Annotated in this window: 51 protein-coding genes and 1 tRNA gene; 28 read left to right on the top strand and 24 right to left on the bottom strand. The window is 37.0% G+C overall.

All coding sequences use genetic code 11. The features are described from left to right. Window positions 1-100 precede the first annotated feature (100 nt). The 6 genes from ACSHWW_RS11615 (at window position 101) to ACSHWW_RS11590 (ending at window position 7,492) form a co-directional block, all read left to right on the top strand. Window positions 101-3,121 carry a tetratricopeptide repeat protein gene (locus ACSHWW_RS11615; protein ID WP_435682630.1) on the top strand — a complete coding sequence of 1,007 codons (3,021 nt, stop codon included), beginning with the start codon at window positions 101-103 and terminating at the stop codon, window positions 3,119-3,121. A gap of 11 nt (window positions 3,122-3,132) precedes the next feature. Then, the gene (locus ACSHWW_RS11610; RefSeq protein ID WP_435682629.1) at window positions 3,133-4,869 is read left to right on the top strand and encodes a hypothetical protein; all 1,737 of its coding nucleotides are present in this window, start codon (window positions 3,133-3,135) and stop codon (window positions 4,867-4,869) included. 119 nt (window positions 4,870-4,988) lie between these two features. Continuing rightward, on the top strand, window positions 4,989-5,240 hold the full coding sequence (locus ACSHWW_RS11605) for a hypothetical protein (RefSeq protein ID WP_435682628.1): 252 nt from the start codon (window positions 4,989-4,991) through the stop codon (window positions 5,238-5,240). Window positions 5,241-5,316: 76 nt separating this feature from the next. Next, entirely contained in the window at window positions 5,317-5,550 is a 234-nt protein-coding gene (locus ACSHWW_RS11600; RefSeq protein WP_435682627.1) for a hypothetical protein, read from the top strand. After that, window positions 5,534-5,830 carry a type II toxin-antitoxin system RelE/ParE family toxin gene (locus tag ACSHWW_RS11595; protein WP_435682626.1) on the top strand — a complete coding sequence of 99 codons (297 nt, stop codon included), beginning with the start codon at window positions 5,534-5,536 and terminating at the stop codon, window positions 5,828-5,830. The genes ACSHWW_RS11600 and ACSHWW_RS11595 overlap by 17 nt, the downstream gene beginning before the upstream one ends. 30 nt (window positions 5,831-5,860) lie before the next feature. Then, window positions 5,861-7,492, top strand: a complete 1,632-nt coding sequence (locus tag ACSHWW_RS11590; RefSeq protein ID WP_435682625.1) for an amidohydrolase — start codon at window positions 5,861-5,863, stop codon at window positions 7,490-7,492. Here the strand turns inward: ACSHWW_RS11590 and ACSHWW_RS11585 are convergent. The 7 genes from ACSHWW_RS11585 to ACSHWW_RS11555 all read right to left on the bottom strand — a co-directional run bounded on the left by ACSHWW_RS11585 (window position 7,485) and on the right by ACSHWW_RS11555 (window position 12,932). Then, window positions 7,485-7,901, bottom strand: coding sequence for a VOC family protein (locus tag ACSHWW_RS11585; RefSeq protein ID WP_435682624.1), 417 nt, complete (start codon window positions 7,899-7,901; stop codon window positions 7,485-7,487). The two genes, ACSHWW_RS11590 and ACSHWW_RS11585, sit on opposite strands and share 8 nt — an antisense overlap. Further along, window positions 7,898-8,122, bottom strand: coding sequence for a hypothetical protein (locus ACSHWW_RS11580; RefSeq protein WP_435682623.1), 225 nt, complete (start codon window positions 8,120-8,122; stop codon window positions 7,898-7,900). Before ACSHWW_RS11580 ends, ACSHWW_RS11585 begins: the two co-directional genes overlap by 4 nt. Window positions 8,123-8,285: 163 nt before the next feature. Continuing rightward, window positions 8,286-8,828, bottom strand: a complete 543-nt coding sequence (locus tag ACSHWW_RS11575; RefSeq protein ID WP_435682622.1) for a ClpP family protease — start codon at window positions 8,826-8,828, stop codon at window positions 8,286-8,288. A gap of 62 nt (window positions 8,829-8,890) precedes the next feature. Next, window positions 8,891-9,913, bottom strand: coding sequence for an AI-2E family transporter (locus ACSHWW_RS11570; RefSeq protein ID WP_435682621.1), 1,023 nt, complete (start codon window positions 9,911-9,913; stop codon window positions 8,891-8,893). A gap of 28 nt (window positions 9,914-9,941) precedes the next feature. Beyond that, on the bottom strand, window positions 9,942-10,790 hold the full coding sequence (locus ACSHWW_RS11565) for an alpha/beta fold hydrolase (protein ID WP_435682620.1): 849 nt from the start codon (window positions 10,788-10,790) through the stop codon (window positions 9,942-9,944). A 9-nt stretch (window positions 10,791-10,799) separates the two neighbouring features. Continuing rightward, window positions 10,800-11,345: a hypothetical protein gene (locus ACSHWW_RS11560; protein ID WP_435682619.1), complete on the bottom strand. Its 546-nt coding sequence runs from the start codon at window positions 11,343-11,345 to the stop codon at window positions 10,800-10,802. A 69-nt stretch (window positions 11,346-11,414) separates the two neighbouring features. Next, window positions 11,415-12,932, bottom strand: coding sequence for a helicase HerA-like domain-containing protein (locus ACSHWW_RS11555; protein WP_435682618.1), 1,518 nt, complete (start codon window positions 12,930-12,932; stop codon window positions 11,415-11,417). Window positions 12,933-13,025: 93 nt separating this feature from the next. Here ACSHWW_RS11555 and ACSHWW_RS11550 point away from each other — a divergent pair, with 93 nt between their 5' ends. Then, window positions 13,026-13,658, top strand: a complete 633-nt coding sequence (locus tag ACSHWW_RS11550; protein WP_435682617.1) for a 7-carboxy-7-deazaguanine synthase QueE — start codon at window positions 13,026-13,028, stop codon at window positions 13,656-13,658. Here ACSHWW_RS11550 and ACSHWW_RS11545 read toward each other — a convergent pair. Beyond that, on the bottom strand, window positions 13,655-14,194 hold the full coding sequence (locus ACSHWW_RS11545; protein WP_435682616.1) for a DUF2911 domain-containing protein: 540 nt from the start codon (window positions 14,192-14,194) through the stop codon (window positions 13,655-13,657). The two genes, ACSHWW_RS11550 and ACSHWW_RS11545, sit on opposite strands and share 4 nt — an antisense overlap. 172 nt (window positions 14,195-14,366) lie before the next feature. On the opposite strand from ACSHWW_RS11545, the gene gyrB reads away from it, so the two are divergent. The 7 genes from gyrB to ACSHWW_RS11510 all read left to right on the top strand — a co-directional run bounded on the left by gyrB (window position 14,367) and on the right by ACSHWW_RS11510 (window position 26,013). After that, on the top strand, window positions 14,367-16,304 hold the full coding sequence (gyrB, locus tag ACSHWW_RS11540; RefSeq protein ID WP_435682615.1) for a DNA topoisomerase (ATP-hydrolyzing) subunit B: 1,938 nt from the start codon (window positions 14,367-14,369) through the stop codon (window positions 16,302-16,304). A gap of 106 nt (window positions 16,305-16,410) precedes the next feature. Continuing rightward, the gene (locus ACSHWW_RS11535; RefSeq protein WP_435682614.1) at window positions 16,411-17,496 is read left to right on the top strand and encodes a DUF6588 family protein; all 1,086 of its coding nucleotides are present in this window, start codon (window positions 16,411-16,413) and stop codon (window positions 17,494-17,496) included. 127 nt (window positions 17,497-17,623) lie between these two features. Continuing rightward, complete coding sequence (gene mdh, locus ACSHWW_RS11530; protein ID WP_435682613.1) at window positions 17,624-18,544, top strand: malate dehydrogenase; 921 nt, start codon at window positions 17,624-17,626, stop codon at window positions 18,542-18,544. Window positions 18,545-18,718: 174 nt separating this feature from the next. Next, a complete protein-coding gene (locus tag ACSHWW_RS11525; protein WP_435682612.1) occupies window positions 18,719-19,324 on the top strand; it encodes a hypothetical protein in 606 nt (201 codons plus the stop codon). Between the two features lie 164 nt (window positions 19,325-19,488). Further along, window positions 19,489-22,587: a protein translocase subunit SecDF gene (secDF, locus tag ACSHWW_RS11520; protein ID WP_435682611.1), complete on the top strand. Its 3,099-nt coding sequence runs from the start codon at window positions 19,489-19,491 to the stop codon at window positions 22,585-22,587. A gap of 227 nt (window positions 22,588-22,814) precedes the next feature. Further along, window positions 22,815-25,490 carry a gliding motility-associated C-terminal domain-containing protein gene (locus ACSHWW_RS11515; protein WP_435682610.1) on the top strand — a complete coding sequence of 892 codons (2,676 nt, stop codon included), beginning with the start codon at window positions 22,815-22,817 and terminating at the stop codon, window positions 25,488-25,490. 121 nt (window positions 25,491-25,611) lie between these two features. Continuing rightward, entirely contained in the window at window positions 25,612-26,013 is a 402-nt protein-coding gene (locus ACSHWW_RS11510) for a hypothetical protein (protein WP_435682609.1), read from the top strand. A 213-nt stretch (window positions 26,014-26,226) separates the two neighbouring features. On the opposite strand, the gene ACSHWW_RS11505 is transcribed toward ACSHWW_RS11510, so the two are convergent. From ACSHWW_RS11505 to folE, 5 genes are all read right to left on the bottom strand, one after another. Further along, window positions 26,227-26,703, bottom strand: coding sequence for a DUF192 domain-containing protein (locus ACSHWW_RS11505; RefSeq protein WP_435682608.1), 477 nt, complete (start codon window positions 26,701-26,703; stop codon window positions 26,227-26,229). After that, window positions 26,696-27,649 (bottom strand): prolipoprotein diacylglyceryl transferase, encoded by a 954-nt coding sequence (gene lgt / locus ACSHWW_RS11500; RefSeq protein WP_435682607.1) that lies wholly within the window; start codon window positions 27,647-27,649, stop codon window positions 26,696-26,698. Before lgt ends, ACSHWW_RS11505 begins: the two co-directional genes overlap by 8 nt. A gap of 468 nt (window positions 27,650-28,117) precedes the next feature. Further along, complete coding sequence (yidD, locus tag ACSHWW_RS11495; protein WP_435682606.1) at window positions 28,118-28,342, bottom strand: membrane protein insertion efficiency factor YidD; 225 nt, start codon at window positions 28,340-28,342, stop codon at window positions 28,118-28,120. 2 nt (window positions 28,343-28,344) lie between these two features. Continuing rightward, the gene (gene cysS / locus ACSHWW_RS11490) at window positions 28,345-29,829 is read right to left on the bottom strand and encodes a cysteine--tRNA ligase (RefSeq protein WP_435682605.1); all 1,485 of its coding nucleotides are present in this window, start codon (window positions 29,827-29,829) and stop codon (window positions 28,345-28,347) included. A gap of 140 nt (window positions 29,830-29,969) precedes the next feature. Further along, window positions 29,970-30,641: a GTP cyclohydrolase I FolE gene (folE, locus tag ACSHWW_RS11485; protein WP_435682604.1), complete on the bottom strand. Its 672-nt coding sequence runs from the start codon at window positions 30,639-30,641 to the stop codon at window positions 29,970-29,972. Window positions 30,642-30,763: 122 nt separating this feature from the next. On the opposite strand from folE, the gene ACSHWW_RS11480 reads away from it, so the two are divergent. Next, complete coding sequence (locus tag ACSHWW_RS11480) at window positions 30,764-35,404, top strand: T9SS type B sorting domain-containing protein (RefSeq protein ID WP_435682603.1); 4,641 nt, start codon at window positions 30,764-30,766, stop codon at window positions 35,402-35,404. Between the two features lie 171 nt (window positions 35,405-35,575). Here ACSHWW_RS11480 and ACSHWW_RS11475 read toward each other — a convergent pair whose 3' ends face one another. Together ACSHWW_RS11475 and ACSHWW_RS11470 are read right to left on the bottom strand one after the other, a co-directional pair. Then, complete coding sequence (locus tag ACSHWW_RS11475; protein WP_435682602.1) at window positions 35,576-37,096, bottom strand: OmpP1/FadL family transporter; 1,521 nt, start codon at window positions 37,094-37,096, stop codon at window positions 35,576-35,578. A 19-nt stretch (window positions 37,097-37,115) separates the two neighbouring features. Then, window positions 37,116-38,183, bottom strand: a complete 1,068-nt coding sequence (locus ACSHWW_RS11470) for a hypothetical protein (protein ID WP_435682601.1) — start codon at window positions 38,181-38,183, stop codon at window positions 37,116-37,118. A gap of 109 nt (window positions 38,184-38,292) precedes the next feature. On the opposite strand from ACSHWW_RS11470, the gene proS reads away from it, so the two are divergent. From proS to rpsT, 3 genes are all read left to right on the top strand, one after another. Beyond that, on the top strand, window positions 38,293-39,771 hold the full coding sequence (gene proS, locus ACSHWW_RS11465; protein WP_435682600.1) for a proline--tRNA ligase: 1,479 nt from the start codon (window positions 38,293-38,295) through the stop codon (window positions 39,769-39,771). A gap of 86 nt (window positions 39,772-39,857) precedes the next feature. After that, window positions 39,858-39,929: transfer RNA gene (locus ACSHWW_RS11460), tRNA-Glu, on the top strand. A gap of 38 nt (window positions 39,930-39,967) precedes the next feature. After that, window positions 39,968-40,219: a 30S ribosomal protein S20 gene (gene rpsT / locus ACSHWW_RS11455; RefSeq protein ID WP_435682599.1), complete on the top strand. Its 252-nt coding sequence runs from the start codon at window positions 39,968-39,970 to the stop codon at window positions 40,217-40,219. Between the two features lie 135 nt (window positions 40,220-40,354). On the opposite strand, the gene ACSHWW_RS11450 is transcribed toward rpsT, so the two are convergent. Both ACSHWW_RS11450 and rho read right to left on the bottom strand, forming a co-directional pair. Continuing rightward, window positions 40,355-40,945 (bottom strand): hypothetical protein, encoded by a 591-nt coding sequence (locus ACSHWW_RS11450; RefSeq protein WP_435682598.1) that lies wholly within the window; start codon window positions 40,943-40,945, stop codon window positions 40,355-40,357. 168 nt (window positions 40,946-41,113) lie between these two features. Then, on the bottom strand, window positions 41,114-42,808 hold the full coding sequence (gene rho, locus ACSHWW_RS11445) for a transcription termination factor Rho (protein WP_435682597.1): 1,695 nt from the start codon (window positions 42,806-42,808) through the stop codon (window positions 41,114-41,116). Between the two features lie 203 nt (window positions 42,809-43,011). On the opposite strand from rho, the gene ACSHWW_RS11440 reads away from it, so the two are divergent. Further along, window positions 43,012-43,422 (top strand): DUF4293 domain-containing protein, encoded by a 411-nt coding sequence (locus tag ACSHWW_RS11440; RefSeq protein ID WP_435682654.1) that lies wholly within the window; start codon window positions 43,012-43,014, stop codon window positions 43,420-43,422. A 110-nt stretch (window positions 43,423-43,532) separates the two neighbouring features. On the opposite strand, the gene ACSHWW_RS11435 is transcribed toward ACSHWW_RS11440, so the two are convergent. Continuing rightward, on the bottom strand, window positions 43,533-44,021 hold the full coding sequence (locus ACSHWW_RS11435; RefSeq protein ID WP_435682596.1) for a metallophosphoesterase family protein: 489 nt from the start codon (window positions 44,019-44,021) through the stop codon (window positions 43,533-43,535). A 184-nt stretch (window positions 44,022-44,205) separates the two neighbouring features. Between ACSHWW_RS11435 and truA the strand changes: the two genes are divergently transcribed. From truA to ACSHWW_RS11420, 3 genes are read left to right on the top strand one after another with little or no spacing between them, the layout of a single operon-like run. Next, window positions 44,206-44,967 carry a tRNA pseudouridine(38-40) synthase TruA gene (gene truA / locus ACSHWW_RS11430; RefSeq protein WP_435682595.1) on the top strand — a complete coding sequence of 254 codons (762 nt, stop codon included), beginning with the start codon at window positions 44,206-44,208 and terminating at the stop codon, window positions 44,965-44,967. Then, window positions 44,957-45,415, top strand: a complete 459-nt coding sequence (locus ACSHWW_RS11425) for a hypothetical protein (RefSeq protein WP_435682594.1) — start codon at window positions 44,957-44,959, stop codon at window positions 45,413-45,415. Before truA ends, ACSHWW_RS11425 begins: the two co-directional genes overlap by 11 nt. A gap of 2 nt (window positions 45,416-45,417) precedes the next feature. Beyond that, window positions 45,418-47,199, top strand: a complete 1,782-nt coding sequence (locus tag ACSHWW_RS11420; protein ID WP_435682593.1) for an ABC transporter ATP-binding protein — start codon at window positions 45,418-45,420, stop codon at window positions 47,197-47,199. A gap of 60 nt (window positions 47,200-47,259) precedes the next feature. Here ACSHWW_RS11420 and ACSHWW_RS11415 read toward each other — a convergent pair whose 3' ends face one another. From ACSHWW_RS11415 to folP, 4 genes are read right to left on the bottom strand one after another with little or no spacing between them, the layout of a single operon-like run. Further along, on the bottom strand, window positions 47,260-48,066 hold the full coding sequence (locus ACSHWW_RS11415; RefSeq protein WP_435682592.1) for a DUF3667 domain-containing protein: 807 nt from the start codon (window positions 48,064-48,066) through the stop codon (window positions 47,260-47,262). Beyond that, window positions 48,050-48,850, bottom strand: a complete 801-nt coding sequence (locus ACSHWW_RS11410) for a DUF3667 domain-containing protein (protein WP_435682591.1) — start codon at window positions 48,848-48,850, stop codon at window positions 48,050-48,052. The genes ACSHWW_RS11415 and ACSHWW_RS11410 overlap by 17 nt, the downstream gene beginning before the upstream one ends. Further along, a complete protein-coding gene (gene cdaA / locus ACSHWW_RS11405) occupies window positions 48,847-49,623 on the bottom strand; it encodes a diadenylate cyclase CdaA (RefSeq protein WP_435682590.1) in 777 nt (258 codons plus the stop codon). The genes ACSHWW_RS11410 and cdaA overlap by 4 nt, the downstream gene beginning before the upstream one ends. Before the next feature lie 27 nt (window positions 49,624-49,650). Further along, window positions 49,651-50,481 carry a dihydropteroate synthase gene (folP, locus tag ACSHWW_RS11400; RefSeq protein ID WP_435682589.1) on the bottom strand — a complete coding sequence of 277 codons (831 nt, stop codon included), beginning with the start codon at window positions 50,479-50,481 and terminating at the stop codon, window positions 49,651-49,653. A gap of 56 nt (window positions 50,482-50,537) precedes the next feature. On the opposite strand from folP, the gene ACSHWW_RS11395 reads away from it, so the two are divergent. Next, on the top strand, window positions 50,538-51,077 hold the full coding sequence (locus ACSHWW_RS11395) for a DUF1599 domain-containing protein (protein ID WP_435682588.1): 540 nt from the start codon (window positions 50,538-50,540) through the stop codon (window positions 51,075-51,077). 149 nt (window positions 51,078-51,226) lie between these two features. Here ACSHWW_RS11395 and ACSHWW_RS11390 read toward each other — a convergent pair whose 3' ends face one another. After that, window positions 51,227-51,781 (bottom strand): thioredoxin family protein, encoded by a 555-nt coding sequence (locus ACSHWW_RS11390; RefSeq protein WP_435682587.1) that lies wholly within the window; start codon window positions 51,779-51,781, stop codon window positions 51,227-51,229. A 144-nt stretch (window positions 51,782-51,925) separates the two neighbouring features. On the opposite strand from ACSHWW_RS11390, the gene ACSHWW_RS11385 reads away from it, so the two are divergent. Together ACSHWW_RS11385 and ACSHWW_RS11380 are read left to right on the top strand one after the other, a co-directional pair. Further along, on the top strand, window positions 51,926-52,225 hold the full coding sequence (locus ACSHWW_RS11385; protein WP_435682586.1) for a phosphoribosylpyrophosphate synthetase: 300 nt from the start codon (window positions 51,926-51,928) through the stop codon (window positions 52,223-52,225). Beyond that, window positions 52,225-52,557 (top strand): tRNA-binding protein, encoded by a 333-nt coding sequence (locus ACSHWW_RS11380; protein WP_435682585.1) that lies wholly within the window; start codon window positions 52,225-52,227, stop codon window positions 52,555-52,557. The genes ACSHWW_RS11385 and ACSHWW_RS11380 overlap by 1 nt, the downstream gene beginning before the upstream one ends. Window positions 52,558-52,620: 63 nt before the next feature. Here ACSHWW_RS11380 and ACSHWW_RS11375 read toward each other — a convergent pair whose 3' ends face one another. Then, complete coding sequence (locus ACSHWW_RS11375) at window positions 52,621-54,030, bottom strand: S1C family serine protease (RefSeq protein ID WP_435682584.1); 1,410 nt, start codon at window positions 54,028-54,030, stop codon at window positions 52,621-52,623. 819 nt (window positions 54,031-54,849) lie between these two features. Here ACSHWW_RS11375 and dapF point away from each other — a divergent pair. Genes dapF through mltG form a run of 3 tightly spaced genes read left to right on the top strand, consistent with a single transcriptional unit; the run spans window position 54,850 to window position 57,189 of the window. Next, window positions 54,850-55,632 (top strand): diaminopimelate epimerase, encoded by a 783-nt coding sequence (gene dapF / locus ACSHWW_RS11370; protein WP_435682583.1) that lies wholly within the window; start codon window positions 54,850-54,852, stop codon window positions 55,630-55,632. Between the two features lie 20 nt (window positions 55,633-55,652). Further along, window positions 55,653-56,150, top strand: coding sequence for a GNAT family N-acetyltransferase (locus ACSHWW_RS11365; protein WP_435682582.1), 498 nt, complete (start codon window positions 55,653-55,655; stop codon window positions 56,148-56,150). Next, entirely contained in the window at window positions 56,143-57,189 is a 1,047-nt protein-coding gene (mltG, locus tag ACSHWW_RS11360) for an endolytic transglycosylase MltG (RefSeq protein ID WP_435682581.1), read from the top strand. The genes ACSHWW_RS11365 and mltG overlap by 8 nt, the downstream gene beginning before the upstream one ends. The last annotated feature ends 482 nt before the right edge of the window (window positions 57,190-57,671 follow it).

The following is a 57,671-nucleotide window of genomic DNA, read 5'->3' as shown; positions in this document are numbered from 1 at the left end:
CAATGCTGTGAATAAGATTATGAATAATTAAACAGACTTTATGCCGTTATAGTGTAGTAAGATTTTAAATTTACTTTCCTATATAATAACATACACCGTTATGAGAAAAATCGTGCTTACTCTGTTGATTGCTGTAACTTCCTTTATAGAAGTAAACGCGCAACAGTCTAAAATATTTACAGATCACCTGCGTACCTATAATCAAGCCATTGATTTATACCAGGAGCAGCAATATACCGCTGCGCAACGTCTTTTTGAAAAAGTAAAAGATCAGGTTGAAGATGACGCTATTCAAGGTAATGCTGCTTATTACATTGCAAATTGTGCCGTGAGACTCAACCAGCGCAATGCAGACGCGCTCATGGAAGCCTTCGTTGAAGAATATCCTACTTCTACTAAACGTAATACTGCTTTTATAGATGTGGCCGACTATTACTTTGATAATGGTAAATACACGCAGGCTACTAAATGGTATAAAAGAGTTGATGTGAGCACGCTTTCGCGAAAGCAGCAAAACAAATACTACTTCAATACAGGATATACACTCGTGCAAAGCAAAAAATATGAAGAGGCTAAGCCTTTTTTAAATCGAGTAAGTGACGATCCAGAATATGGGTCTGAGGCAAAATTTTATCTGGGTTACATCGCTTATGAAGGTGATGATTATCAAGAAGCAAACGATCGATTCAATGAAGCTGGAACAACTCCAGAGGCAGACGAGAAGCTGTCTTATTATCAAGCAGACTTAAATTATAAACTAGGAAACTTTGATAAAGCCATCGCTCTTGCAAAGGAGCAAATGTCAAAGTCTAATCCTAAGGAACAGTCAGAATTAAACAGAATTATAGGGCAAAGTCTCTTTAATCAAGAAAAGTATGACGAGGCATTACCTTATTTACAAGAGTATAAAGGTGTGCGTGGTCGCTGGAATAATAACGATTACTACCAGTTAGGTTACACGTACTACAAGCAAGGCAACTTTGAAAAAGCGATCGAGACTTTTAATAAAATCGTAGATGGTGAGAATAAAACGGCACAAAACGCATATTATCACCTCGCACAGAGTTATATCAAATTAGGTAAAAGTGAAGACGCTTTAAACGCATTTAAGAAAGCGAGCGAGATGGATTTTGACGCTCAAATTCAGGAAGACGCGACTTATAACTATGCAAAAATCAGTTACGAGTACGGGAATCCGTTTGATAGTGTGCCTGCAGTAATTCTTAATTATCTAGAAACTTATCCTGCAACAGCTAAGAAAGGAGAAATGAATGAGTATCTCATAGATTCTTATTTCTCTTCAAAGAACTATACAGAGGCTATGCGACTTATGGAAGATGGACGCATCGCTGGAAACGAAGATATTTATGCAAAAGTTGCTCTGTACGAGGGATTAAACCAGTTCAAGTCTGGAGATTATAAAAAGACGATTCAAAACCTCAATAAAACAATTCAATATGCACAGTCTGCAGAATTAAAAAAGAGAGCGACGTTCTGGAAAGCACAAAGTAATTATGAACTTAATAATTTCCCTGCGGCATTAACCGGTTTTAACGCTGTAAAAAATATGAACGTAGCAGTTGAAGAAGATCAACTCTTAAACTATGACCTTGCTTACACACAGTTTAAGTTAAAGGATTATGCAAGCGCGATTGCTACTTTCACGACTTATACAAAACAGTCTGGAGTGAATAGTGAAACAGCACGATTGAATGATGCTTACCTGAGAATAGGTGATGCAAACTTTGTGACTAAGCAATACTGGCCAGCGATGGAAGCTTATAACAAATCCATCTCTATGAACGGTTTTAATGCAGACTATGCAGCATTTCAAAAAGCCATTTCTTATGGATTTGTAGGTAAGAACGACCGTAAGATAGAAGACTTAAATGCTTTTTTGAATAAATTTAAAACATCGGCATATCGAGATGATGTGATGTATGAACTGGGAAATACTTATATCAATACTAATAATGTCAATAAAGGAATCCAGACTTATGACCGATTGATTAATGAGTTCCCGCAAAGCAGTTACACTTCTCAAGCGATGATGCGTAAAGGCTTGCAGTTGTATAACGATTCTAAACTTGATGCGGCCTTGGTCGTTTTTAAAGACGTAGTTGCAAAATATCCTGGAACACCGCAAGCAAACGAGGCAGTAAGTTCTGCACGATTGATTTATGTGGATCAAAACCGCACTAACGATTATGCCGCTTGGGTACGCACACTCGACTTTGTGGACGTGAGCGATTCTGAACTTGATGACACGGCTTATGAAAGTGCAGAGCAACCGTATTTACAGAATGATATGGCAGGAACGGCGCGTTCTATGAAAAAATACTTGGCAGAGTATCCTAACGGGAAACATGCCTTGCAAGCTCATTTTTATCTCGCTCAAGCATTGTTCTCTGAAGATAAAAAACAGGAAAGTATCCCTAGTTATGAGTACGTGATTAGCAAAGAGCGCAGTGAGTTTACAGAACAAGCATTGGCTCGTTTAAGTGGGATTTATTTAGGTGAGTCCGCCTTCGCGAAAGCGATACCAGTACTAACTAAACTGGAACAACTAGCAGATTTCCCTCAAAACATCATTTATGCTCAATCCAACTTGATGAAAGCATATTATGAACTAGAAGATTATGACAAAGCCGTGAGCTATGCTAACAAAGTCCTTGCAGACGCAACTATAAGCGATAACGTAAGGTCTGATGCAAACGTGATTATTGCACGATCTAACTGGAAAAGAGGAAATGAGGCTGCTGCCAAAACTGCTTATGAAGCCGTAAGGTTAAACGCAAGCGGAACACTCGCTGCAGAATCTACGTATTACAAAGCTTATTTTGAACACAAAGAATCTAATTATGACGCTGCGATTGCAACGGTGCAAAGCTTGACTAAGAACTATGCAGGTTTCAAATTGTGGACTTCAAAAGGTCTTGTAGTTATGGGTAAAAGTTATAACGCTCAAGGACAAACCTTAAACGCAACTACGATTTTGCAATATGTGGTAGATAGTTTTGCTCAGTATCCAGAAGTCGTTGCAAGTGCTCAAGCAGAGCTGAATGCTATAAAAGCAGACGTCGCCAAAACAAATTCATCTGTAGTACCAACAGGAAAATAATAAGAAAGATTATGAAATTATTTCAATCATATATATTAGTAGCAATGGCATGTGCAGTCTCAATAACTGCAGCTGCTCAAGGTGGAGAAGAAGGAGAATTAAATGGTGGAACCATCACGGTCGTAAAACCTTATGATCCTACCATAAGTGATGCTTTTAAAGTGAAAAGCACACCTACGGTTAACGATACGACGACCGTTAAAAAGAAACCGGTGACTTATAGTATTTTTTCTGTTCCTGTTGCTTCTACTTTTACACCAGATAAAGGAAAATTATCAAAACGTAAAGCTCCTAAAAGAGCTAAGTTCTTTGATAACTACGCTCGATTAGGTTTAGGTAATTATGTGAATGTACTGGGAGAATTTGCAGGTAACTTTGAAGTAGATAAGAACACAGACTTAGGAGTTTTTCTCAATCATAATTCGTCGCAAGGTGGAATAGATGATGCAACATTTGACGATACGTTTTCAGATACGTCACTAGATGTTTCTTACGGGAAACGTAACCGTAAATCCAACTGGGGAATTACCGCTGGAGGAAGATATCAAACCGCAAACTGGTATGGAGTTGCACCGCTAGCGTTATCAAGCGTTCCAGCTGGAGTAGATGTAGATGCGGGAACTTCTTACTTAACACTTGGGTTATCTGGAAAAGCACAATTTTTTGATTCTGTTCTTGAAAATGTAGAGTTAGCTTTTACAAATTTAAGTTCAGGAAACGACGCGACTGAGTCCAGAGTGAGATTGCTGCCGCAACTAGCATTTGAGGTAATGGAAGAAGAGATTTCACTAGGCGTTGAGGTTGATTATGTAACAGGAGCATTTGACACACAAGGAACCATTCCTGTTGCCGATGCTTATTCTTATTTAAATCTAGGAATCAACCCTAGCATTAATCTTTATGGAGATCGTTATAAAGTAGAGTTAGGAGCAAGAATGAATTACTTAACAGATAATGAAGCGTCTGAAGGTAGTTTTAAAGTCTATCCAGACATTAACGCGAGTTATATCTTAATGGACGAAAAAGTAATCGCTTATGCAGACATAGGTGGTGGACTAGATATGAACACCTTACAGAACTTTGCAGACGAGAACATGTTCATCGCACCAGCAGTAACCGTTGCGCCTACCAGTCGTCAAATAGATGCTCAGTTAGGTATTAAAGGAAAGTTGTCTTCAAATTTTGGATACAAGCTTTATGGTGGATATAGTCTAGAAGAAAACCGTTATTTCTATACTAAAGATAACAGCGTTCTCTTGACAGCAGTTCCACGCTTGCCTTATGAATATGCAAATACATTTTACACGCAGTATGGTGATTTAAGTACGGTATCATTTGGAGGATCTGCAAGTGTAGATTTAAACACGCAATTCAACTTAACACTCAATGCAAAATACATGAGTTATGATGTTACTAACGGTGATTCTTTTGATAATGTAGCATCACAACTACCGTCATTCACGGCAGATATAGTTGGGAATTATGACATCACAGATAAGTGGAACGTGGGAACAACCTTATACTTCGTTGGAGAACGTGAAGCTTTCAGAACTGGAGGAACAACCGCAACAGAAACTCTTGATTCTTTTGTGGACTTGAACCTAGATATCAATTATAAAATCAACCCTAAGCTTACAGCATTCTTAAGAGGTCATAACCTTACTGGCGGTAACTACCAGTATTACCTAGATTATCCAGTACAGAATTTACAGATTTTAGGTGGTGCTGTTTACAAGTTTGATTTTTAGAGTAATAAAGTATCCATAATATCTCAATCCACTCACAGGTGCGGACTTAAGTCCGCACCTGTGAATGTTTACCTATTTTTACGTAAGTTATACGTATATGTAACGTAAATCTCTAGATGATGTTAAAAGATAAAAAGCGCAAAGAAATTTCATTGGACCCAGAAACTATTTCTTTACTGCAATCTCAAGCAGAAAAAAAAGGTCGTAAGCTTAAAAATTACATGGAACATATTCTACGTGAAAGGGCTCATGGAGAAGAACTCTCAGACTCTTCTAAAGTCATGATGGATATGTTACTCGATAAAAATAAAAAGGGAGAATTAAACTTTACACCTTGGGAAAAAGTAAAAAAAGAGCTTTTATCTAAGTAATAAAGTTCAACATTATATTATCAGATGGAGTAGTTAATAATGCGAAAAGCTAGTATCAAAATCTTATATTTGATTTATGGAAATAAACCTTCAAAATAAAAAATTAGAATTAATTCAGTGGTTGGTTACCCTTGAGGATTCTTCTATCATCCAAAAGATATTGGAATTGAGAAAGAAAGAATCTAAAGATTGGTGGGATGATTTATCTGAGAATGAAAAAGTATCCATAGAGAAAGGTATTTCTGATTCTAAAGAAGGTAAATTAAATACCAATTCACAAGCCGAAAAGATTTATGGCAAGTGGTTATAAAATTTTTTGGACGGATCACGCATTAAAAGAACTTGCCGATACTTATAAATATCTGGAAGAAAATTTTTCAGATAAAGAGATGCGTAGTCTTTCTTCTGAAATTCAAAAAACTTTAAACCTAATAAGTGTTAATCCTAGATTATTTCCTTGTTCAAAGTCTAATAAAGTTCGCAAGGCTGTAGTTAAAAAATATAATTCGATGTTTTATTGGGTAAAAAGTGATGAAATTGAAATTCTATCCTTTTTTTCAAATAGACAAAGCCCTAAGAAAGGACTATAAGGCAATTGACTTTGTTTACTTAAATCAACTATGAAAAATCTCTACTTCTTACTTCTATCAGTAATTCTTATTTCTTGTGGAGAACAACAAGAAACCGCAGACCTAGTCATTAAAAACGCAAAAATCTATACCGTAGATGAGAATTTCTCTACGGCAACAGCAATGGCTGTAAAAGATGGCAAAATCCTCGCTACAGGAACAAATGCTGATATGGAAGTTTATAGCGTAACACAAACTATAGATGCACAAGGAAAAGCCATCGTTCCAGGATTAATAGATGGACACTGTCATTTTTATGGATTAGGACAGCAGTTGCAACGAGTAGATTTGGTAGGCACAAAAAGTTATGATGAGGTGTTGCAACGAGTAAGAGACTTTCAGAAAGAAAATGATAAAAGCTTTATCATCGGTAGAGGTTGGGATCAAAATGATTGGGAAGTAAAAGAGTATCCTACTAATCAAGAACTCAATGAAATGTTTCCTGATACACCAGTTGCGATTACACGTATCGATGGACATGCGATGATCGCAAATCAAGCGGCTCTCGACGCTGCAGGAATTACAACCAGTACAAAAGCAGATGGCGGCGCAATTGAAATTAAAAAAGGAATACTAACTGGAATCTTAGTTGATAATCCTATGGAATTAGTAGAAGCAGTTTTCCCTAGAGATTCTAGAAAAGATGACATTGCTTCGTTAATGGCAGCACAAGAAATCAACTTGAGTTATGGATTAACTACCGTGGATGATGCTGGATTATATAGAGAAACGATTGAATTGATTGATAGTTTACAACAAGCTGGAGATTTAAAAATCAAGATGTATGCAATGATCAGCAATACGCCAGAGAATCTTGATTATTACCTCAATAAAGGAATCATAAAAACAGATCGTTTAAATGTAAGATCTGTAAAGTTCTATGCAGATGGCGCACTGGGAAGTCGCGGTGCAGCAATGAAAGAACCATACACTGACCGTCATGATCATTATGGAGCGTTACTAAGTCCTATCGCAACTATTAAGGAAACTGCGGCTCGCATAGCGGCAACAGATTATCAAATGAATACACATGCCATAGGCGATAGCGCAAACTACGTCGTTCTTAAAACCTATCAAGATTTATTGAAAGATAAAAAAGACAAACGCTGGAGAATCGAGCATGCACAAATTGTAGATCAACAGGATTTTGCCATGTTTAATGAAACAAACATTTTACCATCTGTGCAGCCTACTCATGCGACCAGTGATATGTACTGGGCTCAAGATCGAGTAGGAGCTGAACGCATTAAAGGAGCTTATGCTTATCAAACTTTATTGCAACAGTCTAAAAGAATCGCTCTAGGAACAGATTATCCGGTAGAACAAGTAAATCCGTTTTTGACTTTTTATGCCGCCGTGGCACGACAAGACAGCAGCGGTTATCCAGAAGGTGGTTTTCTTCCACAACAGGCATTAAGTAGAGAAGAAGCTTTGAGAGGAATGACCATCTGGGCAGCTTATTTCAATTTTGAAGAAAATGAAAAAGGAAGTCTCGAGCCAGGAAAAGCAGCAGATTTTGTGATCCTAAATGATAATATTATGGAAATCCCTGTAGCTCAATTGCCTAAAGCTTCCGTGAAATCAACTTTTATTAATGGTGAACAAGTTTACGAGTCTAAGTAGCAAATACCTGACTCATATCCTTAAACGCTTTAAATTCTAGGGCGTTTCCGCTTGGGTCTTTGAAGAACATGGTGGCTTGCTCGCCAGGTAATCCTTCAAATCTTATGTACGGTTCTATGATGAACTCGATGCCTTTTTTTTGAACTGCTTTCGCGAAAGCGTGAAAAACATCCCATTCCAGCACCACACCAAAATGAGGAACTGGAACAGCCTTACCGTCCACGGCATTTGTAGCAGCTCCAGGAGCATTTTCAGAAATATGAATCACTAGCTGGTGACCAAAGAAATTGAAATCTACCCAATGGTCTGAACTGCGTCCTTCTTCACAACCTAAGGTGTCGCGATAAAACGCACGTGTAGTCGTGATTTCTTTTACAGGAATAGCGAGGTGAAAAGGTGTAAGTTTCATTTTCTGTTTTTAAGAATAAGACTATAAAAATAAGCGATTATTATATTTCCAACGACCACGTACGGAATTGTTCTCGCTACTGAAGTAACTAAGTTTCCTAAGTAATGATCATTGTCTATTGCCAAAAATGCATACATAATAATTACAGCAAGAAACATAAAGGAAATTGTTCTCAGGTAGTTAGTGACATAATCATACCATGTAATTTTAAATTTTTCCATCGTTTAAATTATATATCTTAAATATAATAATCATTTTTATGATTCCTCGATTGCAGTTGAAAGGTTTTCCATGTTGATTATTAATACCATTGAAATAATTTTAATCACAAAAAAAGCTCGCAAATTTACTTGCGAGCTTTTTTATATAGGTTGAAATGTTTTATTAAACTATTCCATCGACGATACCGTATTCCACAGCTTCCTCTGCGCCCATCCAGTAATCGCGGTTAAAATCTTTCATTACTTTTTCAAAAGGCTGACCACAATTTTCCTCATAAATACGAGCAAGAAGTTCTCTTGTTTTAATGATTTCGTTTGCGGTAATTTCTATGTCTGTACTCGTTCCACGTGCTCCACCGCTAGGCTGGTGAATCATGATGCGTCCGTGCTTTTGAACAAATCGACGGCCTTTTTCTCCTCCAGATAATAATAATGATCCCATAGAAGCTGCAAGTCCAGAGCAAACTGTGCTTACCGGGCTTTTAATTTCTTGCATAGTATCATATATGGAGAATCCTGCAGTAACATAGCCGCCAGGACTGTTTATTACAAATGTTATTTCCTCATTACTTAAAGAGTCTAGATAGAGTAATCGATCTACACAATGTTTAGCAGTTTTTTCATCCACTGCACCCCAAATAAAAAGTTTGCGTTGTTCTATATAAGTTTCGTCTATTTTATCTTGAAGTTTAAATACTTTGCTCATTCAGTTTAATTTAAGCGTTAAAAATAAGAAATAAAGAAAAATAAAAGCATCATTTAACAAGACTATATGGTCTTGCCTTCCTTACCATATTCGTTTTTATAAATTTTTACTAAAAGTAAAAATATACTTACTAGTAATGGTCCAAAAATAAGACCTATAAATCCAAATAAAGGAACACCAACAACAACTCCTATTAGTGTGACTAGTGGATGTACGTCTGCAAGACGTTTTTGAACTACGAGTCTAAAAAGGTTATCGGTCGAACCTACTACTATGAATCCGTAAATTAAAATACCTATAGCTGAGGTTGTATGACCTTGAGCAAATAGTAATATACAAACAGGTAAAATACCTAAGGCTGTTCCTACAAAAGGAATCATACTACCTATAACCGTAATTACAAACCAGAAAAATGGGTTTTCAACTCCAAAGATGAAATAACCAATTAAAGCCACAACACCTTGTAATAGAGCTACTAATGGGATTCCTATTGCATTAGATTTTACTAAATCTATACTTTCTTTACCTATGATTTTAAGATTGTCTTCTTTTAATGGCATGTAAGTTAAAGCAGCTTTGAGCCATGTATTTCTTTCTACCAGCATGAAATACAGCAAGAAAAGCATAATACCTACAGAAATAAACACACTCAATCCAGAGTTTGCTAAATTTTGAATATTACTGGAAATCCAACTACTTACCTCGCTTGAATTGATGCTTTCAGAAAAATTCATACCTATAATGTTTTCAAATTTTGCAACTTCGGTCTTTATAGTTTCTGTAATGGCAGTGCTATTATCTATGGCAGTTTTCACCTTTGAAGTCATCATCAATCCTATACCAGCGATAGGTAGCAGAATTATCAAAAATGATAGAATGATCAGAACAGTTGCAGCAATTGCTGGTTTCCATTTTTTGGATTCTAACCATTTTTGAATCGGAACTAATAATACATACAAAGTTACGGCACCTAGTAATCCGCCTAGATAGGGCTTAAGTGCTGCGCCTATTAGAAATAAAATACCTAGAATCGTAGCTAGAATAAATAGCTGACGAATTGTAGTTGTTGCAATTTGATTTTTCATAATTGAGTAACGCACGAGCGTTTAATGGTTACGAATTATCATTTTTTAAAAATTCAATGATATGATTCGTGTTTTCTTTAGTATGCAGGCTGTGTCCACCAGTTTGTGTTTCTATAAAAGTAACGTTTTGCATTTTTCCAGCAATTTCTCTTCCTGCGCTTACGGGCACTATTCTGTCATTTTGCTCATGTAAGATTAAAGTTTGAGCCGTGATGTTAACTGCAAAATTTTCTGTTTTGAATTCTGTCACATGATAGCCAAAACGCTTAAATAACATTTTGTCTAAACCAGTATATACTTTTTTATTAAAGCTCAATAATTTCTGGTAATCTTTCATGATTACCTCGAGAGAATTGGGGCCACCTAAAAGAACTAGCTTTTTCAAGCTAGGTGATGGATGATGGAACTCATTATATACCGTTGCCATTGCACCTACACTATGGGAAATAATAACCTCTGGTTCATAAAGCTCAACTGTAGCTTTAATAAGTTTAGAATATTCAATCGCAGTAAATAGTGTGCCACTGGTATTTCCATGAGCTGGTCCATCTATAGCAATGATGTTATAGTCCAGCGCTTTTAAATCATCAAAAAGATATTTCCATCTAAATGCGTTTGATTCCCAACCATGATTTAATAAAACCGTAGGTCCATCACCTTTCCAATGATAGAGCATAAAAAGTCCATCTTTAAAAGCTATGCGTTGCTGTCGAGCACTATTTAAGAACTCTATTTGATGTTCTGAAATACGCCCACGACGCGGCGTACTAAAAACCTTGAGCGCAAGTTTCCCTGCTTTCTCTTGAGAAAATAGACTTAAGATGTTAAAATAAAAGCCATACATTTTAGGTATGGCTTTTTGTAAAAATCGTTTCATGATATAGGTTTACCAGCTTACAAAAACGTACTTAGGTTTTGCACTATCAGGAATCATTGTTTTTTCAATAGCTGCGGTCATGTCAAAACGGATCTCAGCAGGTAATAATTCTTTATCTACTGTAAAGTAAAAATTATGATCATTAACTCTCACTACGGCATCCTTAATCATGTTATCTATACTAGAAACATTATAAGCAGTACTGATTGTTTTGAAATCACTTTCTATTGTAACACCTTCTAGAGTTTTGAATCTGTTGTCTCTTACGCGTACATATTCTATGGTAGAAGTACTGTCTTCTTCTAGAGGAGTAAGTGTTAAAAGATGTTTACCACCTTTTTCATAAACTTCAATAGGGCTCGGTCCATTACTGAACTCGTCTCCTTTAATATTCTTTACAAGACTATCATTTGCATATAAACTGTCTAGTTGATATACCATCATTTCTTTAGTCAAGTGACCTACACGATCTTTATTCCATTCAAATGGATCCTGAGGTTTTGTACAAGAAGTAATTGCTATAACTAGAGCAAGTAATAAAAGTGTCTTTTTCATTATTTAGTTTTTAAGAGTTGCAAAACTACTTTTAGTTCTGATAACAAACGATTAAAAAGATGATAAATTTTACTTGAGAGCTTTTCCTAGAATTCCCATCACACCTCTTATAAAACTAGCGCTAGTTAATACTTTAACGATAGGATTTTGTCGAGTGCTTTTTCTGCTCGATGAACTTCTTGAAGCTTTAGCTTTTTCGGCCTTTGCTTTTTCTTTTATTTCGTCCTCGTTTGCTTTTTCTATTTTTTCTTGAAGTATTTCTTCAGCGCTTTCACGGTTAATGACTTCATTATACTTGTCAGTCAGTTCTGAGTCTGCGATGAGGTCGCTTAATTCTCTGTCTGTAAGAACATCCATTCTACTGGCTGGTGCACGTAATAATGTTGCCGCTAGAGGACTAGGTCTTCCTTTTTCATCCAGAGCAGATATGAGTGCTTCACCTATTCCTAGAGAAGTCAGTACTTCGGCAGTGTCATAGAAATCTGTTTCTGGATAGTTTTGTGCGGTAAGCTTTATGGCTTTACGATCTTTTGCAGTAAAAGCTCTTAACGCATGCTGAATTTTTAAACCTAGCTGACTCAATACACCTTCTGGAATATCAGTCGGGTTTTGAGTTACAAAATAAAGGCCTATTCCTTTAGAGCGTATCAGTTTTACAATACTTTCTATTTGGTCGAGCAACGCACCACTAGCTTGATCAAAAATCAAATGAGCCTCATCTATAAACATGATGAGTTCTGGCTGGTCTGCATCTCCTTGTTCTGGGAAAGTGCTGTAGATCTCTGCAAGTAAGCTCAACATAAATGTCGAGAATAATTTAGGGCGATCTTGAATATCTGTAAGGCGTATAACGTTAACATAACCATGACCATTTTTGTCTTTACGAGTTAAATCTTTTACATCAAAGCTGCGCTCTCCAAAAAACTGATCAGCTCCTTGTTGTTCCAGCTCGATTATTTTTCTTAAAATCGCTCCTGTAGAAGATGTAGAAATACGTCCATACTCAGCTTGAAATTCTTCTTTTCCTGCTCCGGTAGAATATTGTAATACCTTCTTAAGGTCTTCTAGGTCGAGTAGTGGCAACTTGTTATCATCACAGTATTTAAAAATCACAGAGATAATTCCTGCCTGAGTCTCAGTCACATCTAGAATTCGCGAAAGCAAAACAGGTCCAAATTCACTTACCGTAGCACGCATTCTTATTCCGTTCTGGTCAGAAATAGTCATGATTTCCACAGGCGAGTTGTGCGCTGTGTATTCCAGTCCTATTTTCTCGTGTCGTTCATCAATTTTAGGATGTCCGTCACTCGCGGCAGCTATTCCAGATAAATCTCCTTTAATATCCATTAATAAGGAAGGAATTCCTTTTTGTGAAAGTTGCTCTGCGATAATCTGTAAGGTCTTAGTCTTTCCAGTTCCCGTGGCTCCTGCAATAAGTCCATGACGATTCATGGTCTTCAACGGGATTTTAACGTGCGCACCAGTGAGTGTTTCACCATTGAGCATGGCTGCTCCCATAATAATGGAGTCACCTTTTGGGTTATAACCTTCGGTAATGATTTTGTGTAAAGAATCTTTATCAGACATGTACGTGTAATTTTGTGTAAAGTTAATTAATTCCTTCAGTCTTTAATAACGACTGTATTCTTGAATCTGATTTTTAAAAAGTACCTTTGCGGCATGTTAGAAAAATCAATTTCTCAAGCGGTTGAAAAAGGTGAAATGCTTCCTTTAATGGAAGAGTTTTACACCATTCAAGGAGAAGGCAGTCATACAGGGAAAGCGGCTTACTTTATAAGAGTAGGTGGTTGTGATGTAGGATGTCACTGGTGTGATGTAAAAGAAAGTTGGGATCCAGAGAAACATCCACCTACGGCAGTTCAGGCTATAGTGGAGAATGCAGCAAAATATAGCAAGACCATTGTAGTGACCGGTGGAGAACCACTTACGTGGAATATGAATCCATTAACGGCTGGATTGAAAGAAAAAGGAATGCAAGTTCATATCGAGACCAGTGGAGCTTATCCATTGTCTGGAACTTGGGATTGGATTTGTCTATCTCCTAAAAAAGTTAAAATGCCGCTCCCAGAAGTTTATACGGCAGCACACGAGTTGAAGGTTATTATCTATAATATGCATGATTTCGCTTTCGCGAAAGCGGAGGCAGAAAAAGTATCCTCTACTTGTAGATTATATTTGCAACCAGAATGGTCTGTACGTGAGAAAATGATTCCGTTAATAACGGAGTTTGTCATGAATAATCCAGAATGGCACGTCTCACTACAAACTCACAAATACTTGAATATTCCTTAAAGCTCTGTAAGCTGAATAGGTAAGTTTACCAAAGTGTCATCCCAACCCATAAATAAAATTAATCCATCAGGTTGTTCCACAAAGCTAATGGAGAAATCTTCAATAGTTTGAGGAGACGGCATGGAGTCCATCGTTACTTTTAAAATATCTTTAGAAGCATCGTGGTTGGTGCCCCATTGATTAGTCTGTGAGTTGAGTATAAAGGTCCACTGATCTTCTCCAGGAATGGTGTAAATAGAATATGCGCCAGCTTTTACAAGCGTTCCATTAATGGTGACATCTTTAAAGAAATCGATCTCAGTGGCTTCATTTGCCCCAGTACGCCACACTTCGCCATACTTTACAAGTCCACCAAAGACGTCTCGATCTCTTTTTGAAGGTCTGCTATAAATGACACGAGCAATGGCTTGATTATCATTGTTTCTATGAATCACTACGTCCAGCGGACTTTTATCTATTTTAGAAAAAGAGAAGTCTTGTGCTTGGACTGTGAAAAAACTTAAGAATAATGCGCTTATAAAAAGTACTGATTTCATGTGTGAATATTTGGTTCTTACTAAGATATAAAAATGCTTCTATAAATTGAGTTTTGCTATTAATAATTTGTTAATAACTTAAAGGCATTAAACAAGGCTCAAAAGCCTATAAACGTTGATGGTTCCTTATATTTGTTTGTTACGGAATTAAAGTAAAATTTACACTCAAATTATGAGCGAAGAAAATAAAGGAAATTACGGCGCTGATCAGATTCAGGCACTTGAAGGAATGGAACACGTGCGCATGCGTCCATCGATGTATATCGGTGATGTAGGAGTGCGTGGATTACACCACTTAGTATATGAGGTTGTAGATAATTCTATTGATGAAGCGCTTGCTGGGCACTGTGATAATATTACAGTTGCTATTAATAAAGATAACAGTATTACCGTGACTGATGATGGTCGTGGTATTCCTGTAGATATTCATAAGAAAGAAGGCGTGTCTGCATTACAGGTTGTAATGACTAAAATTGGTGCAGGTGGAAAGTTTGATAAAGACTCTTATAAAGTATCTGGTGGACTGCACGGTGTAGGTGTAAGTTGTGTAAACGCACTTTCTGACCATCTAAAAGCTACAGTTTATCGCGATGGTAAAATATGGGAGCAGGAATATGAGCGTGGTAAAGCTATGTATCCTGTAAAAGCTGTAGGAGAAACAGATAAAAGAGGAACTGATGTAACATTCCTTCCAGATCGCAGCATCTTTACACAAACGACTGAATATAATTATGAAACACTTGCAAATCGTTTAAGAGAATTATCTTTCCTTAATAAAGGAATTAAAATCATTCTTACAGATAAACGTCAGCAAGATGAAGAAGGAAACGATAAAACAGAAGTTTTCCAGTCTGAAGAAGGATTGAAAGAATTCATACGTTTCTTAGACGACACACGTCAACCTATCATTGCAGATGTTATCTCTATGGAAGGTGAGAAGAATGGGATTCCTGTAGAAGTAGCGATGATCTATAACGATAGTTATGCAGAGAATCTTCACTCTTATGTAAATAATATTAATACACATGAAGGTGGAACGCACTTGGCTGGTTTCCGTCGTGGATTAACTTCTACACTTAAGAAATATGCAGACGCGTCAGGATTGCTAGACAAACTGAAATTTGATATTGCTGGAGATGATTTCCGTGAAGGATTGACAGCGATTATATCTGTAAAAGTTCAAGAACCACAATTTGAAGGACAAACTAAAACTAAACTAGGTAACCGCGATGTAACCAGTGCGGTTTCTCAAGCCGTTTCTCAAATGCTTGAAGATTATCTAGAAGAAAATCCTAATGATGCCAAAACTATTGTTCAGAAAGTAATTCTTGCTGCAACAGCGCGTCACGCTGCTCGTAAAGCTCGTGAAATGGTACAACGTAAAACCGTGATGAGCGGTGGAGGATTGCCAGGGAAACTATCTGACTGTTCTGAGACTGATCCTACTTTATGTGAAGTGTTCCTTGTTGAGGGAGATTCTGCAGGTGGAACGGCTAAGCAAGGTCGTGATCGTGAATTTCAAGCCATCATGCCACTGCGTGGTAAGATCTTGAATGTGGAAAAAGCCATGACACACAAGGTTTTTGAAAACGAAGAAATTAGAAATATTTATACAGCACTCGGTGTTACTATAGGAACTGAAGAAGATTCTAAAGCACTGAACTTGGAGAAATTGAGATATCACAAAGTAGTCATCATGTGTGATGCAGATATTGATGGTTCTCACATTGCAACTTTAATACTAACTTTCTTCTTCCGTTATATGCGTGAGATGATTGAAATGGGTTACATATACATTGCAACGCCGCCATTATACCTTGTTAAGAAAGGAGCTAAAAAACGATATGCATGGAATGATGAGGAACGCGACCAAATCGCAGAGAGTTTTGGTGGTAGTGTGAATATCCAGCGTTATAAAGGACTCGGAGAAATGAATGCTGACCAGTTATGGGACACGACCATGAATCCTGAGTTCAGAACGTTACGTCAAGTAACTATCGATAGTTTACCTGAGGCAGATCGTATCTTCTCCATGTTAATGGGTGATGAGGTGCCGCCACGTAGAGAGTTTATCGAGAAGAATGCTATTTATGCAAACATTGATGCCTAATTAAGGTGTTACATTTATTTAAAAGCCCTTTTTTTAAAGGGCTTTTTGCTTTTTTAAAAACTAGATAATAGAAAATTGCGTTAATATATTTTAATCCCTATTTATTATGAAGAAATCAATTTCAATTTTAGTAATCCTTTTTGTAGCTCATTTTTCAATAGCTCAAAATGGTTTTTCAGACATTCTTGCTGCTGGTGTAGAGGCTGGTGAGAGATACTCAAATTCATACATGACTCCTGCGGCTGAGGCTTTTAGCTTTAACTTAAGTACTGGATGGTATGATGATGCACGAGTTCTAGAAGCAGGAAAATTCAAGATTCAATTTAAAGCACAAGGAACTTTTGCACCAGATGAAAAGAAGTCTTTCTTTCTAGATCCTGCAGAGTACGAAGCGATTATTCAAGAGAGTTATGATAATTCTGGAAATCCACCTGCAAATATTGAGGTGACCTTTGGTGATGGTGGAACAACTCCTAGGGCAATCGCAACAGCTTTAGGAGAAAACACGATGGATCAACAACTCATTATAAGGAGTCGAGAAGCAACATCAGGATTTTTACTTCAAGAAGACGTTATTAATTTGCCTAATGGTTTAGGAAGTGAAGGATTAGATTTAGTTCCAGCAGCCTTTCTACAGGTTGGAGTAGGAATAGGAGCAGGCTTAGAATTGAAAGGTCGAGTAATTCCTAAAACTACCATTGGTGAGTCAGAGACCAGTTTATATGGTTTAGGGCTTCAATGGGAAATTTCTAAATTTTTATCTACTAATGATAATGGATTCCCATTAAATATCTCACTTCTCGCAGGATATACACAATTAAATGCATCTTATGATTTTGAAGATGGAGCAGTCGTGGCTGGTTCAAATCAGTCTATTGAAACGCAGGTAAGTAGTTTAAGTATGTCTGCGATTATCAGTACGGATCGCAAGGTTTTAAATTTCTATTGTGGTGTGAATTATAATGCAGGAACTACACAAACAGATTTATTAGGAACGTACACGTTTACTTCAAATACAGTGATTTTTCCTGTTGCAGCATCAGTTAAGGATCCATTTTCTGTAAATACAAACGTTAATGGTATCTTAGGAACAGCTGGAGCAAAATTAACATTAGGAGCATTTAATCTCCATGCAGATTATACATTTGGAGAATACAGTACGGCAACTGCAGGTGTATTTTTCAGAATTTAATTTATGTTAATATATTCTTTAATTCAACTGTGGTAACTATGTTAAATGCGGTGCATTTTGTATTTTTACAATCTATTGGTATTCTAATAGATAGACAATTTATCAATCAATTTTAAAAAATATTATAATGAAAGTAACCGTAGTAGGAGCAGGCGCAGTAGGCGCAAGTTGTGCAGAGTATATCGCTATTAAAGACTTTGCTAGTGAGGTAGTCATATTAGACATTAAAGAAGGATTTGCAGAAGGTAAAGCCATGGATTTAATGCAAACGGCTTCTTTAAATGGTTTTGACACAAAAATCACTGGTTCTACTAGCGATTATTCTAAAACGGCTGGTAGTGATATCGCAGTAATTACTTCGGGAATTCCACGTAAACCTGGAATGACACGTGAAGAATTAATAGGGATTAATGCAGGTATCGTTAAGTCAGTAGCAACAAGTCTTGTGGAGCATTCTCCTAACGTAATCCTTATCGTGGTTTCAAACCCTATGGATACGATGACTTACTTAACGCATAAAGTAACTGGTTTGCCTAAGCACCGCATCATAGGAATGGGTGGCGCATTAGATAGCGCACGTTTTAAGTATCGTCTTGCAGAGGCTCTTGAAGCTCCTATATCTGATGTGGATGGAATGGTAATAGGTGGTCATAGTGATAAAGGAATGGTGCCATTAACGCGTCTTGCGACTCGTAACTCTGTGCCGGTTAGTGAATTTATCAGTGATGAGCGTTTAACTCAAGTTCTTGAAGACACTAAAGTAGGTGGAGCAACACTTACTAAATTACTAGGAACGAGTGCATGGTATGCGCCAGGTGCAGCAGTATCTGGACTTGTTCAAGCAATCGCTTGTGACCAGAAAAAAATCTTCCCATGTAGTGTAATGCTGGATGGTGAGTATGGACTTTCTGACCTTTGTATAGGTGTGCCAGTTGTGTTAGGTCGCAACGGTATTGAAAGAATTGTAGAAATTAATTTGAACGATGCTGAAAAAGCAAAACTTCAAGAAAGTGCCGAAGGTGTGAAAGTAACAAATGGATTGATCTAATTCTACATACCTTATTATATAGTAACAACCGCTCTTATTGCAAGAGCGGTTTTTTTTGTGGATTATGGTGGTGGTATTACGCTTTCGCGAAAGCGTATTAATTACTTCAAACGACTACAAAACAGTATTTTATAAAATTTTAAAGAACAATATTAACTTCATTATATTTGCCGCATGAATTTTAAGTGGTACATCGTTGCTTTTTTAAGTTTGATTTCGATTTTTGTTGTTCAGCAGCAAGATGAAGTCGTGCCTAATCAGGAAATTGTACTGCACTTCACAAGTGATTCTATCTCTGCGGCCGATGCTCAGTATTCCATTACTTTATTAACGAAACAACTTCAAGAAGCAGGAGCAGTTGATATAAACGCAACGCTTCAGGAAAGTGGAAGTTATAGAATTAGTTACCATAGTGAGCTTAATGTAGCTGGATTGAAGGAACGTCTCAATGTTGCTGAGTTTCATTCTTTTCTAGAAAACCATCAGCCGTATAATGCGCCATTTGAAGAAGATAGGTCTACTTATAAGATGGATGTGCATGATTTACAGCAAGACACCAGTGGTTTTGCAGGAAGTGATGCAGCATTATTTTTTGAAATTAAACAAGATTTCAATCGTGGATCGCAAGTAAGCTACTCATTCTTTACAAAGACGATGGTGATCATTCCACAAGGATCATCCATAAAAAACTTAAAGTGTTTTAATCAATCACGAGGTCTCACAATCGCAGACCGTTCTTATGTGATTCCAGCAGTAAGAGCTGGACCTTTTAACTCCTAATAAACACAGAGTTATTCTCTTGTTTTGAGCTTTTTAAAAGCTTTTAAATTTCAACTTTTATAATGAGTTGAAAACTTCATTTATTATATCAAAAAAACAACATACAATCCTGTGGCTCATTATATATTTGCCGGATTGAAAAATTTTAATAAAAATCAATAATTATGCAAAATAAAGGACTAGTCAGAGTTTTTGCAATCGTTTTTGCACTGGTAAGTATTTATCAGTTGTCTTATACTTTTATTACTAATAAAGTAGAAAGCGATGCAGATGCTTATGCAAATACAATTGTAAATGCAGACGACCCAAATGCCGCGACATTAAGAGAAAATGCCGCAAAATCTTATTTAGACTCCATTTCTTCCAAAGATGTTTGGGGATACACCACTTATGCAAGTGCAAAGGAACAAGAACTTCAAAAAGGACTTGACCTTAAAGGTGGAATTAACGTGATTCTTCAAGTATCTGTAAAAGACCTATTAATAGGTATGGCAGATGGTTCAAAGGATCCTGATTTCCGTACGGCACTTGAGCGTGCCGATGAGAGAATTAAAGATGGTCAGAAAGATTACTTCGATTACTTTATCGAAGAGTTCAATGCTATCGATGGAGCAAAATTAGGTTCTCCAGATATTTATTCTAACCAAGAAATGGATGGAGTAATAGACTTTAATATGTCTAATGCTGAAATTGAGCCTGTTTTAAGAGTGAAACTTAAAGAATACATGTTGAGTGCGTTTGAAGTATTGAGAAAACGTATTGACCAATTTGGTGTAACTCAACCTAACATTCAACAATTAGGAGATTCTGGACGTATATTAATTGAATTGCCTGGTGCAAAAGATATCAAGCGTGTTGAAGAACTACTTACTGGAATGGCTGAGTTAGAGTTTTGGCATGTGTTTAAAGCATCTGAGGTGTCACAATATGTGATTCAAGCAGATTCTTATTGGGCTGAAAAATTAGCTGAAAACACTCAAGAAACTGAAGCAACTGAAACAACTGATGATGAAGAAACAACCGAAGCAATTGCTGATGACGTTCAAGAAGCGGCTGATGAAGCTGTTGATGCTGTAGGAGATATCCTTGCAAATGATTCTGTTGCAGATGCTGAAGGTGATGATGATGAAATCAATTATGATCAGAACCCAATCCTTTCAAGAATGCTGGCTCCAGGAAATGGAACTGGTCCAGTAATCGCAACTTTTAAAGATGCTGATAAGCAAATCATTTTAGATTATTTAAATGATGCGCAAGTACGTTCTCTATTACCTGCAGAACTACGTAATGTGAAATTTGCTTGGGGCGTACCTGTTCTTAATGCAGAGCTAGGATATTCAATTACAGACTTATATGCAATACGCTCTAACCGTGAAGGTGAAGCACCATTAGGTGGAGCTGTAATTACTGATGCTCGTCAGGATTTTGAAATGAGTGGTAGAGTAGTAGTAAGTATGGCTATGAATTCTGAAGGGTCAAAAACTTGGGAAGACATGACTACTGAGGCTTACCAAAATAATACTCAAATCGCGGTAGTATTAGATAATACTGTATATAGCGCGCCAGGTATTACAACTGGACCGATTTCAGGAGGAAACAGTCAGATTTCTGGTGACTTTACTGTTGCAGAGGCAGAAGATCTTGCTAACGTATTACGTGCTGGTAAATTACCTGCAGGTGCTGAGATTATCCAGAAAGCTGTAGTAGGACCATCTTTAGGTCAGGAGGCTATTAATAGTGGTTTGTGGTCATTTGGAATCGCATTATTGTTAGTTCTAGTTTGGATGATTTTCTATTATGGAAGAGCTGGTCTTTATGCAGATATTGCTCTTGTAGTTAACATCTTGTTTATTTTTGGTGCTCTAGCATCTCTTAAAGCGGTATTAACGTTACCTGGAATTGCCGGGATTGTATTAACGATCGGTATATCTGTAGATGCAAACGTTCTGATCTTTGAAAGAATCAGGGAAGAACTTGCAAAAGGTAAATCTCAGGTAGATAGTATTAAGGATGGTTTCAATAATGCTTTGAGTTCTATTCTTGATGCAAACGTAACGACGTTCTTAACAGCTTTAATTCTTTTCATATTTGGAACTGGACCTATTCAAGGATTTGCAACTACTTTAATGATAGGTATTGCAACTTCTTTATTTACTGCAATTTTTATCACTAGATTATTTATTGATGGATATGGTAAGAATGGTAAGTCACTTGCATTCTCTACACCACTTACTAAGAACTGGTTTAGAAATGTAAATATTGATTTCTTGAAAAAGAGAAAAGTAGCTTACATGATTTCACTTGCGTTTGTTGTAATCAGTGCCATCTCATTATTCACAAAGAGTTTGAATTTTGGTATTGACTTCTCTGGTGGACGTACTTATACAGTTCGTTTTGAACAACCAGTAAATGCAACTGAGGTGACTAAAATATTATCTGCTGAGGATGTATTTGGTAGTGCTGAGGCAAAAACTTATGGTGCTGACAACCAGTTAAAGATTAGTACAAAATACGGTATTAATAAAGTAGGTGGTGACGTAACTAATGCCGATGTTACTGAAGAAGTTGAAAGTAAGTTGTTTAATAGCTTGAAGCCTTACTTACCAGAAGGTATGGATATGGCTGCATTTGCCGATGTAAGTAAAGAAGATAAGAATGCAGGTATAATGTCTAACTTTGAAGTAGGACCTACTATCGCAGATGATATCTTAATTGGATCATTATATGCGATTTTTGGATCACTTATCGTGGTATTCCTTTATATCTTAATCCGTTTCCGCAAGTGGCAGTTCTCTTTAGGAGCTGTAGTAGCAGTATTCCATGACGTACTAATCGTACTTGGAGTATTCTCTTTAACTTATGACTTGTTACCATTTAACATGGAAATAGATCAAGCGTTTATTGCAGCGATTCTAACTGTAATCGGTTACTCACTGAATGATACGGTGGTTGTGTTTGATAGAATTCGTGAATTTATTAATGAGAGAACTAACTGGGAATTTGCTCGCACGGTAAATGCGGCAATTAGCAGCACGATTTCTAGAACGTTGAATACATCGTTAACTACATTAATTGTATTGCTTGCGATTTTCACTTTCGGTGGTGAGTCTATTCAAGGATTTATGCTTGCACTGATTATTGGTGTTATCGTAGGTACATATTCATCTGTATTTATCGCAACGCCAGTTATGTATGATACAATGGAAAAATCAAAAGGAAAATTATTACCTAAAGAGCCTAAACCGGCAAAAGAGGAATTATAGTATCCATTTCCCTTATTTAAGAACCGCTTTGATTCAATTCAAAGCGGTTTTTTTTATGTCGTTTAAAGTCGGTTTGCTACCCTTTATCTAAAATGCTGTTTTATCTTAATAATAGGTGAATAGATTTTAAATAGATATGTTAGTGAGTGATAGTAATTTATTATTTTGCATTACTTTAGGCGCAAGTTTAAATAAATCTAACACTAACTGAATTTAAATTCATACCCATGAAAAAACTTTTACTATTAACCTTAAGCCTGTTATTTACAGCCACTATAGTAACAGCTCAAGAATTTGCTATGACTGATGGTAGCTTTGTTACTTGTAGCGGTGATTTTACCGATTCAGGTGGATTAGCTGGTGACTATATGAATGGAGAAAATTCAACTATTACTTTTTGTTCACCATTTGCTACTGATGATATGTCAGTGAATTTTACATTATGGAATGTAGGAACAGGTGATATTTTATTAGCTTATGATGGAGATACCGCAACTGGATCACCTATAGGGGTTTTTAACTCAGCAATAACTCCAGCTCTTGTTACTGCTACTGCTGCAAACACCTCAGGTTGTTTGACATTTAGATTTATTTCAAACGCTACAAGTACAGGTCCAGGATGGCAAGCTACTTTGGCTTGTATCGATAATTGCCAGACTATATCAAACGCGGTTACAACAGTGCCAGCTCCAGATAATGATGGAATACTAAGAGTTTGTCAAAACGAATCAATTAGTTTCTCTGGAACTACAACATATAGTGTTGATGGAACTGGTGCAACAAGCGAATGGGTTTTTTCTGAAGATCCTATGAATCCTGTGGCAGGAACAACTGCTACTAGGTCATTTATGAATCCAGGTATTTATAGAGTAGATTATATCACTACAGACCCAACAGGATGTAGAGATAGAGTTTTAGAAGATGTTATCATTTTTGTTTCCACGACTCCTGACTTTACAGGAACTCTTCCTGCAGATACTTCAATTTGTTTTGGAGAATCTACAACCATCACTGGAGTAGCAGAGACTGTTGAATTTGTTGCTGACGTAGCTCCACCTATTACAGGTCAAACATTCCTTCCAGATGATAACGGAACCACTTTTTATGAAACTTGTGTGGACGTTCAAGGATTTGCTCCAGGAACAACATTTCAAAATGCTTCAGACTTAGTAAGCGTGTTCATCAATATGGAACACTCTTATTTTGGAGATTTAGATATTACATTAACTGCACCAGATGGATCTGCTATTAAGATTATCACTTTTGGAAATGGAGGAGGAAATACATTCTTAGGAATTCCTATTGATATTGATACAAATTTAAATCCAGGAACTGGTTTCCTTTATACAATCACTGAAGGTGGATCGGCAACACAAACTATGGTTCAAGCTACAGCTGGTGTTGCAACATTGCCATCAGCTGACTATCGCCCGTTAGATCCATTCTCAAACTTCATAGGAACTCCTTTAAATGGATTATGGTGTTTAAGAGTTGTAGATAATCTTAGTAGTGATAATGGGTACATTTTTGAATGGGGACTTAATTTTAACCCTGCAATTGTACCTGCTGCTGAGCGTTATGAGCCAGGTGAAGTAACTGAAGTTTGGGCTGCAAATGCGGACATCACAGCAACTAATGGTTCTGATATCACGGTAACACCTACTACGGCTGGTCAGAATTGTTATGATTTTGAATTTACAGATAGTTTTGGATGTCTTTACATTGAAACAGTATGTATAGACGTAGCTCCAGAAATTACAAGTGTAGAGCCAGCAGATATTATCGTATGTCAAACAGCAACAGCAGTAACAGTTGATTTAACTTCTAAAGATGACGAAATAAGAAATGGTCTTGTCGCAGCAGATTATGATGTTACTTATTTCAACACTGATGCAGACGCTCAAGCAGACATGAATCCTATTCTAACTCCTGATGTATTCTCAGTAACTGGAAGTACAACAGTATGGGCAAGAGTATTTGATAATGTGAATGGATGTTTTAAAACGGAGCAAGTGGATGTAACTTTCCAGGCAGTAAATTTCAACAATGTTCCAACAATCGAACTTTGTGATGACTTATCTGCAGATGGTGTTGAGACATTTAACTTAACATCTCAAATAACAGGAATCTTAGGAGCACAATCTCCTTCAGAATTTAACGTAGCGTTCTTCAACTCTCAAGCAGATGCTGATAGTAACATGAATGCAATTTTAACTCCTGGAGCTTATGATAACGTATCTAATCCTGAAACGATATTTGTACGTGTATCAAATGCACAAGACGAAGACTGTTTCGAGACAGGTCAGTTTGATATTGAAGTATTAAGCGCACCAGCAATCGGGAATGTTACAAACGTTTCTGACTGTGCTACTAATCCTATCACAAATGAGTTAGATCTAGTGCTTACAGATTATGACGTACAAGTATTAGCAGGTCAGAGTGCAGCAGCATACACAGTAACATACCATAATGATGAAGCAAGTGCAATAAGTGGTTCAAGTGCATTGAGCTCACCTTACGCATCATCAGATCAGCAAACGATTTATGCTCGTATTACAGATAATGCTACAGGATGTTTTGACTACTCTTCATTCTCAGTAACTGTTGAGGTTTGTGAAGTGGTTATCCCAGAAGGATTCTCGCCTAACGGTGATGGTGTTAACGATACGTTCTCTATGCCTAACATTGAGCAATTCCCTAATTTTGAATTAATCATTTTTAATAGAAACGGAAGCAAAATCTACGAGACTACAGCTTCTAACTATGAGGAGTTTGCAGGAATCCCTAACACAGGAGCAATGGCAGGTGATGGATTACTACCAGTAGGAACTTACTTCTATGTATTGAAGTACAACGACGCACAGACTAAAGACGTTGCAAGTTGGGTTTATATCAATTACTAAGAATGTTGTAATTGATGCTCTGCCTGTAGGTAGGCAGCTTTCGCGAAAGCGTAACATAAATTCATAAATATTTAAAAAGAGCTTCTCAATTGAGAAGCTCTTTTTTTTGTAGATTAGAGTTATGAGACTATTTTACTTTATACTGATATCTTGCATTGTTTGCTGTTCTAACAATGAGAAAAGGCAAAGTGTATTTGATGACTTTTTAGAAGGAGAAAAACATGCTATAGAGAATGATAAGAATCTATTGGTCATATTTGATAATTTATCTAATCCAACAAATTCAGTAAATAGTAAAATTCATCATCCAAATTTTCAAGATGCTTTGGATGATTATATAATTGTCAAATTGAATATTGACGACAAACTAAAAGGGCCTCGAAATTTAGAATTTCAAAAGGAAAATTTCAAAACTAATTACCAACCAGCTTATTACATTCTTAAGAAAGGTGATGTTGTTAAAGGACCTTTAGGTTACTGTATGGATGACGAATTTATAGATTTTGTTGCTATGAGCAAGTAAATGTTGACTCGATCTTTGTCTGTTCGAGCGGAGTCGAGAACTAAACGCGAATGTTTTTATAAGTAGGTCTCGATCAAGCATACTATTTTTACCTGTCATTCTGAATTTAGTTCAGAATCTGCCGGTGATGAAAAGCTATAGCCTGTTAACCTCGATTATCCCACGTCGCTGCAAAATGATATGCTGAAACAGGTTCAGCATGACAGTATTATCCTATTCCCAAACCAATACATCACCCAGATCCAGTCCCCATTTCTCAGCAAGGCCAGCATTTATTTCTAAGGTGTATTGCGCAGGAGCTTCACTAGGAAGTAGTGTCTCATCCATAGGCTTGGCATTTTCTACAAAGCTTACAATAGCGCCATCAGCATTTAAATAAATGATATCTAGCGGGATTTGAGTGTTTTTCATGTAAAAAGCAAGCTCTTGCTCTGCTTCAAAAACAAATAGCATCGCTTGATTATTTTTCATGCTCGTGCGATACATGAGTCCGGTTTGTACGTCATATTCTGTATCTGCTATTTCTAGATCCAGCAATTGAATCGTGTCCTTGGTAGTTTTTTTAATTAAATATCCTGTAGCTTCCTTTGTGAAAGTAACATCGGCAGTGCTTAACACGTTTGCCTTTTCATGACGACAGCCTGATAGTATAACGGCTAGAACGATAATTGAGAAAATAGAATTACGCATCGGTTTTAGGATTTTTAAATAAACCTTCAGGACTAAACATTAAGAACAAACCTATAAGTATAAATGGAATACTCAACAATTGACCTGTATTAAAATTAGTACCAAACAACACAAAGGCATCAGTAGCGGTTTGTTTTTCTTTTATGATCTCTATGAAGAAACGTACTGTGAATAGTAGCACAAAGAATAGACCTAGGATGTAACCTAATTTATGACGTTTCTCAGTTTTCCAATACACTAGATAAAGAATCACAAAAACACCTACATAACATATTGCTTCATATAATTGTGCAGGATGTTTATAAGGAATCGCCTCTAGAGCATCTGCGAGCTGAGGATTACTTACTAGAGATTCAATTGCTTTATCTGTATTAGTAAGTCCTGTTTTTTGAAGTGCTGCAGCTACGTGAGGATCTGAGGTGTCACGCACAAATTTGAATCCTGCCCAAAAGTCACCACTTTCCTTACCGTTAATCTCACTATTAAAAAGGTTTCCTAATCTCACAAATGTTCCACCTATGGCAGTAGGAACCACTATGCGATCGAGAATCCAGAACATGTGTTTTTTCAAATGTTTTCTACTGTAGAAAAACATGGCTATAATAATTCCTAGCGCAGCACCATGACTTGCCATTCCAGCAAATCCAGTCCATTCAAATGGATCTAATTTAAACGGTAATAAAACATGCAACGGATCAGAGAAAAGAACCTCAGTTTCATAAAAAAGATAATGACCGATACGTGCACCAGCGAGACATCCTATAACCGTGTACATAAATAAAGGATCCAATTTGTCCATTCCTACACCATCACGTTTAAAGATAGGTTTAATAATGTACCATCCCAGTACAAAAGCAATCACATAGGATAAACTATAAAAATGAATGGTAAAAAAACCTAGATCTATTCCTTCTAACGGATTCCAGATAACCTTTAATGAAAACATATACTTTAATTGAACGGCTAAATTAAGGATTTTCTAAAAGCTTGTGCGAACTGTGATGTCTTAATTGTAAAATCAGTTATTAGCTTTAATTATTAAATCATTACAATCTTTAAACTTAAACTTAAACTTAAACTTGATTTGACTTTAGTTTAGATTTTGTTTTTTCGCTTAAACCTTAAACCTTAAACCTTAAACCTTAAACCTTAAACCTTAAACCCAACAAAAAGCCTAGACTCAGTTCTTTAAAACGATTTGGAATTGTTTACCTAAAAAAGTTTTAAATAATCAGTAATTGGAAATCAAATTTTCACGCAGTGAAAAGATAATAGGTAATTTGAGATATGTGATTAAAACATCTTACGTAAAACACCCATCCCAGCCTTCCCTCGAGGGAAGGAGCTAATAACTAATTTCTAATTTTTGGTAATTGGAAATCAAATTTTCACGTAGTGAAAAGATAATAGGTAATTACGGTACCGGATCATAACCACTGCCGCCCCATGGATGACAACTAAATATTCTTTTAAGCGCTAGCCAGCCACCTTTAAAGGCGCCGTGCTTTTTTAAAGCATCTACCGTATAGTGAGAACAAGTAGGTGAGTACCGGCAACTCGCTGGCGTGAAAGGTGATATCGCAACTTGATAAAACCTCACGATCCATAGTAACGGATAAGCCAGTAGCGAATACTTCATAATTATTTAGTCGTGTAAGTAGTGCCATCAGCACCATCTTTTAACTGGATTCCTGCTGCCACTAATTGATCTCTAATCTGGTCGCTAGTCGCCCAATCTTTATTTGCGCGTGCCTGAGTTCTTAAATCTATAATCAATTGCATCGCACCATCCAGGTGTTTAGAATCTGTAGAGCCAGTAGCATTACCAGTTTCTAGTCCTAAAACATCATAAAAGAACGACTTAAAAGTAGCTTCAATTAATTCAATATCTTGAGCAGTAGCTTTTTGCTTTCCTTCTTTAACCGCATGAATCAACTTTGCGCCTTCAAAAAGCTCGGCAATAAGAATAGGTGAATTAAAGTCATCATTCATCGCAGCATAACAGCGATCGATCCATGAAGAAACATCAATTGTGCTTTCCTTGCTTGCCGTTAAGTCTTTAATAGATTTCATAGCCTCAGTAAGACGATTAAATCCTTTCTCGGCTGCAGCGATAGCGTCATTGCTAAAGTCTAATATACTTCTATAATGCGCCTGCATCATAAAGAAACGCACCACACTAGGTGAAAACGCTTTTTCCATGAAGTCGTTATCACCAGTAAAAAGCTCTTGAGGCAAAATAGAATTGCCCGTAGATTTAGACATTTTCTTACCATTTAAAGTAAGCATGTTAGTATGTAACCAGTAATTCACAGGATTATGACCATGAGCAGCTTCACCTTGAGCGATTTCACACTCATGATGCGGGAATTTTAAATCCATGCCGCCGCCATGTATGTCAAATGTTTCTCCTAAGTATTTAGAACTCATTACTGTACATTCAAGATGCCAGCCAGGGAAACCATCGCCCCATGGACTAGGCCATCTCATAATATGTGCTGGACTTGCTTTTTTCCACAAGGCAAAATCCTGAGGATTATCCTTTTCACTCTGCGCATCAAGGGCACGAGTGTTTGCAATCATGTCTTCAAGCTTGCGACCGCTCAACTTACCATACTCATGATCCTCATTAAATTTAATAACATTAAAATAGATAGAACCATTACGCTCATAAGCATAACCGTTATCTATAATTGTTTTAATAATTTCAATTTGTTCCACGATATGTCCTGTCGCAGTAGGTTCAATATTAGGTGGTAAACTGTTGAATTGCTTCATCACGTTATGAAAATCCAGCGTGTATTGCTGTACGATTTCCATAGGTTCTAGTTTTTCAACACGTGCTTTTTTTGATATTTTATCTTCGCCTTCGTCAGCATCATCAGTGAGGTGACCGGCGTCAGTAATATTACGCACGTAGCGCACTTTATAATCTAGGTGTTGTAGATAACGGTAGATCATATCAAAGGATATGAACGTGCGACAGTTCCCTAAATGTACATTGCTATAAACCGTCGGGCCACACACATACATGCCTACTAGACCTTCGTTTATAGGTTTAAAAACTTCTTTTTCTCCAGTGATGGAGTTGTACATCACGAGTTTGTTATCTTGATATCGCACCATGATTTATAGATGGTTTAAAGTGGTAATGGTTAAAATGTTGATGAGAATTCTGCTTTCGCGAAAGCGGACTCTCCACAAATCTCCTGCCTCACGTCATCAATCGTTTTCATGAGATCAGTATTACTATGATTCACTTAAATTTAAAACTTAGTTTCCATTTTTATATAATCGAGAAATTCTCGACGAACGGCTGGGTCTTTAAACGCACCGCCAAATTCTCCCGTAACCGTGCTGCTTTCAATATCGCGTATTCCGCGACTGTTCACACACAAGTGCTTTGCATCAATCACACAGGCAACATCTTCAGTATTCATGACTTGTTGTAATTCACGCACGATTTGAATATTCAAACGTTCTTGAACCTGTGGACGTTTTGCATAATAATCCACGATGCGATTCATTTTAGAAAGTCCTACTACAGATCCGTTTGAGATATAAGCCACGTGAGCGCGACCTACTATAGGTAGTAAATGATGTTCACAAGTAGAGTAGAGCACGATGTTCTTTTCCACTAGCATTTCACCATACTTGTACTTGTTTTCAAATGTGGACGCTGTAGGTTTAGCATCTGGTCTTAAACCGCCAAAAATCTCTTTCACAAACATTTTTGCCACTCGGTTAGGTGTTCCTTTCAAGCTATCATCAGTCATGTCCATTCCTAGAGTTTCTAGAATATGGTGCATGTCTTTTTTGATAATTTCTATCTTCTCAGCATCGGTTTTTTCAAATGCGTCTGGTCGCAATGGTGTTTGCTCGTTTGATGATAAGTGGTCGTTATCATCTATATCGTTAATCAAATCTTCTATTTTCATGTGCAATGAGCTCTTAAAAGAGCAGTAAATTATAAAAAGCAAAGGTATGGAATACCGACGTAATACTATTATTTTGGGCAGGTTAGACTAAAGAAAAGTGTTGTTACGTTAAGATGATGTTAATGATTTTCTGCATATTTGTAAAAGCAGATGAAAAAGCAAAAAAAGCAAAGCCCAAAACGATGAAAAATTTAATAACAGCAGCCTTTTTATTTATAGGATTGTTAAGCTATGGTCAAGGTATTATTAATATGCCTAACAATAATGGAGTGCCTACTAGGTTTGTGACCTGTAGTGGTTCGTTTAATGATGACGGGCAAAACGGTAACTATAGCAATAATATGAATGGATATGCAGTGTTGTGTCCTGGAATTCAAACGGATAGAATGCAACTGAATTTTATTCAGATGATTATTCAAACAGGAGATGTGTTAACCATTTATGATGGTGATTCCACCGCGGCACCTCAATTAGGAACTTTTACAAACACTACAACTGCACCAGGATTGTTTCAAGCGAGTGCTGGAAATCCTACGGGATGTTTAACTGTAACTTTTACTTCAAATGGTAGTGGGAACGATGCTGGATGGAGAGCTGGAATAAGTTGTTTTGATCCATGTCAGGCCATAAGTACGGCAATTGTTACGACTCCAGCGCCAGATCCTGATGGAATCGTACGTATATGTCAAGGAGACACAGTAAACTTTGATGGTTCTGCAACTTTTAGTGTCGATGGAACTGGAGCAACATATGAATGGGATCTTGGTAATGGTAATGGATTAAATCCAGGAGCGATTCAAAGTGAAACTTATGTTACTTCAGGAATATACTTAATTGACTTTGTAGTTACTGATGCGACAGGTTGTTCAGATCGAGAATCTCGTGATGTGGTTGTTCATGTGTCCACAGATCCCGATTTTACGGGAACTGCTGCTGTGGATAACACCATATGTTTTGGTGAGTCCACTGACCTTAATGGAAATGTAACTCCTGTAGAATTTGCGATAACACCATCTCCACCTATTACAGGAAGAACTTTTTTACCTGATGATAATGGTACTACCAGTTATCAAACTTGTGTGACAGTGGATTTATTCCCACCAGGCGCAACAATGACAAATGCTACTGACTTAGTAGATATCTTTTTGAATATGGAGCATTCGTATTTAGGGGATTTAGATTTAACGGTAACAGCTCCTAACGGTGCAACAGTTGCGTTACACGTTTTTAGTAGTGGTGGAGGAACTTATTTAGGAGTACCTATTGATGTTGACACTAATTTAAATCCAGGTACTGGTTTTGACTATGTTTTTACAGAGACAGCAACTCAAACATGGGCTCAGGCTCAAGCTGGAGTAACGACCATGCCTGCAGGAGATTATTTGCCTGTTGATCCATACAGTACATTTGTAGGTTCACCGCTTAATGGGCAATGGTGTATTAATATTACTGATAACCTTTCTTCTGATAACGGTTATATATTTTATTGGGGACTTAACTTTAATCCAGCCATTATCCCAGCAGATTTATCATTTACACCAATGGCGACTAGTGAACAATGGCTGCCAGATCCAACTATTACAAATGTAAATGGTGCTACCATTACTGTTACGCCTACTACAGCTGGTACAAATTGTTATACGTATGAGTATATAGATAACTTTGGTTGCCCATATACTGAGGTTGTTTGTATAAATGTACTTCCAGAAATTTTAAATGGAGTACCTACAGACTTTGTTATTTGTGATCCTACAGGAAGCGCAGCAACCGTGGATTTAACAACTCGAAATATCGAAATATTAAATGGTCTTGCAGCAGCAGATTTCCCTATTTCTTACCATTTAACTCAAGCCGATGCTGAGAATCTTACCAATGCAATAGGAACTCCTACTGCTTTTACCAATACTTCAAATCCACAAACGATTTATGCCGCTATTACTGATATTACTACTATGTGTGTGGTAGTTGAGTCATTTGACATTACAGTAGGTAGTGCAACATTTAATGCCGTTCCAAATATTGATTTATGTGATGATCCATCAAATGATGGTTTTGAAACATTTGATTTAACGTCACAAGATGCTGGAGCATTAGGAAGCCAGTCTGCAAGTGGTTTTACAGTAACTTATTACACCTCACAGGCAAATGCTACAGCAGGAATTTCATCTATACCTAATCCAGCAACTTATGTAAATGTGCAAACTCCTAGTGAAACTATATATGCAAGAATAGAAAGCGTGACAGATGCTACTTGTTTTGATACAGGTAGTTTTGATATCACAGTTTCTCCTACACCAGTGGCAAATGTGCCTATGGATATGATCGCTTGTGATGATGTTTCAAATGATGGACTTGCGACTTTTATACTTTCTTCTCGTACAGGAATGGTGCTGGGAACTCAAAGTCAAACAGATTTCAATGTCACCTATCACAATTCACAAGCAGATGCTGATGCTGATACTGGTGCGCTAACTAGTAGTGGTTATATTAATGCCGGTACAGGACCAGAAACCATTTTTGTACGTATCGAGAGTGTTCTTAACGCCACTTGTTTTAACACGACTTCTTTTACAATTCAAGTAGATCCTCAAGCTGTTTTTAATAGTGCTGTTGATTTGGTTTTATGTGATGATATTACTAATGATGGTTTTGAGATTTTTGACTTAACCAGTAACGAAGTTGATATTTTAGGAGCACAAAACGCTGCAAACTTCACCATAACATATCATAATACGCAAATGGATGCAGATATGTATAGTGCATCTATTCCTAACCCATCCACATATACAAATGTAGTTTCTCCTGTAGAAACTATTTATGTAAGAGTTTCACCTAATGGGAATATGAATTGTTATGCGACAGGAACTTTTGATATCATTGTAGATCCTACACCTATAGCAAACGCGGTAGGAGATCTAACCTTATGTGATGATCCTTCAAATGATGGAACAGAATCATTTGACCTAGCAGCTCAAACGGCTGCTATTCTAGGAGCACAAAACGCTGCAGACGTTTCAATAACATTCCATCCTTCACAAGCAGATGCTGACGGAAATACAGCAGCGTTAGCCTTGAATTTTGATAATACATCGAGTCCACAAACAATCTATGTACGCGCAGAAAATGTAAATAACACAGATTGTTATACAACAACCACATTTGACTTGATTTTAAATCCGGCACCTACTGTTACCGCTGCTTCAAATATGGAGCAATGTGATGATCCTAGTGGAGATGGAGTAGAGACATTTGACTTAACACAGAATGAAGCTGCAATATTAAATGGACAAGCTCCTGCAGATTTTATTTTCTCTTACCACCTAGATCAAACCGCTGCAGATGCTGGTACACCATCTATAGCTACTTCATATGATAACACAAGTTCGCCAGAAACTATTTATGTAAGAGTTGAGAATATCACAACAGGTTGTTATAATACGACGACTTTTGATTTAATATTAAGTGATATTCCAGCCATAGCTGTGGTTCCTAATCTAGAAGAGTGTGATGAAGATGGAGATACTGTGGCCGTTTTTGCTCTAAGCGATCGCGAGTCAGACATTACAAATGGGCTGACAGGTGTAGCAGTGCAATATTATGCTTCAAACATGGACGCACTTAATGATACTGGCGCTCTTGATGAAAATACTTATTCAAATACTGCAAATCCACAAACTATTTCTTATCGACTCATTAATACTACCACTGGATGTTTTGCAATAGGAAGTTTTTTGATAGAAGCAGTTCCTGCACCAGTAGTTGTGATGCCTATGGATGTTAATAATTGTGATGATGGTTCAGGTAACGCTATAGCTGATTTAGGAGCTGTAACGCCACAAGTAATAGGAACACAAACTGGATTAACAGTAAGTTATCACGAGTCTCAAAATAATGCAGATAGCGATACAAATGCCGTAAGTTCAAACTATTCTTATAATTCTAATACAACCTTATTTGTAAGAGTTGAAGATGATAATACAGATTGTGTAAGCTTTACTACAGTGAATTTAATTTTAGATCCATTACCACAACCTGCATTGTTATCTCAATATGTACTTTGTATAGATCCTAATGGTGTATTATTAAATGGTCCAGAAGTTCTAGATACTGGCTTGAGTACTGCAAGTTATACCTTTGAATGGTTCTTAAATGGCGCAACAATTGCTGGTTCTACAGGTGCATCTCATGATGCCACTGAGCCAGGAGATTATGAAGTGCTAGTGACTAACATCACTACAGGATGTGATATCACAGACTCTACAAACGTGAGACAATCAGGAATCCCTACAGATTATAGTGTAGATGTCACCACTAGTACTTATGCGGTAGATCATCAAGTAGTGGCTACAGCATCTGGTCCAGATGAATACTGGTTTAGACTTGATGATGGTCCTTATGTGAACAATGGAATATTCAACAATGTAACACCAGGTTTGCACTCAGTAACTATTGCAGAGCGTTCAGGATGTGGTGAGATTATCGTTGAGGTATTTGTATTTGGCTATCCAGACTATTTTACACCTAACAATGATGGATTCCATGACACATGGAACATTATAGGAGCAGACCGTTTGCCATTTACCAGATTGTATATTTTTGATAGATATGGGAAACTTTTGAAGCAACTTGAAACTACGGGTCCAGGATGGGATGGAACTTATAACGGTCAGCCATTACCTAGCTCTGACTACTGGTTTAAAATAGAGTATGAGCAAGATGGCAGAATGGGTGAGGCGACAGGTCACTTTGCTATTAAGAGGTAACAGGACGGTTTGTATTACGCTTTCGCGAAAGCGTCATACACATTCCTAAATATGTCCAATCTTACGTTAAACTGGGAATAAGTATTTACAGTGAACTTGAGATATAGTCAGAAACTAAAAAAAAGCCTTTGAGAAATCCTCAAAGGCTTTTTTTATAATATGATAGTAGCTCTAGAAGTTGAAGCCAATAGTCGCTACGATGTTGTTTTGAATATTATTAACTGCGGCTCTTGAAGTAAGACCTGTGTCAAATAATTGATTACTATAATCTCTTTCAGATCGATCATAAGAAAGGTCTAGTGTAGTTTGACCCCAAGTATATCCTAGTCCAAGACTGTAACCTGTTAAGTCATCCATTAAATTTTTATCTTTATAAGGAGACTCCTCAGAACGGTATCCAGCGCGTAAAGACCAGTTTTTAACACGGTATTCTCCACCTATACGTAAAGTTCCAGCAGTAGTTAATTCTTGATTAATTTGATCGTTATTTGCTGCAAAGAAAGCATCATTTGTAGGTTTAAATTTCATACTAGAATAATCTCTTGAACTATAATCTACACTTATCAAACCGCTTTTACCAAAAACATAAGCTAAGCTACCAGTCACACTACCTGGAGTTCTTAGGTTATATGGTGCAAACACATTTAAAACTCTAGGGTCAATAACTTCTGTGATTGTACCATTACTACCATCGGCACGTCTTGCAACTACAGTTTGTAAGATTGTTTCTTCCATTTCATACCATGTAGGAGATTCATAACTGGCGCCTAGTCTAAGGGCATCAGTCACTTTTAGAATTGCGCCTGCTTGAAGTGATATCCCAGATCCTTGAACATCTAGGCTATTGTCAAATCGTACGGCATCTACTAAAGCTCCGTTATCGTTCTGTTCTGCAAACGAAGAAAATCTCTGATAATTTATGTAATGTGCATTCACATTAAGTCCTAAGCTCAATCTATTTTTAATATCGATAGCGCCATTAAAGGACAATTTGCTTTGGTAACCAGAGGAATTCTGCTTGAGTTGTTGTTCAAAAGAACCGTTTCCTGTATTTGAAATATAAGCAGTGTTTAAATCATCACTATTATCTACTGCGTCAATCACAAAAGATTGATATCCTAAAAACCCTTGCTGTACTCCGAAACCTTCATTTTCTCCTAGAAATTGATACAATCCAGATACAGATTCATCAGGTAATAGTTGAAAATTACTTAATTCAATACCGTTTGCATTTTCTAAAAAATACTCAGAAATTGATATATTGTTAGTACCAGCAATTGATAATTTGTCGTCATAGTTACGAGTGTCATTATAATTTAGTCCAAATGAAAACTTAGTCACGGCTGCATTTTCATTTCTATTTTTATAGACTAGAACTACTCCTATTTGATTTAAAGTAAGATCATGGTCGTTGTCTTCGCTTAACGTTCCATTGAACTGGCTGTCTGTCTGGTTGCCGGTATATTGAAGAGAACCACTTGCATAATGATTTGCAAAGATTACAGATCCTGCTGGGTTGTTTCCTATTGCTGTTAAATCACCTCCTAGAGCACCAAAAGCTCCGCTCATTCCTCTATAACGGGCAGTTCCGTAAGAACCTTGCTGTCCATATAGTAATCCGTCTGCTACGGTTTGACCATAGGCTGTTATGGCACCTAATAAAAAGGCACTTAGTATAATTGATTTTTTCATGTTTAAAGTTTATTTATTTCTAACCTCTACGACCACTGGTTCTTGAAGTTCCTGATGAAGATCTTCCAGAAGAACTGCTGCTGGATGATCTAGTAGATGATGATCTACTTGAAGAGCTAGAAGATCTTGAAGATGCTGATGAAGAGCGTCTGCTTGAACTAGATCCACTTCCCATTGTTGATGTTCTAGAAGATCTGTTAGAAGAGCTTCCTCTTGCGTTAGAGTTGCTAGATCTAGAAGAACTTCTTCTTGATACTCCTGTGCTATTTCTTGATGTTGTACTACGTGAATTAGTTGCTGTAGTGGATCTACCACGACTTACACCATTTGCTCCACGCCCCACATTACGTCTAGTTGTATTTCTGTTATCTACAGAGGTTGTTGTTCTTCCTCTAGAGTTTGCGATAGAGTTTCTACCATAATAAGATCTGTTACCATTTACGTAAGCGTAGTTATTTCTATTATAATAATTTCCCCAACCATTATTAAATCCGCCATAATAGCCATAATTCCAGCCCCAATTATTCCAGCCAAAACCGTTGCCCCAAGCGTATCCGCCATACCATGGATTGTTCCATCCAAATCCTCTATTCCATCCAAATCCACCGCGATAACCACCCCAGCCAATTGCTCTATTCCAACCCCAATAATTCAAGCTTCCCCAACCCCAGTTGTTCCAGCCCCAATTATTCCAACCATTATCATAGTAATTAATTGTGACTTGAGTAGGGTTTTCTCCAAATCCGCTATTTCCTCCACCATAGTTAGAAGTGTAATCAGGATTAGATTGATCATAACTTTGAGAAGAATAGCTATCTACATCAGTGAAAACGCTATCCTGTTCAAAACTCTGTCCATATTGTTCTGCTTTTTCGGCAAATAGGTTTTTATAGTAACTACCACTATTACCTTCGTAGTTAACTTCTTCCGTTTCTTCTTCCTCTTGATAGTTATTATTGCTATCTCCATAAATTCCATCATTATAAGAAACGGCATCAAAAGAGCCACATGAAGTGGTGATAAGTGCCACTGCAAAAAATGCTAATAACCCAGTTGATTTAAGTAAAAGTGTAGTAAAATTTCTCATAGCGTAATAATTTATGATGATAGTATAAAAATAAGTAGTTTTGACGGCTTATAAAAACGTTTAACAAAACTTAATATAAAACATCAAGTTTTGTGCCAAAAAGACAACGATGGGAAAGAACTTAACAAGTAGGAGTGAAGATTATTCAAAATGGTACAATGAATTAGTCGTTAAGGCAGATCTTGCCGAAAATAGCGCTGTAAGAGGTTGTATGGTGATTAAACCTTACGGTTATGCGATTTGGGAAAAAATGCAAGCTGAGTTAGATCGTATGTTCAAGGAAACTGGACATCAAAATGCTTATTTTCCATTATTCGTTCCTAAAAGCCTTTTTGAGGCCGAAGAGAAGAACGCTGAAGGTTTTGCAAAAGAATGTGCGGTAGTTACTCATTATAGATTACAAAATGACCCTGATAATCCAGGTAAACTAAGAGTGGATCCAGAAGCTAAGCTAGAGGAAGAACTTGTTGTAAGACCAACGAGTGAGGCAATCATTTGGAATACTTATAAAGGATGGATTCAGTCTTATAGAGATTTACCATTACTTATTAATCAATGGGCAAATGTTGTAAGATGGGAAATGCGTACTCGTTTGTTTTTGCGTACAGCAGAGTTTTTATGGCAAGAAGGGCACACAGCTCATGCTACTAAACAAGAAGCAATTGAAGAGGCAGAGCAAATGAATGATATCTATGCAGAATTTGCAGAGAACTTTATGGCGATTCCAGTAGTTAAAGGGTTAAAGACAGAAAGTGAAAGGTTTGCAGGTGCAGATGAGACCTATTGTATTGAAGCATTAATGCAAGATGGAAAAGCGCTTCAAGCAGGTACATCTCACTTTCTAGGTCAGAATTTTGCAAAAGCATTTGATGTTAAGTTTACTTCCAAAGAAGGGAAGCAGGAATATGTTTGGGCAACTTCATGGGGTGTTTCTACTCGATTGATGGGAGCTTTAATTATGACTCATAGTGATGATCAAGGCCTCGTGTTGCCACCTAATTTGGCGCCTAATCAGGTTGTAATCGTACCGATTTTTAAAACAGATGAGCAATTTGATGCAATTACAAAGGTTGTTGACGGATTAACTAAAGCTTTGCGCTCTAAAGGTGTTACTGTAAAATATGATAAAAGAGATACTTTAAGGCCAGGAGCTAAATTTGCGCAACATGAATTACAAGGAGTTCCTTTGAGAATAGCGATAGGCTCTCGTGACCTTGAGAACGGTACTGTAGAATTAGCAAGAAGAGATACACTTTCTAAAGAAACGACACCTATTGATGGGATAGAAGATAAAGTAGTAGCGCTTCTTGATGAGATCCAGACCTCTTTATTTGATCGTGCGTTAGATTATCGCAATTCTCATATCACTCAAGTTGATAGTTTTGATGAGTTTAAAGAAGTGCTTGAATCAAAAGGTGGATTTATTTCTGCACATTGGGATGGCACTATTGCTACAGAAGATAAAATTAAAGAGCTCACAAAAGCTACCATAAGATGTCTTCCTTTAGACGGCGATATTGAAGAAGGTTCTTGTGTTTTTACAGGTGAAAAATCTGCTAGAAGAGTGTTATTTGCAAAAGCATATTAAAATTTTTTAAAAAAAGTTGCTTTGTGTGTTTGTAGGATTGAAAAAAGTGTTTATTTTTGCATCCGCTAAACGAGCAACAATTTAATGGCCCGTTCGTCTATCGGCTAGGACGCATGGTTTTCATCCATGTAAGAGGGGTTCGATTCCCCTACGGGCTACAACAATTAGGTTTTATTAAAACCACATTTAAAAGTATATGGCAAATCATAAGAGTGCTTTAAAAAGAATTAGAAGAAACGAAGTAGCTAGACTTAGAAATAAGTACCAGCATAAAACTACTCGTAATGCTATCAAAAAATTACGTGAGACAGAAGATAAGTCTGAAGCTCAAAAATTATTTGTAGAAGTTACTTCTATGGTAGACAAGCTTGCAAAGCGTAATATCATACACGACAACAAAGCTTCAAACATGAAGTCTAAACTTGCTAAGTTTGTAAATGCACTATAGTATTTCAAATTAAGATTTAAAAAAAAAAGCCTTTCAATATTGAAAGGCTTTTTTTATACTCCAAAAATAAAATCTTCTTTTAATTCCGATATTGTTTTCTATAATATATTGGAAATTATTATTTCAATAAATTAATTACTGATTATTATTTCCTGAAGTTTTTTTACGCTCATCCATTAACTGACGGCTCAAGTGTTGTTCTTTTTCTAATGAACGACGTTTATAGGTTTCAAGTTCTTCTTCGGCGAGTTTGAGATTTGTTTTTGAAACCTTAGTTATTTCATTACTACTGCGATATTTAAAAACTAAAACTATGAAAGCTAGTAGTAGAGCAGCAATAATAGACCAAAGAATAAGGTTGTAGGTAACTTTATCGAGCATGATGCCGAATAGAGAGATAGAATCTTTCTCCTCATCGATTCTGCTAAGTTCTATATCTTTTAATTTAATTTGTTCTTCTAGTGCAATGGTGTTTTTATTCTTTGCACTGATTTGTTCTTCAAGAGTTGTGATAGAATCTTTTAATCCTACTATGCGTTCAACGGTTTCCTTTTTAAGCTCTTGTAATTTACTTTGTTTAATCACTTTAAAATCTTGATAGCGATTTGCTTCATCAATGGTCTGTTCAAATTTTTCTTTAATAGTAGTTGCTTGAGCAGGTTGATTGTCTTGCGCAGTGGCTATAAAAAAGCTTGATAAGGCTACGATAATTGTGATTGCTTTCAATGGGTGATCATTTTAGGGTAAAACGTCCTTAAAAATAGTGAATATTTATTTTTAACTGGTAGAATTGATGAGCTTATCTGAATTCTGGTTATAAACGCTTTCGCGAAAGCATAAAAAAAAGAGCTTCCATAATAATGAAAGCTCTTTCAATTAAATTTAATGAATTATTTAACTGTTCATAGTTGCTATAAACTCTTCATTATTACGAGTCTGTTTCATACGTTGAGAGATAAACTCCATTGCCTCTACAGGATTCATGTCTGCAAGGTATTTTCTCAATATCCACATGTGTTTTACTGCTTGTTCATCAAGTAATAAATCATCACGACGCGTGGATGATGATGTGAGGTCAATAGCAGGGAAAATACGACGGTTAGAAATATTACGGTCTAACTGTAATTCCATGTTACCGGTTCCTTTAAATTCTTCAAAGATTACTTCGTCCATTTTAGAACCAGTTTCAGTAAGTGCGGTTGCTATGATTGTTAAAGAACCACCACCTTCTATGTTACGAGCGGCACCAAAGAAACGCTTAGGTTTGTGAAGTGCATTTGCATCCACACCACCCGATAGTATTTTACCACTAGCAGGTTGTACAGTGTTGTAAGCTCTTGCAAGACGAGTAATAGAGTCGAGTAGGATCACTACATCGTGTCCACATTCCACCATACGCTTTGCTTTTTCAAGAACTATGTTTGCCACTTTAACGTGATCGTGTGCTTCTTTATCAAAAGTAGACGCGATTACTTCACCATCTACATTACGTTGCATATCTGTAACCTCTTCTGGGCGTTCATCAATTAGAAGAACTAATTGGTAAACCTCAGGATGGTTAGCAGCAATAGCGTTTGCGATGTCTTTTAATAACATCGTTTTACCTGTTTTAGGTTGTGCGACTATCATTCCACGCTGTCCTTTACCTATAGGAGCAAAAAGATCCATGATGCGTGTAGAAATAGATGACTGACGATCTGCGATATTGAATTTCTCATCTGGAAATAATGGAGTTAAGTGTTCAAAAGAAACACGATCTCTCACTACACTAGGGTCCATTCCATTAATTTTAATAAGCTTGATAAGAGGGAAATACTTTTCGCCTTCTTTAGGAGGACGTACCATACCTAGTACAGTATCACCTGTTTTAAGTCCAAATAGTCTTACCTGAGATTGTGATACATAAATATCATCTGGAGAGGCAAGGTAATGATAATCACTACTGCGCAGGAATCCATAACCGTCTGGCATCATGTCTAGACAGCCTTCACTTTCTATAATCCCATCAAATTCAAATTCTGGGTCACGGTAGCGGTTGCGAGTATCCTTATTTCCTTTAGGGACATTGTTGTTATTATTACGCTGATTCTTATTACGGTTATTACGATCGTTCCTATCGTTACGGTCAGAGTTTTGATCGTTGCGCTTGTCGTTTTTATCGTTTTGCGTTTTCTTATCGTTTTTAGAATTCTTATCGTTTGTACGATCCGTTTTCTCATTACGATTATCGTTTTGTTTTGCTCTTGGTGCGCGTGGTTCCTTTTTTACAGCAGGTTCCTTTTTGGTAGAGTCATTATTAGAATCCTTAGAATCTTCTTTTTTCTCTACTACTTTTCTTGGTCTAGGATTTGGCTTGTGCTTCTGTTTAGGCGCCTCTTTTTTCTCTTCGACAGGTGCTTTTTCAGATTTTGCTGGTGTAATATCTACATCCAATTTTTTAACTACATCTGGGTTTGCTGCCTGTAGGTCGAGAATTTTATAAACTAGATCTAATTTTCTGAGCTGCTTGTACTTAGGTACATTAAGTCCTTGAGCTATTTCCTGTAATTCAGGTAGCTTTTTTGATTTTAAATCAGCGATTTGAAACATAAATTATAATGTGTGTGATATATCGTTCTGTTGAAGAACTGAAGAAATAAGAAATTATTTTGAAGTTAGTTAGCCTAGAAAGAGATGGTTAACCTATCAGTCATGCAATAATACATATAAAAATTAATATGTACTATGCTTTTTTGTGGATATATATTATTTTTGACATCAGTTATGTAAAGAGATTTACTATTATTACCACTATGATTCAACGTATTCAAACTATATATTTATTTCTAGCTGCCGTGGCATCTAGTGGACTTATATGGCTCGTGAGTTTATGGGTAGATGGTGAAGGAAATGAAGTGGTTGCGATGGATGAGAACAGCTATTTTGGCGCATTTATGGCCAGTGCTTTATTGTCTCTTATTGCAATCTTTTTATATAATAACAGGAAGTTACAAACGGTGATAAGCCGTCTTAATATTTTATTGAACCTTATTTTGCTAGGAGTTTTCGTTTATCGATCGCTAACTATGTCTGGAGAAACGGCGGTTTCTGAGAAAGGCATTGGGATGTTCATTCCTATCATTTCTATCGTTTTTTTAGTTCTTGCAAATAGAGCTATACGTAGTGATGAACAACTCGTAAAATCTGCAGATCGTTTCCGTTAAACACTGTATCTTAGTTTATTAGTGAAAAACCTGCGAGGCGCCACCTTGCAGGTTTTTGTATTTTACGCTTTCGCGAAAGCGTAATTATTACCACTTTTCTTATCTATAATTTACCGATCTTTTTCAATAACCTCTAGGTTGCTAATCTTACCATCATTTATTTCAAAACGAAGCATAGTGCGTTTATGATGGAAACCGTGTATCCCTATCGCTCCTGGATTCATGTGGAGGCAATTGATCTTTTTATCATTAACCACTTTAAGAATATGTGAGTGACCGCAAATGAAAATATCTGGGGCGTTCTCGTAAATCTCTGGACGCACTCGCTGGTTGTAGCGTCCTGGATAGCCGCCTATGTGTGTAATCCAAACATCCATTCCTTCACACACAAAACGATTGTGCTCTGGAAATTGAATTCTTGCTTTATCATCATCTATATTTCCCCATACAGCGCGCAGTGGTTTTAAAGCTGCTATCTGATCTGTAACTTTGAGGTCACCTATATCACCAGCATGCCATACTTCGTCTGCTTGTTTAACGTACTTGATAATAAAATCATCGATATGACTGTGCGTATCTGAAAGGAGTAGGATTTTCATGGTGTAAAGATAGTATGTGAGTTGGTGTGTTGTTAAGTCTTTGAGCTATGAGTTTTTGAGTTTATTTGACGACCGACTATTCGTGTTCAAAAGTGTAGACTTAAGTCTGCACCTTTCAAGGCATCTATAGTCAAATTTCAAGTTCGAGTTCAATTTCAAATTCATTCCACTTATCTTTGTAACAATGGAAAATAAACCACGTTATTTTATGGAACTGGCTTATGATGGTACTAACTATCACGGCTGGCAACGACAACCGCAAAGCATTTCAGTTCAAGAAGTGCTGGAAGATGGATTGCATAAAATGCTACGTGAGAAAATCGCTATTACTGGTGCCGGAAGAACTGATGCTGGAGTCCACGCTGCTTATATGGTAGCACATTTTGTATATAAAGGTGAGATAGATCTGGAACACCTAGTTTATAGAATGAATAGATGGTTGCCTAAGGATATTGCGGTTTATACTGTGAAACCAGTAATTGACAAAGCTCATGCACGGTTCCATGCTTATAAACGTTCCTATGAGTATCATTTTCTATTGCGTCCAGATCCTTTTCAAATTAAGCAAGCTTATGTGCTTTTCAGAAAACCAGATTTTGAATTGATGCAACAGGCAGCAAATATCTTACTCGAGTATAAAGATTTTGAATGCTTCTCTAGATCAAATACTGATGTGAAGACCTTTATATGTGATCTTACTGAGGCTCGATTTGAATTCCAAGAGCACAAGGTGATTTTTCACATTACGGCAAATCGATTCTTACGTAATATGGTACGCGCTGTGGTAGGAACTTTACTCGATGTAGGATACGGGAAAAAGGAAGTGGAAGACATGCATAAAATCATTGCTTCACGTGATCGCAGTAAAGCTGGATCAAGTGCACCGGCAGGTGGTTTATACCTTACTAAAATTCATTATCCCGAAGAATTATTTTATGAAAAATAAAATCCTTTTTCAAGAAACACAACGATTCAATCAGTGGTGGTTGTGGTTAATCATGATAGCAACATTGATCATACCTGTAGTGTTGCTTTTAAGTGAAATGAAAGATGCTCATTATGCTACTAAACTTATCCCAATCGCAATTGGGGTAGTGCTATTCCTTTTTATTTTTGTGATGCGCTTAGAAACGACCATTACTGAAGAAAAAATTACGATGAAATTTTATCCATTGGTAAAGAAAGAGTTCCTTTGGAAAGATTTAAAACAAGCCAAAATTTTAGACTACGGTTTTATAGGTGGCTGGGGAATTAGACTATGGACTGGTTATGGTACTGTTTATAATATGAGAGGTTCCAAAGGGTTGCACTTTAAAACAGCCGATAAAGAATATATCATAGGAACTCAAAGAGAAGAAGAAATGCGATCCAGTATCGCTCATTTATTAAAATAAATATGGCATCTACTACAGGTAATGCGTTTAATTTTAGTTTGTTTAAGAGATTACTTTCTTATACAAAACCCTATAGAGCTACATATTACTTTGTAGCCATATCAGCAATATTGCTAGCTGGACTTGCAGTGGCCATGCCATATCTTATTAAATTCCTCATAGACGATTATATCATACCGCAAGAACTAGGTGGTATTTATAAAGTGATTGCAACGATGGTAGGCGTTTTAATGCTGGAAGTATTGCTGCAGTTCTCTTTTATCTTTTATGCAAACTGGTTAGGACAGCAAGTAATAAGAGATTTAAGGCTGAAGCTTTTCAATCACATGTTGAGCTTTAAGATGAAGTACTTTGATAAAAGTGCTGTCGGTAAATTAGTGACTCGTGCTGTGAGTGATATAGAAACTATTGCCAGTATATTTTCACAAGGGCTTTTTGTAATCATATCAGACTTGCTTAAAATGCTGGTCGTGCTCGGTTTTATGGCTTATTCAAGTTGGCAACTGACCTTAGTTTCTTTAATTGTAATGCCATTTATTTTATATGCCACTCGCGTGTTTCAAAAAGCGATGAAAAAGGCATTTGAAGATGTGCGTAATCAAGTGAGTAATTTGAACTCATTTGTTCAAGAACGAGTAACAGGAATGAAAATAGTGCAGATTTTCAATCGCGAAAAAATCGAATACGAAGAGTTCAAAAAAATTAATGATAGTCACAGAAATGCTTGGGTAAAGACAGTATGGTATAACTCGATTTTCTTTCCTATTGCAGAGATGGCGTCTAGTATCACCATCGCATTAATCGCTTTTGTAGGTTTTAAATTGATTATAGTGAATGATGCTACAGAATCCTTAGGTATTTCTATAGGTACCATCGTGATGTTTATTACACTGGCTCAAATGCTGTTCAGGCCACTCCGTCAAATTGCAGATAAATTCAACACGCTCCAAATGGGAATGGTGGCAGCAAATCGTGTTTTTGGAATCATAGATACAGATTCTACTATTGAGAATATGGGAACCGTTCAGGCAGATCAACTTAAAGGTGATATTGCTTTTGAAGAAGTGAAATTCAGTTATGTAGATGATGAACTGGTTCTTAAAGGAATCAGTTTTAATGTAGATTCTGGGCAAACTGTGGCGATAGTAGGAGCAACAGGTGCTGGGAAATCAACGATTATCAATTTGCTTTCTCGATTTTATGAGATTGATAGTGGTAATATATTGATTGATGGCGTGGATACACGTGATTATGATTTAGGCAGTCTTAGATCAGAGATTGCGGTGGTTTTGCAAGATGTTTTTTTGTTTGCAGACACTATTTTAAACAACATCACATTAAACGATTCCAGTATTACAGAAGAAGATGTGATCAACGCTGCCAAAGAAATAGGCGTTCACAAATTCATCTCATCGCTACCTGGTGGTTATCATTATAACGTTAAGGAACGCGGCGTGATGTTGAGCTCTGGACAGCGCCAGTTGATTGCATTTTTAAGAGCATATGTATCTAATCCTAGTATTCTTGTACTTGATGAAGCGACCAGCTCTGTAGATGGTTACAGCGAGCAATTGATCCAGGACGCGACAGATAAGATTACAAAAGGTCGTACTTCCATAGTGATTGCTCACCGACTTGCCACTATTAAAAAAGCCGACAAGATCATCGTCATGGACGCAGGGGAAATTGTTGAAATAGGTTCACATAATGAACTCCTTGAAAAAGAAAGTGGTTATTATAAAAACCTCTACGAAGTCCAGTTTGCAAAAGATGAGGTCGCTTAAAAGCATTTGATTTATTTTTATTACGCTTTCGCGGAAGCGTGATTCAATAAATTATAGTATTTAACTGGTAATAATTTTAAAAATTATCACTGAAATAATACCTAGAAAAAATATTCCAATAGCCATCGCAATAGCAACTAAAATGGCAATGAGTGCCTTGAGGATAGCTTCCTGCCAGTTTAAATCCAAACATTTTTTATAACAATATGTGTTGAAAGTGAAAATCAATAAATAACTTGATAAAGACCAAGCCAGCAATGCATCGATGCTTATAAAACTTAAAATTATAGTAATAGGAGTAGACGCTATTACATAGTGACTATAAGTATACATGTGAAAAACGAGGTGTTCTGTGTAATTATACCTTTTATTTCTCAAGAACGTAATACGGCCTATGAGTGCGAGAATAGGCAAAGTCACGAATACAATCAATCCCTGATACTTAGAAACAAAATCTAACACCATTTCATTTTGAGCGTTAGTTTCGGCAATTCTTTCTGCGCTGTAACCTAAGGATTTGTATAACTCGTCATTATTCATCATACCACCCGTAATGTCTATGTCAAATGTTTTGATCACAAACATGTACATACCACTCATGAAAATGGCGATAAAAACATAACGTATCGCATCCACATAGTTCATGCGAGCACCTTTAATGTAGCCATTTATAACATGCTGAGGTCTTTTGAAAAGGTCTATAAAAATACGCCCAAACTTAGTATCGATACCTAAATACATATCTGCAAAATCTGCACCTACGTTGCGCATGGTAATACGTTTCTCAATCCATTTTGCACCACAATCTGCACAATAAGCTTTACCGGCATAAACCAGACTACCGCAGTTTTTACAATTCCGTTCCATTAACGTTAAATTTGAGTCCTTCAAGTACTTCTGGATAAAACCATTTTATTATCACAATAGCAAGAATACCGACTATTGTCATAAGAACAGTTTGAATTATGAAATAAAGGATAGTCATTAACAATGTTTTTAAAGCGGTATTCCACAAACTAAGCTTAAAAATTCTTTTATAATACCAGGCAATGAGTAAAATATTGATTATTAATGATATATATGAAAAATCCAGAAAGTTGAAGGAACCAATGATAATTATAGGAGTTGATAAAATAGTGAGAATATTAATGACTCCATACACATATCCAAACAGTACCAAGTGCTCCACATAATTATAGGATTTATTATAAAAAACAACCCAACCCGTTAGTGCATAAAAAGGTATGAATATGGAAGTGAAAAGTCCCGTGTAATCGAGAAAGGCAGATAGATACACACCTATAGTCTCATTTTCTCCAGTTAAGTCAGCTAGACCAATTAATTCTGGATAAAATGTTTTGAGAATAAATATATGAAGACCAAATAGAGTTAAACTGATAAAGAAAAAGTTAATCACATTAACGTATTTCTTGCGCTGTCCCGTGATATAACCATTAATTACATCTTCTGGAAATCTAAATAAAGTGAAACAAGTTTTAAGAAAGACATTATCTGTCCCTAAATATTTCTCAGTAAACTCTCCTGTAATTTTACGTGGAGTAAGTCTGTAATCCACCCATTTTGCACCGCAATTAGGGCAAAAATTGAATTTGTTGGTATATCTAGTGGTACAGTTTTTACAGGTTTTCACTCTAAATGTTTTTTAATCCTAACAGATAAGTCTTCTAAATTCTTAAATGTTTCAAATTCGGCATTACTAATTAAAGAAATTTGTCCAGTTTCTTCACTTACTGCAATGGCTATCGCATTACTACGCTCTGTAATTCCTACTGCGGCTCTATGTCTTAACCCAAATCGCTGCGGAATTTTACGATTATCAGATACAGGAAGAATAACTCGAGTCGCAGTGATTTTATTACCTTCTATAATCATCGCTCCATCATGTAATGGCGAGTTTTTAAAGAAAATACTTTTAATAATAGATGCGTTTAATACAATATCTTGCTGGTCTCCAGTGTTTTTCACAAACTCTAGAGAGCCATCACGTTTTATAACGATAAGTGCTCCGGTCAGTGATTTAGACATTTCATCACAGGCTGCGACTATTTCATCAACTGCGGTGTGTCCAGTATCGACATCATCTTTGAGGAATCTTAATTGTTTGAGAAAACCACTGCGTGATGTGAAATTTGTAGATCCTAGCATGAGTAGAAATCTCCTGATTTCTTGCTGGAAAACGACAATTACTGCAATAATACCAGCGCCTGCAAATGCGTCAAAAGCGCGACTCAACAATTCCATTTTTAAGGAACTCGTGATACTGTAGATTAAATAAATAATCACGATACCTATAAAAATCTTTATGGCTGGAGTACCTTTTACTAATCTGTAGAGATAGAAGATTATTGCCGCTACTAGGACAATATCTATGATATCTAGAATTCTAAAATCTGGTAACTCCACTCAGGTCGGTTTTTGTAAAAATAGAACTTAATTTGAATTTAAAGCCTCAAACAAGGTAATCACTTCCATCGCCTCTTTTACATCATGAACTCGTAAAATAGAAGCTCCGTTTTGTAAACACACCATGTGCAATGCACTTGTGCCATTTAAGGCTTGAGCTGCGGTTGTGTTTAATGTTTTATAAATCATAGACTTGCGAGAAACTCCAGCAAGAACAGGAACCTTATGTGCAAGTAATAAATCTTGATGACGTAGCAGTTCATAATTCTGCTCTGTGGTTTTGGCAAATCCATAACCTGGGTCTATAATAATGTCGTTTATTCCAGCAGCTCTGGCAGCCGCAATACGTTCAGAAAAATAATAATTCACATCATTCAGTAAATGATCATAATCTGTTAGAGATTTCATGGTTTGTGGCGTGCCACGCATGTGCATCATGATATAAGGAACCTGATGATGAGCTACCGTTTCCAGCATCTTTTTATCCAGCATTCCTGCACTTATATCATTTACAATATTTGCTCCATGCTCTAGAGCTTGATTGATCACGCTTTCGCGAAAGCTATCAATACTTAAATTGAGCTCATCAAATTCTTTTACTAATAGATCAATAATAGGAATCACTCTATTTAGTTCTTCCTCAACAGAGATGTCAGTACCGTCGGGTCTAGAACTATAACCGCCTATGTCTATAAATGTGGCGCCATCTTCCAGCATTTTTGAAACTTGATGTAGTAAATCGGTATCAGTTTTGAGGTTGCCTCCATCATAAAAAGAGTCTGGAGTAACGTTAACTATTCCCATCACTCGAGGAGTTGAAAAGTCGATTAATCTACCGCTGCAATTGATGGTATGCATTAAAATATGGTTATTTGAAATTTAAAGCCGAAATTTACGCAAAATATTACCCGTTTATGTCCCAGACCAGTCAGCAATATGATGCCGTGATTACCACTTGTAGAGATCTCTTCTCAAAGAAAATGAAAGATTATGGTAGTGCCTGGCGCATTTTAAGATTACCATCGCTTACCGACCAGATCTTTATAAAAGCACAACGCATACGTGGTTTACAAACTCTTGCAGAGTCTAAAGTAGATGAAGGACAAGAAAGCGAGTTCATAGGAATCATTAACTATTCCATTATGGCACTCGTACAATTAGAAAAAGGAGTGGTGGAACAACCAGATTTATCTCTAGAAGAATCTCTGGAATTATATGACCAGCATGTGGCTGTTACTAAACAACTCATGATGGATAAAAATCATGATTATGGTGAGGCGTGGCGCGATATGCGAGTAAGTTCACTAACTGATTTAATTTTGCAAAAACTTTTAAGAGTTAAGCAAATCGAGGATAACGAAGGGAAAACCATAGTCTCTGAAGGTCTAGACGCAAATTATCAAGACTTGATTAATTATGCCGTTTTTGCGATGATCCATTTAGCTGATAAGTAGTATTCAGTTTTAGTCTCAGTTTTCAGTGACTCTTAATAATTAGCTTTTTGCGCAGCAAAAAACTGCGACTGCCTACTCACATTTTAGGTTGCGCAGCAATCCTAAAATCAACCTGCCTACTGCCTACTAAAAGACTAAAGACTTAAAAACTACTTCCACTTAATACCACAACCCATACTAGGTTTCTGCAACGTAGGAACTTTTTTATTTCCCATAACTGCGTCCATTGCTTCACGTAAAGATCTTCCCGTTAATGGTATGCCATTTCCCGGTCTTGAATCGTCCAGTTGACCTCGATAGATGAGGTAATCTTCAGCATCAAAAAGATAAAAATCTGGAGTGCAGGCTGCATCATAGGCTTTTGCAACTTCTTGAGTTTCGTCATATAAATAAGGGAACGTGTAATCGTTGTCTTCGGCAGTTTTTTGCATTAACTCAGGTCGATCCAGCGGATATTTCTCCACGTCATTACTTGATATAGCAACAAATCCAAATCCGAGAATACGATAATCGTTTGCTACACGCACAATCTCTTCATTTACATGAATTACAAACGGGCAGTGATTACATATAAACATCACAACCGTGCCGCGTTCTCCTTTTATATCTTGAAAAGTGAGCAGTTCTCCATCGATGGTGTCTAGTAATTCAAAGTGTGGAGCCTTAGTGTTTAAAGGCAACATAGTAGAAGGAGTGAGAGCCATTTTTTATTTTATTAGTAGCATAAATGTAGGTTTTGTTACGCTTTCGCCAAAGCAAAATCACAAACATATACACATCTCCATATCCTTAAAGTTATTTTAAAGCTAATGGAATCACTCATATATTTTTTATATTTAAAATAAAACATGAAAAAAGCTTATAACACAGTCACAGAAGCAGTTGAAGATTTACAATCTCAGGGATACACAGTAGATTTTGATTTAATCGAGGATGGAGTGCACTCCAAACATTTAAAAAAGGAATGGAAAGCAGGCGACATAGAGGTTGTACAGTTTTATCGTTTTGAAGGGATGACTGATCCTGGAGATAATATGATTTTATATGCACTTGAATGTAAAGATGGAGAAAAAGGTCTGCTTCTCGATGCCTATGGCGCTGACATTGCGATTTCTAGAGAAATGATAGAAAAATTAAGAATGCATTAATGGAAATCTCATGGAGTGATTTTGAAAAAGTGGATATGAGAGTAGGAACAGTACTCACTGCTAGTGATTTTCCCGCAGCAAGGAATCCATCGTATCAACTACAAATCGATTTTGGACCATTAGGAATTAAAAAAACCAGCGCTCAAATCACAAAACGCTACGATAAAAAAGAGTTGATAGGTAAACAGGTCATAGCCGTAGTCAATTTTCCAAAAAAGCAAATCGCAAATTTTATGAGTGAATGCCTAGTTCTAGGAATAGTAGGTGATGATAAAGATGTGATCTTGCTACAACCTAGTGCTCATGCTCGTAATGGAGATAGAGTAGGTTGATAGAACATAAAAAAGCTCCTCGCTAATAATCGAGGAGCTTTTTTATATTAATTATGTTGAATATTAATCAACCGTATAACGGAAACGCTCAATCTCACCTTTTGAGTTTTTCATTTGGATTAATAAAGTTTCATTAGGTACAACATTACGCAATACTGATTGTATATCGTCTATGTCGCCTACTTCAGTATCATTTACTTTTGTGACTATGTAATCACTTAAATTATATCGTGACAGTTTCCCAATGGTATTAGTGATCTTAACACCTTGTTTTACATCAAATTGTTTCTTTTCTTCTTTAGTAAGATTGCGCAATTCCATTTCAATTTGAGGTATCGTCACCGTGTTATTTTTTGAAACCGTAATAGGAATTGTAATTAGGTTGTTATTTCTTATAATCTCTGCTTGAACCACGTCACCAGGATTTTTAGTTTTTATGTATCCTGCTAGCTCTGTGAACTTGTTAATTTTCACTCCATCTAGAGCCGTTATCACATCTCCTTTTCTCAAGTCACTTTTTGCAGCACCGCTATCTTCCACGATCTCTGCCACATATATACCGTCAGTAGAATTGAGACCTAGTTCTGTTGAGTTTACTCCATTTAGGTCAGTACCTCTTATTCCTAACATTCCTTTTTGTACAAAACCAAACTCCATAAAATCTTCAATGATTTTACGAGCATTATTAGATGGAACTGCAAACGAGTATCCTATATAAGAACCAGTTTGAGATTTAATAGCCGTGTTAATACCTATAAGCTCTCCACGAGTATTTACCAGTGCACCACCAGAATTCCCAGGATTTACAGCTGCATCTGTTTGAATGAACGATTGTATTTTTGAGTCTCTTGCTTCTAGATCGCGACCTTTGGCACTTATAATTCCTGCCGTTACCGTACTGGTTAAATTAAAAGGATTTCCAACAGCAAGAACCCATTCTCCAATTTTTGCTGTATTTGAATCGCCAAAAGGAACAAATGGTAACTCTTCATCGGCCTCAATTTTAATAAGTGCGATATCACTTTCTTCGTCTGCACCTATTAATGTTGCTTTATATGATTTGTTATTATTTAAAGTAACCTGTAAATGATTTGAATTTGCAATCACGTGATTGTTAGTAATAATATAACCATCTGGTGTGATGATTACACCACTACCGGTTCCTATGGCTTCACGGTAAGGAACACGTCCAGCCCATACATCGGCCATAGACATGGGTGCTCTTGCGACTGTTTTATTAATAACGTGTACTACAGAGTGAACGGTTTTCTCTGCAGCTTCGGTAAAGTCCACGCCAGCTATGGATGTGTTTCCCGTATAAGAAACTGGCGTAACTGGTAAGATATCTTGAGGAGCTTGTAATTCTACGATTTGTGCGTTTTCATTAGATTCGTTTTGAATCAATTGATAACCGCCTAGGGCAACTATTCCGCCTAGAATAGCCATACCCAAAGATTTGATAAATGTTTTCATTTGCTTTCTTTTTTCTTTTATGACTTAATAACTTAAAATTAGTTTAGTGATTGTGTAATTGCAATTAGTTTAACTCTATTTAACACTTGGTAACTACTAGTTCATAGCTCTTGACGTTATCCTTGCTGGCAGACTGAAGTCTGCCGCTAGGAATAAATTCTGTCGCCTGCGGCGTTCTTTCTATTTGCGCCGACTGAAGTCGGCTTTTAGATTTGTGATTGTCATTCCGCACCTGCCTTTGCCGGCAGGCAGGCTTGATGCGGAATCTGCTCCTTATGAAAATCAAAAACTATTTCAACTCATTTTCCACAATCATTAATTACCTGCTGGCAGACTGAAGTCTGCCGCTACGAATGAATTCTGTCGCCTGCGGCGTTCTCTCTATTTACGCCGACTGAAGTCGGCTATTTAGTTGGTTGCTCATTACAAACTTTGTTTTGTAGACAATTTTTCAAAATCCTAACCTGTTCTCGACCTGCCTTTGCCGACAGGCAGGCTGAGCTCTTACTGACATTTCATTCGTTACCACATACCACAGACTCCCGAATTCACAGCTCACTTTTTCATAAACTGTTCTCGACTCCGCTCGAACTGACATTGGAGTGCTCAAGAACTCACTAACTTAAAACTCACAAACCAAACCAAACCAACTGCCTACTACCGTTTTAAAAGAGAAGCGCAAAAAACGAACCTGCCTACAGCCTACTGCCTACTAACTCAAAAACTCACCAACTCAAAAACTCACCAACTCAAAGACTCACAGCTCAAAGCTCAAAACTAAAATTCACAAATTGCCTCAATCAACTTACCTTTGCAATAATGAACACCATTCACTTCTATAAATATCAAGGAACCGGTAATGACTTTGTCATGATAGACAACCGTCAGCTTACTTTTTCCAAAAACGATACCAAATTAATTGCACACTTATGCGACCGCAAATTTGGCATAGGAGCAGACGGGTTAATACTTCTAGAAGATCATCCTACGGCTCATTTTAAAATGGTGTATTATAATGCCGATGGTCAAGAAAGCACCATGTGTGGAAACGGTGGTAGATGTCTCGTGCGCTTTGCACAATTTCTAGAAATCATTACAGATACCGCGACATTTGAAGCCATAGATGGAATGCACCATGCGAGAGTTGTAGATGCCACATTCATCAGTTTGCAAATGAGTGATGTTAATGAAGTGCGAGTAGAAGATGGTTATGTATTTACAGACACAGGATCACCGCATCACGTACAACTCACTGAAAATTTGGCAGCGTTTGATGTTTACGAGCAGGGCAAGCACTTGCGCCACTCAATTTATGGAGAAACAGGTTCAAACATCAACTTTGTTGAGGTGAAAAACAATGATACATTTAAAGTGCGAACTTATGAGCGTGGAGTTGAAGATGAAACATTGAGTTGCGGTACTGGTGTTACGGCTGTTGCACTTGCTATGCATAAAACAAATCAAACTATCGCAAACCAAGTAACCCTTGAAACTCCAGGCGGTAATCTAAAAGTATCCTTTGATTCTCAAGAATCGGGATATAAAAATATATGGCTCACAGGTCCAGCACTACAAGTTTTTAAAGGAACAATCCAGCTATGATGTTGAAGGCACAAAACTGCATGCTACGAGCTATCGATCCTGAGGATATGGAATTTATCTACAGGCTCGAGAACAATCCAGAGTTATGGGAAGTAGGGAACACATGGACTCCTTTTTCAAAATATACCATCAGAGAATATCTGGAAAACGCACATCGTGACATCTATGAGGTCAAGCAATTACGGTTGGCGATTTGTAATTTAAATGAAGAAATTGTAGGCGTGGTAGATCTTTACGATTTTGATCCGTATCACAAACGCGCTGGAGTGGGAATTGTGATTTCGCAAGACGCAAATCGCAAGAAAGGTTATGCATCACAAGGTCTCCAGTTAATGATCGACTATTCATTTAAACATCTCAGGTTGCACCAGCTATATGCCGGTATTACTGAGGATAATGTAGCGAGTAGAAAATTGTTTGAGAAATTACGCTTTCGCGAAAGCGGACTCAAAAAAGACTGGATTGCCACTGAAAAATCATATAAAAACGAAATTACCTACCAGCTCATCAATGAATAATTACAAAAAGATAATATTAGGAGTCGCGTTAGTAGGCTTAATAATTATGGGCTTTTTTGCTTATAAAGTGTACAGCACATTCTTCAGTGCAAACACAAATTTTGAAACTAAAACCTACGAGGTTTTCATACCATCAACAGCAGATTATAATGAGGCATTCCTAATCGTAGCAGATGGTGTTAAAGACAGAGATGCGTTCCATGAAACCGCTGTGCGCAAAGGATATAATACAAACGTAAAAGCGGGAAGATTTATCCTGCGCAAAGGAATGACTAATAATGATATCATCAATACGATACGTAGTCAGAACACGCCTGTGAAAGTGCGTTTTAATAATCAAGAGCGACTGGAAGATCTTGCGGGAAGACTGGCTCAGCAAGTAGAACCCGATAGTTTGACATTGCTCAACGTGATGAAAGATCGGGAGTTTTTAAAAGAAAATGGATTTACTGAAGAAACAGCACTTACCATGTACTTATCAAATTCTTATGATAGTTACTGGAATACTACAGCCGAGAAATTAAGAGATAAGATGCTGCAGGCTTATAAGGATTTTTGGAATGCAGATCGACTCGCCAAAGCTAAAAAGATTGATCTCACACCTCAAGAGGTTTACACACTTGCGAGCATAGTCCAAAAAGAAACTGCCAAAGTTGATGAAAGACCAAGAGTAGCTGGTGTATATATGAATCGAGTAAATCGAGGTATCAAACTAGACGCAGATCCTACCGTAATTTATGCTAAAAAGTTGAAGGAAAAAGACTTTAAACAGGTCGTAAAACGTGTCTTATACGTAGATCTAGAAATAGATTCTCCATATAACACCTATAAGTATGCAAGTTTGCCTCCAGGACCTATAGTTACACCTGACTTAAACGCTATTGATGCGGTGCTCAATTATGAGAAGCATAATTATTATTATTTTGTGGCTAATGTTGAGAACTTCGGTTACCACAAATTTGCCAAAACGCTTACTCAACATAACGCAAACGCCGCCGCCTATAGACGCTGGGTAAACAAACAAGGAATTAATCGTTAGGGTTAGTCTTTTAGCCTTTTAGTCTTCAGTCATTGAGTCTTCAGTCTGCAGTCAGATTTTGAACCTGTCATTACGCATCTGCCTTTGCCGGCAGGCAGGCTTGATGCGGAATCTCCTTTTGATGAAAAAAAGACTAAACCACCTGTCATGCTGAACCACGATTCAGCATCTGCTAATGATGAGAAACTAAGATGTTTCCACAACCTTTATCCTTACGGGCGGAATAAATTCCGCCGCTATAAATTGATTCTGTCGCCTACGGCGTTCTTTCTATTTACGCCGACTGAAGTCGGCTTTTTTATTCTAGTTGTGCATAAAATTTGTAGAAAAAACCTGTTCTCATCTTTCGCTCGAACCGAGGTTTCATTCTTTCTAACAGCTAACAGCTAACAGCTAACAGCTAACAGCTAACAGCTAACAGCTAACAGCTAACAGCTAACAGCTAACAGCTAACAGCTAACAGCTAACAGCTAACAGCTAAC

The organism is Nonlabens sp. (assembly GCF_051251825.1).
GTDB lineage: Bacteria > Bacteroidota > Bacteroidia > Flavobacteriales > Flavobacteriaceae > Nonlabens.
This window is presented reverse-complemented; position numbering and strand designations above follow the sequence as displayed.

Coding starts and splice junctions, on each gene's coding strand:
- folP (WP_435682589.1), bottom strand. CDS start 50,481: ATGCATACCATCAATTGCAGCGGTAGATTAATCGACTTTTCAACTCCT.
- ACSHWW_RS11590 (WP_435682625.1), top strand. CDS start 5,861: ATGAAAAATCTCTACTTCTTACTTCTATCAGTAATTCTTATTTCTTGT.
- ACSHWW_RS11415 (WP_435682592.1), bottom strand. CDS start 48,066: ATGGAACGGAATTGTAAAAACTGCGGTAGTCTGGTTTATGCCGGTAAA.
- truA (WP_435682595.1), top strand. CDS start 44,206: ATGGAAAATAAACCACGTTATTTTATGGAACTGGCTTATGATGGTACT.
- rpsT (WP_435682599.1), top strand. CDS start 39,968: ATGGCAAATCATAAGAGTGCTTTAAAAAGAATTAGAAGAAACGAAGTA.
- ACSHWW_RS11390 (WP_435682587.1), bottom strand. CDS start 51,781: ATGGCTCTCACTCCTTCTACTATGTTGCCTTTAAACACTAAGGCTCCA.
- ACSHWW_RS11560 (WP_435682619.1), bottom strand. CDS start 11,345: ATGAAAAAGACACTTTTATTACTTGCTCTAGTTATAGCAATTACTTCT.
- ACSHWW_RS11550 (WP_435682617.1), top strand. CDS start 13,026: ATGTTAGAAAAATCAATTTCTCAAGCGGTTGAAAAAGGTGAAATGCTT.
- ACSHWW_RS11555 (WP_435682618.1), bottom strand. CDS start 12,932: ATGTCTGATAAAGATTCTTTACACAAAATCATTACCGAAGGTTATAAC.
- ACSHWW_RS11600 (WP_435682627.1), top strand. CDS start 5,317: ATGGAAATAAACCTTCAAAATAAAAAATTAGAATTAATTCAGTGGTTG.
- ACSHWW_RS11515 (WP_435682610.1), top strand. CDS start 22,815: ATGAAAAAACTTTTACTATTAACCTTAAGCCTGTTATTTACAGCCACT.
- rho (WP_435682597.1), bottom strand. CDS start 42,808: ATGTTTCAAATCGCTGATTTAAAATCAAAAAAGCTACCTGAATTACAG.
- ACSHWW_RS11565 (WP_435682620.1), bottom strand. CDS start 10,790: ATGAAACGATTTTTACAAAAAGCCATACCTAAAATGTATGGCTTTTAT.
- proS (WP_435682600.1), top strand. CDS start 38,293: ATGGGAAAGAACTTAACAAGTAGGAGTGAAGATTATTCAAAATGGTAC.
- ACSHWW_RS11425 (WP_435682594.1), top strand. CDS start 44,957: ATGAAAAATAAAATCCTTTTTCAAGAAACACAACGATTCAATCAGTGG.
- mdh (WP_435682613.1), top strand. CDS start 17,624: ATGAAAGTAACCGTAGTAGGAGCAGGCGCAGTAGGCGCAAGTTGTGCA.
- ACSHWW_RS11605 (WP_435682628.1), top strand. CDS start 4,989: ATGTTAAAAGATAAAAAGCGCAAAGAAATTTCATTGGACCCAGAAACT.
- yidD (WP_435682606.1), bottom strand. CDS start 28,342: ATGAAGTATTCGCTACTGGCTTATCCGTTACTATGGATCGTGAGGTTT.
- ACSHWW_RS11545 (WP_435682616.1), bottom strand. CDS start 14,194: ATGAAATCAGTACTTTTTATAAGCGCATTATTCTTAAGTTTTTTCACA.
- ACSHWW_RS11615 (WP_435682630.1), top strand. CDS start 101: ATGAGAAAAATCGTGCTTACTCTGTTGATTGCTGTAACTTCCTTTATA.
- ACSHWW_RS11585 (WP_435682624.1), bottom strand. CDS start 7,901: ATGAAACTTACACCTTTTCACCTCGCTATTCCTGTAAAAGAAATCACG.
- secDF (WP_435682611.1), top strand. CDS start 19,489: ATGCAAAATAAAGGACTAGTCAGAGTTTTTGCAATCGTTTTTGCACTG.
- ACSHWW_RS11595 (WP_435682626.1), top strand. CDS start 5,534: ATGGCAAGTGGTTATAAAATTTTTTGGACGGATCACGCATTAAAAGAA.
- ACSHWW_RS11535 (WP_435682614.1), top strand. CDS start 16,411: ATGAAGAAATCAATTTCAATTTTAGTAATCCTTTTTGTAGCTCATTTT.
- ACSHWW_RS11365 (WP_435682582.1), top strand. CDS start 55,653: ATGCTACGAGCTATCGATCCTGAGGATATGGAATTTATCTACAGGCTC.
- ACSHWW_RS11575 (WP_435682622.1), bottom strand. CDS start 8,828: ATGAGCAAAGTATTTAAACTTCAAGATAAAATAGACGAAACTTATATA.
- ACSHWW_RS11570 (WP_435682621.1), bottom strand. CDS start 9,913: ATGAAAAATCAAATTGCAACAACTACAATTCGTCAGCTATTTATTCTA.
- ACSHWW_RS11580 (WP_435682623.1), bottom strand. CDS start 8,122: ATGGAAAAATTTAAAATTACATGGTATGATTATGTCACTAACTACCTG.
- ACSHWW_RS11510 (WP_435682609.1), top strand. CDS start 25,612: ATGAGACTATTTTACTTTATACTGATATCTTGCATTGTTTGCTGTTCT.
- ACSHWW_RS11480 (WP_435682603.1), top strand. CDS start 30,764: ATGATTTTCTGCATATTTGTAAAAGCAGATGAAAAAGCAAAAAAAGCA.
- ACSHWW_RS11470 (WP_435682601.1), bottom strand. CDS start 38,183: ATGAGAAATTTTACTACACTTTTACTTAAATCAACTGGGTTATTAGCA.
- mltG (WP_435682581.1), top strand. CDS start 56,143: ATGAATAATTACAAAAAGATAATATTAGGAGTCGCGTTAGTAGGCTTA.
- cysS (WP_435682605.1), bottom strand. CDS start 29,829: ATGGTGCGATATCAAGATAACAAACTCGTGATGTACAACTCCATCACT.
- dapF (WP_435682583.1), top strand. CDS start 54,850: ATGAACACCATTCACTTCTATAAATATCAAGGAACCGGTAATGACTTT.
- ACSHWW_RS11385 (WP_435682586.1), top strand. CDS start 51,926: ATGAAAAAAGCTTATAACACAGTCACAGAAGCAGTTGAAGATTTACAA.
- ACSHWW_RS11475 (WP_435682602.1), bottom strand. CDS start 37,096: ATGAAAAAATCAATTATACTAAGTGCCTTTTTATTAGGTGCCATAACA.
- folE (WP_435682604.1), bottom strand. CDS start 30,641: ATGAAAATAGAAGATTTGATTAACGATATAGATGATAACGACCACTTA.
- ACSHWW_RS11505 (WP_435682608.1), bottom strand. CDS start 26,703: ATGCGTAATTCTATTTTCTCAATTATCGTTCTAGCCGTTATACTATCA.
- ACSHWW_RS11375 (WP_435682584.1), bottom strand. CDS start 54,030: ATGAAAACATTTATCAAATCTTTGGGTATGGCTATTCTAGGCGGAATA.
- gyrB (WP_435682615.1), top strand. CDS start 14,367: ATGAGCGAAGAAAATAAAGGAAATTACGGCGCTGATCAGATTCAGGCA.
- ACSHWW_RS11380 (WP_435682585.1), top strand. CDS start 52,225: ATGGAAATCTCATGGAGTGATTTTGAAAAAGTGGATATGAGAGTAGGA.
- ACSHWW_RS11395 (WP_435682588.1), top strand. CDS start 50,538: ATGTCCCAGACCAGTCAGCAATATGATGCCGTGATTACCACTTGTAGA.
- lgt (WP_435682607.1), bottom strand. CDS start 27,649: ATGTTTTCATTAAAGGTTATCTGGAATCCGTTAGAAGGAATAGATCTA.
- ACSHWW_RS11435 (WP_435682596.1), bottom strand. CDS start 44,021: ATGAAAATCCTACTCCTTTCAGATACGCACAGTCATATCGATGATTTT.
- ACSHWW_RS11610 (WP_435682629.1), top strand. CDS start 3,133: ATGAAATTATTTCAATCATATATATTAGTAGCAATGGCATGTGCAGTC.
- ACSHWW_RS11525 (WP_435682612.1), top strand. CDS start 18,719: ATGAATTTTAAGTGGTACATCGTTGCTTTTTTAAGTTTGATTTCGATT.
- ACSHWW_RS11420 (WP_435682593.1), top strand. CDS start 45,418: ATGGCATCTACTACAGGTAATGCGTTTAATTTTAGTTTGTTTAAGAGA.
- ACSHWW_RS11440 (WP_435682654.1), top strand. CDS start 43,012: ATGATTCAACGTATTCAAACTATATATTTATTTCTAGCTGCCGTGGCA.